This window comes from Mesorhizobium sp. CCNWLY176 (genome assembly GCF_037153935.1).
GTDB classification, from domain to species: domain Bacteria; phylum Pseudomonadota; class Alphaproteobacteria; order Rhizobiales; family Rhizobiaceae; genus Mesorhizobium_M; species Mesorhizobium_M zhangyense.
In genome coordinates this window covers 340,037-396,048 of record NZ_JBBBDZ010000003.1, presented here as the reverse complement: position 1 = coordinate 396,048, position 56,012 = coordinate 340,037, and the positions used below count along the sequence as shown (strand labels likewise).

General features: G+C 62.3%; 55 protein-coding genes, 1 tRNA gene and 2 riboswitches (2 of these 58 running past the window's edge). Of the genes, 14 read left to right on the top strand and 42 right to left on the bottom strand.

Translation table 11 applies throughout. From position 1 onward, the window contains the following. The 3 genes in view from WBQ96_RS07520 to WBQ96_RS07510 are tightly spaced (at most 1 nt apart) and all read left to right on the top strand, a layout consistent with a single transcriptional unit that may run on beyond the window. A protein-coding gene (locus WBQ96_RS07520; RefSeq protein WP_336548848.1) for a GcvT family protein crosses the window boundary here: on the top strand, positions 1-366 show its end. 2,094 nt of this gene lie to the left of the window's left edge; 366 of the gene's 2,460 nt are visible here — the last part of the coding sequence; the start codon falls outside the window, past its left edge; the stop codon is at positions 364-366. Position 367: 1 nt separating this feature from the next. Beyond that, positions 368-1,561 (top strand): pyridoxal phosphate-dependent aminotransferase, encoded by a 1,194-nt coding sequence (locus tag WBQ96_RS07515; protein WP_336548846.1) that lies wholly within the window; start codon positions 368-370, stop codon positions 1,559-1,561. Further along, positions 1,558-4,002 carry a GcvT family protein gene (locus WBQ96_RS07510; RefSeq protein ID WP_336548844.1) on the top strand — a complete coding sequence of 815 codons (2,445 nt, stop codon included), beginning with the start codon at positions 1,558-1,560 and terminating at the stop codon, positions 4,000-4,002. The genes WBQ96_RS07515 and WBQ96_RS07510 overlap by 4 nt, the downstream gene beginning before the upstream one ends. 4 nt (positions 4,003-4,006) lie before the next feature. On the opposite strand, the gene WBQ96_RS07505 is transcribed toward WBQ96_RS07510, so the two are convergent. From WBQ96_RS07505 to WBQ96_RS07475, 7 genes are all read right to left on the bottom strand, one after another. Then, the gene (locus WBQ96_RS07505; protein ID WP_336548843.1) at positions 4,007-4,594 is read right to left on the bottom strand and encodes an NAD(P)H-dependent oxidoreductase; all 588 of its coding nucleotides are present in this window, start codon (positions 4,592-4,594) and stop codon (positions 4,007-4,009) included. After that, complete coding sequence (locus WBQ96_RS07500; RefSeq protein WP_336548840.1) at positions 4,594-5,175, bottom strand: NAD(P)H-dependent oxidoreductase; 582 nt, start codon at positions 5,173-5,175, stop codon at positions 4,594-4,596. The genes WBQ96_RS07505 and WBQ96_RS07500 overlap by 1 nt, the downstream gene beginning before the upstream one ends. Before the next feature lie 11 nt (positions 5,176-5,186). Continuing rightward, positions 5,187-6,590, bottom strand: a complete 1,404-nt coding sequence (locus WBQ96_RS07495) for an FAD-binding oxidoreductase (RefSeq protein ID WP_336548948.1) — start codon at positions 6,588-6,590, stop codon at positions 5,187-5,189. Further along, positions 6,590-7,903 carry a cytosine deaminase gene (locus WBQ96_RS07490; RefSeq protein ID WP_336548839.1) on the bottom strand — a complete coding sequence of 438 codons (1,314 nt, stop codon included), beginning with the start codon at positions 7,901-7,903 and terminating at the stop codon, positions 6,590-6,592. The genes WBQ96_RS07495 and WBQ96_RS07490 overlap by 1 nt, the downstream gene beginning before the upstream one ends. Positions 7,904-8,156: 253 nt before the next feature. Further along, positions 8,157-9,008: an ABC transporter permease gene (locus WBQ96_RS07485; protein WP_336548837.1), complete on the bottom strand. Its 852-nt coding sequence runs from the start codon at positions 9,006-9,008 to the stop codon at positions 8,157-8,159. After that, entirely contained in the window at positions 9,005-9,787 is a 783-nt protein-coding gene (locus WBQ96_RS07480; protein ID WP_336548835.1) for an ABC transporter ATP-binding protein, read from the bottom strand. The genes WBQ96_RS07485 and WBQ96_RS07480 overlap by 4 nt, the downstream gene beginning before the upstream one ends. A gap of 43 nt (positions 9,788-9,830) precedes the next feature. Beyond that, positions 9,831-10,835, bottom strand: a complete 1,005-nt coding sequence (locus WBQ96_RS07475) for an ABC transporter substrate-binding protein (RefSeq protein ID WP_336548833.1) — start codon at positions 10,833-10,835, stop codon at positions 9,831-9,833. A 244-nt stretch (positions 10,836-11,079) separates the two neighbouring features. Between WBQ96_RS07475 and WBQ96_RS07470 the strand changes: the two genes are divergently transcribed. Both WBQ96_RS07470 and WBQ96_RS07465 read left to right on the top strand, forming a co-directional pair. Beyond that, on the top strand, positions 11,080-11,463 hold the full coding sequence (locus WBQ96_RS07470; RefSeq protein WP_165115808.1) for a RidA family protein: 384 nt from the start codon (positions 11,080-11,082) through the stop codon (positions 11,461-11,463). A gap of 199 nt (positions 11,464-11,662) precedes the next feature. Further along, entirely contained in the window at positions 11,663-12,466 is an 804-nt protein-coding gene (locus WBQ96_RS07465) for a creatininase family protein (RefSeq protein WP_336548830.1), read from the top strand. Here the strand turns inward: WBQ96_RS07465 and WBQ96_RS07460 are convergent, their stop codons facing one another. Next, positions 12,467-12,970 carry a tyrosine phosphatase family protein gene (locus tag WBQ96_RS07460; RefSeq protein WP_336548828.1) on the bottom strand — a complete coding sequence of 168 codons (504 nt, stop codon included), beginning with the start codon at positions 12,968-12,970 and terminating at the stop codon, positions 12,467-12,469. Then, entirely contained in the window at positions 12,967-14,025 is a 1,059-nt protein-coding gene (gene cobD, locus WBQ96_RS07455; RefSeq protein WP_336548826.1) for a threonine-phosphate decarboxylase CobD, read from the bottom strand. Before cobD ends, WBQ96_RS07460 begins: the two co-directional genes overlap by 4 nt. Between cobD and cbiB the strand changes: the two genes are divergently transcribed. Further along, the gene (gene cbiB, locus WBQ96_RS07450; RefSeq protein WP_336548825.1) at positions 14,024-14,992 is read left to right on the top strand and encodes an adenosylcobinamide-phosphate synthase CbiB; all 969 of its coding nucleotides are present in this window, start codon (positions 14,024-14,026) and stop codon (positions 14,990-14,992) included. The two genes, cobD and cbiB, sit on opposite strands and share 2 nt — an antisense overlap. Before the next feature lie 237 nt (positions 14,993-15,229). Here the strand turns inward: cbiB and cobO are convergent, their stop codons facing one another. Genes cobO through WBQ96_RS07430 form a run of 4 tightly spaced genes read right to left on the bottom strand, consistent with a single transcriptional unit; the run spans position 15,230 to position 17,313 of the window. After that, positions 15,230-15,847: a cob(I)yrinic acid a,c-diamide adenosyltransferase gene (gene cobO / locus WBQ96_RS07445; protein WP_336548823.1), complete on the bottom strand. Its 618-nt coding sequence runs from the start codon at positions 15,845-15,847 to the stop codon at positions 15,230-15,232. A 1-nt stretch (position 15,848) separates the two neighbouring features. Beyond that, positions 15,849-16,364, bottom strand: a complete 516-nt coding sequence (gene cobU, locus WBQ96_RS07440; protein WP_336548821.1) for a bifunctional adenosylcobinamide kinase/adenosylcobinamide-phosphate guanylyltransferase — start codon at positions 16,362-16,364, stop codon at positions 15,849-15,851. Further along, positions 16,357-17,118, bottom strand: a complete 762-nt coding sequence (locus WBQ96_RS07435) for a CbtA family protein (protein ID WP_336548819.1) — start codon at positions 17,116-17,118, stop codon at positions 16,357-16,359. Before WBQ96_RS07435 ends, cobU begins: the two co-directional genes overlap by 8 nt. 15 nt (positions 17,119-17,133) lie before the next feature. After that, a complete protein-coding gene (locus tag WBQ96_RS07430) occupies positions 17,134-17,313 on the bottom strand; it encodes a CbtB domain-containing protein (protein WP_336548817.1) in 180 nt (59 codons plus the stop codon). A gap of 37 nt (positions 17,314-17,350) precedes the next feature. Then, a riboswitch (cobalamin riboswitch) is annotated at positions 17,351-17,544 on the bottom strand. Between the two features lie 142 nt (positions 17,545-17,686). On the opposite strand from WBQ96_RS07430, the gene WBQ96_RS07425 reads away from it, so the two are divergent. Continuing rightward, positions 17,687-18,886 (top strand): aromatic ring-hydroxylating oxygenase subunit alpha, encoded by a 1,200-nt coding sequence (locus tag WBQ96_RS07425; RefSeq protein WP_336548815.1) that lies wholly within the window; start codon positions 17,687-17,689, stop codon positions 18,884-18,886. Here the strand turns inward: WBQ96_RS07425 and WBQ96_RS07420 are convergent. Both WBQ96_RS07420 and WBQ96_RS07415 read right to left on the bottom strand, forming a co-directional pair. Then, on the bottom strand, positions 18,855-20,054 hold the full coding sequence (locus WBQ96_RS07420; RefSeq protein WP_336548813.1) for an MFS transporter: 1,200 nt from the start codon (positions 20,052-20,054) through the stop codon (positions 18,855-18,857). The two genes, WBQ96_RS07425 and WBQ96_RS07420, sit on opposite strands and share 32 nt — an antisense overlap. A gap of 344 nt (positions 20,055-20,398) precedes the next feature. After that, a complete protein-coding gene (locus tag WBQ96_RS07415) occupies positions 20,399-21,229 on the bottom strand; it encodes an aldo/keto reductase (protein ID WP_336548811.1) in 831 nt (276 codons plus the stop codon). Positions 21,230-21,310: 81 nt separating this feature from the next. Between WBQ96_RS07415 and WBQ96_RS07410 the strand changes: the two genes are divergently transcribed. Together WBQ96_RS07410 and WBQ96_RS07405 are read left to right on the top strand one after the other, a co-directional pair. Next, positions 21,311-22,288, top strand: a complete 978-nt coding sequence (locus WBQ96_RS07410; protein ID WP_336548809.1) for a heparan-alpha-glucosaminide N-acetyltransferase — start codon at positions 21,311-21,313, stop codon at positions 22,286-22,288. 115 nt (positions 22,289-22,403) lie between these two features. After that, positions 22,404-22,883, top strand: coding sequence for a methyltransferase family protein (locus tag WBQ96_RS07405; RefSeq protein WP_336548806.1), 480 nt, complete (start codon positions 22,404-22,406; stop codon positions 22,881-22,883). Positions 22,884-22,913: 30 nt separating this feature from the next. Here the strand turns inward: WBQ96_RS07405 and WBQ96_RS07400 are convergent, their stop codons facing one another. From WBQ96_RS07400 to WBQ96_RS07390, 3 genes are all read right to left on the bottom strand, one after another. Then, positions 22,914-23,300: a MerR family transcriptional regulator gene (locus WBQ96_RS07400; protein ID WP_165115836.1), complete on the bottom strand. Its 387-nt coding sequence runs from the start codon at positions 23,298-23,300 to the stop codon at positions 22,914-22,916. A gap of 153 nt (positions 23,301-23,453) precedes the next feature. Next, the gene (gene mgtE, locus WBQ96_RS07395; RefSeq protein ID WP_165115838.1) at positions 23,454-24,872 is read right to left on the bottom strand and encodes a magnesium transporter; all 1,419 of its coding nucleotides are present in this window, start codon (positions 24,870-24,872) and stop codon (positions 23,454-23,456) included. Positions 24,873-25,014: 142 nt separating this feature from the next. After that, a tRNA-Leu gene (locus tag WBQ96_RS07390) sits at positions 25,015-25,099 on the bottom strand. Between the two features lie 265 nt (positions 25,100-25,364). Between WBQ96_RS07390 and lipB the strand changes: the two genes are divergently transcribed. Next, positions 25,365-26,105: a lipoyl(octanoyl) transferase LipB gene (lipB, locus tag WBQ96_RS07385; protein WP_336548804.1), complete on the top strand. Its 741-nt coding sequence runs from the start codon at positions 25,365-25,367 to the stop codon at positions 26,103-26,105. Positions 26,106-26,368: 263 nt separating this feature from the next. On the opposite strand, the gene WBQ96_RS07380 is transcribed toward lipB, so the two are convergent. The 24 genes from WBQ96_RS07380 to WBQ96_RS07265 form a co-directional block, all read right to left on the bottom strand. Beyond that, positions 26,369-27,052, bottom strand: coding sequence for an ABC transporter ATP-binding protein (locus tag WBQ96_RS07380; RefSeq protein WP_336548946.1), 684 nt, complete (start codon positions 27,050-27,052; stop codon positions 26,369-26,371). Continuing rightward, complete coding sequence (locus WBQ96_RS07375) at positions 27,052-28,335, bottom strand: lipoprotein-releasing ABC transporter permease subunit (RefSeq protein ID WP_336548802.1); 1,284 nt, start codon at positions 28,333-28,335, stop codon at positions 27,052-27,054. The genes WBQ96_RS07380 and WBQ96_RS07375 overlap by 1 nt, the downstream gene beginning before the upstream one ends. Next, positions 28,332-29,660: a proline--tRNA ligase gene (gene proS / locus WBQ96_RS07370; protein ID WP_336548800.1), complete on the bottom strand. Its 1,329-nt coding sequence runs from the start codon at positions 29,658-29,660 to the stop codon at positions 28,332-28,334. The genes WBQ96_RS07375 and proS overlap by 4 nt, the downstream gene beginning before the upstream one ends. 556 nt (positions 29,661-30,216) lie before the next feature. Continuing rightward, positions 30,217-30,498, bottom strand: a complete 282-nt coding sequence (locus WBQ96_RS07365; protein WP_165115847.1) for a DUF1467 family protein — start codon at positions 30,496-30,498, stop codon at positions 30,217-30,219. A 3-nt stretch (positions 30,499-30,501) separates the two neighbouring features. Next, positions 30,502-30,906, bottom strand: coding sequence for a methylmalonyl-CoA epimerase (gene mce, locus WBQ96_RS07360; RefSeq protein WP_336548796.1), 405 nt, complete (start codon positions 30,904-30,906; stop codon positions 30,502-30,504). A 106-nt stretch (positions 30,907-31,012) separates the two neighbouring features. After that, positions 31,013-32,683 (bottom strand): ribonuclease J, encoded by a 1,671-nt coding sequence (locus WBQ96_RS07355; RefSeq protein ID WP_336548794.1) that lies wholly within the window; start codon positions 32,681-32,683, stop codon positions 31,013-31,015. Positions 32,684-32,703: 20 nt separating this feature from the next. Further along, a complete protein-coding gene (locus tag WBQ96_RS07350; protein ID WP_336548792.1) occupies positions 32,704-33,531 on the bottom strand; it encodes a biotin--[acetyl-CoA-carboxylase] ligase in 828 nt (275 codons plus the stop codon). Between the two features lie 4 nt (positions 33,532-33,535). Further along, complete coding sequence (gene nuoN, locus WBQ96_RS07345; protein WP_336548790.1) at positions 33,536-34,972, bottom strand: NADH-quinone oxidoreductase subunit NuoN; 1,437 nt, start codon at positions 34,970-34,972, stop codon at positions 33,536-33,538. A gap of 13 nt (positions 34,973-34,985) precedes the next feature. Continuing rightward, positions 34,986-36,491, bottom strand: a complete 1,506-nt coding sequence (locus WBQ96_RS07340) for an NADH-quinone oxidoreductase subunit M (RefSeq protein WP_336548788.1) — start codon at positions 36,489-36,491, stop codon at positions 34,986-34,988. After that, positions 36,491-38,479, bottom strand: coding sequence for an NADH-quinone oxidoreductase subunit L (nuoL, locus tag WBQ96_RS07335; protein WP_336548786.1), 1,989 nt, complete (start codon positions 38,477-38,479; stop codon positions 36,491-36,493). The genes WBQ96_RS07340 and nuoL overlap by 1 nt, the downstream gene beginning before the upstream one ends. Before the next feature lie 12 nt (positions 38,480-38,491). Further along, a complete protein-coding gene (nuoK, locus tag WBQ96_RS07330; protein WP_336548784.1) occupies positions 38,492-38,800 on the bottom strand; it encodes an NADH-quinone oxidoreductase subunit NuoK in 309 nt (102 codons plus the stop codon). A gap of 2 nt (positions 38,801-38,802) precedes the next feature. Then, positions 38,803-39,423, bottom strand: coding sequence for an NADH-quinone oxidoreductase subunit J (locus WBQ96_RS07325; RefSeq protein ID WP_336548783.1), 621 nt, complete (start codon positions 39,421-39,423; stop codon positions 38,803-38,805). 128 nt (positions 39,424-39,551) lie between these two features. Beyond that, positions 39,552-40,043, bottom strand: a complete 492-nt coding sequence (nuoI, locus tag WBQ96_RS07320; protein ID WP_091914932.1) for an NADH-quinone oxidoreductase subunit NuoI — start codon at positions 40,041-40,043, stop codon at positions 39,552-39,554. A gap of 2 nt (positions 40,044-40,045) precedes the next feature. Then, positions 40,046-40,237, bottom strand: a complete 192-nt coding sequence (locus WBQ96_RS07315; RefSeq protein WP_336548780.1) for a hypothetical protein — start codon at positions 40,235-40,237, stop codon at positions 40,046-40,048. Further along, positions 40,237-41,280: an NADH-quinone oxidoreductase subunit NuoH gene (gene nuoH, locus WBQ96_RS07310; RefSeq protein WP_165115862.1), complete on the bottom strand. Its 1,044-nt coding sequence runs from the start codon at positions 41,278-41,280 to the stop codon at positions 40,237-40,239. The genes WBQ96_RS07315 and nuoH overlap by 1 nt, the downstream gene beginning before the upstream one ends. A 7-nt stretch (positions 41,281-41,287) precedes the next feature. Then, entirely contained in the window at positions 41,288-43,369 is a 2,082-nt protein-coding gene (nuoG, locus tag WBQ96_RS07305; RefSeq protein WP_336548777.1) for an NADH-quinone oxidoreductase subunit NuoG, read from the bottom strand. Then, complete coding sequence (locus tag WBQ96_RS07300; RefSeq protein ID WP_244537896.1) at positions 43,369-43,686, bottom strand: pentapeptide repeat-containing protein; 318 nt, start codon at positions 43,684-43,686, stop codon at positions 43,369-43,371. The genes nuoG and WBQ96_RS07300 overlap by 1 nt, the downstream gene beginning before the upstream one ends. A gap of 19 nt (positions 43,687-43,705) precedes the next feature. Beyond that, on the bottom strand, positions 43,706-44,419 hold the full coding sequence (locus tag WBQ96_RS07295; RefSeq protein ID WP_336548773.1) for an NADH-ubiquinone dehydrogenase: 714 nt from the start codon (positions 44,417-44,419) through the stop codon (positions 43,706-43,708). Between the two features lie 76 nt (positions 44,420-44,495). Then, positions 44,496-45,803, bottom strand: a complete 1,308-nt coding sequence (gene nuoF, locus WBQ96_RS07290) for an NADH-quinone oxidoreductase subunit NuoF (RefSeq protein WP_336548771.1) — start codon at positions 45,801-45,803, stop codon at positions 44,496-44,498. Positions 45,804-45,813: 10 nt separating this feature from the next. Then, entirely contained in the window at positions 45,814-47,067 is a 1,254-nt protein-coding gene (locus WBQ96_RS07285; RefSeq protein ID WP_336548770.1) for an NADH-quinone oxidoreductase subunit E, read from the bottom strand. After that, positions 47,068-48,258 carry an NADH-quinone oxidoreductase subunit D gene (locus WBQ96_RS07280; RefSeq protein WP_165115872.1) on the bottom strand — a complete coding sequence of 397 codons (1,191 nt, stop codon included), beginning with the start codon at positions 48,256-48,258 and terminating at the stop codon, positions 47,068-47,070. After that, positions 48,259-48,861 (bottom strand): NADH-quinone oxidoreductase subunit C, encoded by a 603-nt coding sequence (locus WBQ96_RS07275; RefSeq protein ID WP_165115874.1) that lies wholly within the window; start codon positions 48,859-48,861, stop codon positions 48,259-48,261. Between the two features lie 6 nt (positions 48,862-48,867). Continuing rightward, positions 48,868-49,449 (bottom strand): NuoB/complex I 20 kDa subunit family protein, encoded by a 582-nt coding sequence (locus WBQ96_RS07270; RefSeq protein ID WP_165115876.1) that lies wholly within the window; start codon positions 49,447-49,449, stop codon positions 48,868-48,870. After that, positions 49,440-49,805 carry an NADH-quinone oxidoreductase subunit A gene (locus tag WBQ96_RS07265; RefSeq protein WP_165115878.1) on the bottom strand — a complete coding sequence of 122 codons (366 nt, stop codon included), beginning with the start codon at positions 49,803-49,805 and terminating at the stop codon, positions 49,440-49,442. Before WBQ96_RS07265 ends, WBQ96_RS07270 begins: the two co-directional genes overlap by 10 nt. Positions 49,806-50,151: 346 nt before the next feature. Between WBQ96_RS07265 and WBQ96_RS07260 the strand changes: the two genes are divergently transcribed. The 4 genes from WBQ96_RS07260 to cobN all read left to right on the top strand — a co-directional run. Continuing rightward, positions 50,152-51,351 carry a winged helix-turn-helix domain-containing protein gene (locus WBQ96_RS07260; RefSeq protein WP_336548764.1) on the top strand — a complete coding sequence of 400 codons (1,200 nt, stop codon included), beginning with the start codon at positions 50,152-50,154 and terminating at the stop codon, positions 51,349-51,351. 29 nt (positions 51,352-51,380) lie between these two features. After that, positions 51,381-51,586: riboswitch (cobalamin riboswitch) on the top strand. A 30-nt stretch (positions 51,587-51,616) separates the two neighbouring features. Further along, positions 51,617-52,051, top strand: coding sequence for a DUF1636 family protein (locus WBQ96_RS07255; protein WP_336548762.1), 435 nt, complete (start codon positions 51,617-51,619; stop codon positions 52,049-52,051). Further along, complete coding sequence (gene cobW / locus WBQ96_RS07250) at positions 52,048-53,085, top strand: cobalamin biosynthesis protein CobW (RefSeq protein WP_336548760.1); 1,038 nt, start codon at positions 52,048-52,050, stop codon at positions 53,083-53,085. Before WBQ96_RS07255 ends, cobW begins: the two co-directional genes overlap by 4 nt. A gap of 16 nt (positions 53,086-53,101) precedes the next feature. Then, positions 53,102-56,012 carry the 5' portion of a cobaltochelatase subunit CobN gene (cobN, locus tag WBQ96_RS07245; protein ID WP_336548758.1) on the top strand. The gene runs 782 nt beyond the window's last position, so only the first 2,911 of its 3,693 coding nucleotides appear in the window; it begins with the start codon at positions 53,102-53,104; its stop codon lies beyond the right edge, outside the window.

Genomic DNA, 56,012 nt, shown 5'->3' with positions numbered 1-56,012 from the left:
GTTCTGCAAGGCGGGCTCGAGCGCTTCGTCAAATGGGACAAGCCGGATTTCAAGGGCAAGGCCGCACTGCTCAGCGAACGGCAGCAGGGCGTGAAGAAGCGTTTTGTGACGCTTGTGGTCGAGGCTGGCCATCACGACGCGCCCTATATGTCGACCGTCCTCTATGAAGGCAGGATCGTCGGTGAAACCACCTCTGGTGGCTGGGGTTACCGTGTCGGCAAATCGATCGCGCTCGGCACGATCCGCGCCGACCTGGCAGTGCCCGGCACGAAAGTGCAGGTGGAAATCTTTGGCGAGAATTTCCCCGCGGTGGTGCAGGAAGACCAGCCCCTGTGGGACCCGAAGAATGAAAGATTGAGAGCGTAACATGCCCAAACCCTCATCCCGCATTTCCGGCATCACGCCGTCCGGCAAGGATGGCTGGGAAGTCCATTTCGCCGCCATGAACCGCAAGGAGGCTGGCGAGGACATCATCATGCTCTCGGTCGGCGATCATGATTTCGACACGCCCGCCGAAACCGTCGAAGCCTGCGTCACCGCCGTGCACGCCGGTTATCACCACTACACGCAGCTCCCCGGCATCCCGCGCCTGCGCGCGGCCATGGCGAAGCTCTCCACGCAATGCACCGGCGTGCCCACCACCGCCGACGAGGTGATCGCCACACCCGGCGGCCAGCTCGCGCTGTTTGCCGCAGCACAGGCAGCACTCGATCCGGGCGACCACGCCATCGTGGTCGCGCCCTATTATGCCACCTACCCGCCGACATTCCGCGCCGCGGGCGCTGAATTCACCATCGTCGAGACCCGCGCCGCGGACGGGTTCCAGCCGCGCGCCGAAGATATCGCCGCAGCGGTGCGCCCAAACACCAAGGCGATCCTCATCAACACGCCCAACAACCCGACCGGCGCGGTCTACTCCCGCAAAAGCCTGGAAGGCATCGCGGAAATCTGCCGCAAGCATGATCTCTGGCTGTTTTCCGACGAGGTCTACTGGACGCTGGGCGGCGGCGAGCACATCTCGCCGCGTTCGCTGCCCGGCATGGCCGAGCGCACGCTGGTCATCAATTCCATGTCAAAAAGCCACGGCATGACCGGCTGGCGCATCGGCTGGCTGACTGCGCCGAAGGAACTGGTCAGCCTGCTCATCAGCCTCAATCTCGTCACCACCTACGGGCTGACCGATTTCGTCAGCCGCGCAGCGGTCGAGGCGATGGAGAACGCCTATGGCGTCAAGGAGATCGCCGAGCGCTATACGGCACGACGCGCCGTTTTCCTCGACGCGGTGCGCGGGCTGAACAATGTCACCGTGCGCGGTTCCGAAGGCGGCATGTATGTCATGCTCGACATCAGCGCCATCGAGCCGGATTGCGAAAGCTTCGCCTGGGCGTTCCTCAACGCCGAGAAGGTCGCCGTGATGCCCGGCGTCAGCTTCGGCGACGCCGCCGCCGGCCATATCCGCATCAGCCTCTGCCAGCCGGAGGAAATTCTTCTTGAAGCAGCAGCGCGCGTAAAGCGCTTCGCTGCCACCTACAGCCCATCCAAGGAAAGCAAGCAAGCATGAGTTCTCTGCCGCAAAAAGCTCGCGCCGTTATCATCGGCGGCGGCGTATCCGGCTGTTCAGTCGCCTATCACCTCGCCAAGCTCGGCTGGACCGACATCGTGCTTCTGGAGCGCAAGCAGCTCACATCGGGCACGACATGGCATGCCGCCGGGCTGATCGGCCAGTTGCGCGCTTCGCAGAACATGACGCGGCTCGCCAAATATTCCGCCGATCTCTACGTCAAGCTGGAAGAAGAAACCGAAGTCGCAACCGGCATGCGCCAGGTCGGGTCGATCACGGTGGCGTTGACCGAAGAACGCAAGCACGAAATCTATCGTCAGGCCTCGCTGGCGCGCGCCTTCGATGTCGATGTGCGCGAGATTTCACCGAACGAAGTCAAAGAGATGTATCCGCATCTCAACGTGGCCGATGTGGTCGGCGCGGTGCACCTGCCGCTCGACGGCCAATGCGACCCGGCCAACATCGCCATGGCGCTGGCCAAGGGCGCACGCCAGCGCGGCGCGAAGATCGTCGAGAACGTCAAGGTCACCGCCGTGCACCAGAAGAACGGCCGCGTCACCGGCGTCTCATGGGCCAAGGGCGATGAGCAAGGCACGATCGAAAGCGATGTTGTGATCAACTGCGCCGGCATGTGGGCGCGCGAGCTGGGCGCCATGTTGGGCGTGACCGTGCCGCTGCACGCCTGCGAGCATTTTTACCTCGTCACCGAAGCCATCCAGGGCCTCGGCCGCCTCCCCGTTCTGCGCGTGCCGGACGAATGCGCCTACTACAAGGAAGACGCCGGCAAGATGATGCTTGGCGCTTTCGAACCGGTCGCCAAGCCGTGGGGCATGAACGGCATTTCAGAGGATTTCTGCTTCGACCAGTTGCCGGAGGATTTCGAGCATTTCGAGCCCATCCTCGAAATGGGCGTGAACCGCATGCCGATGCTCGGCACCGCCGGCATCCACACCTTTTTCAACGGCCCGGAGAGCTTTACGCCCGACGACCGCTATTATCTCGGCGAAGCGCCGGAGCTTGGCGGCTACTGGGTGGCGGCAGGCTACAATTCCATCGGTATCGTCTCGTCCGGCGGTGCCGGCATGGCGCTGGCGCAATGGATCAATGACGGCGAAGCGCCCTTCGACCTGTGGGAAGTCGACATCCGCCGCGCCCAGCCATTCCAGAAGAACCGCGCCTATCTCAAGGAGCGCGTGTCCGAGACGCTCGGCCTGCTCTATGCGGACCATTTCCCCTACCGCCAGATGGCGACCTCGCGCGGCGTGCGCCGCTCGCCGATCCACGAGCATCTCAAGGCGCGCGGCGCTGTGTTCGGCGAAGTCGCCGGCTGGGAACGCCCCAACTGGTTCGCCCGCGAGGGTCAGGAGCGCGAATACAAATATTCCTGGAAACGGCAGAACTGGTTCGACAACCAGCGCGACGAGCACCTTGCCGTGCGCAGCAATGTCGGCCTGTTCGACATGACCTCCTTCGGCAAGATCAGGATCGAGGGCCGCGATGCACTGGCCTTCCTGCAACGCATGTGCGCCAACGACCTCAATGTCGCTCCCGGAAAAATAGTCTACACGCAGATGCTGAATGCGCGCGGCGGCATCGAGAACGATCTCACCATCTCGCGGCTTTCCGAAACGGCCTTCTTCGCCGTGGTGCCCGGCGCGACCTTGCAGCGCGATCTGGCATGGCTGCGCAAGCATCTACGCGACGAGTTCGTCGTCATCACCGATGTGACGGCTTCAGAAAGCGTGCTCTGCCTGATGGGACCGCAGTCGCGCGAGCTGATCAGACGAGTCAGCCCGAACGACTTTTCCAACGAAAACAATCCGTTCGGCACCTTCCAGGAGATCGAGATCGGCATGGGGCTGGCGCGCGCGCACCGCGTCACTTATGTCGGCGAACTCGGCTGGGAACTCTATGTCTCGACCGACCAGACAGCCCATGTCTTCGAGGCGCTGGAGGAAGCCGGTCGGGAGTTCGACCTGAAACTCTGCGGCCTGCACACGCTGGATTCCTGCCGCATCGAAAAGGCCTTCCGCCATTTCGGCCACGACATCACCGACGAAGACCATGTGCTGGAAGCCGGCCTCGGCTTTGCCGTGAAGACCGGCAAGGGAGAGTTCATCGGTCGAGACGCCGTGCTGGCAAAGAAGGATGCCGGCCTGTCACGCCGGCTGGTGCAATTCCGCCTCACTGACCCGGAGCCGCTGCTGTTCCACAACGAAGCGATTGTGCGCGATGGCAGGATCGTCGGCACCATCACCTCGGGCAATTACGGCCATCACCTCGGCGGCGCCATAGGCCTCGGCTATGTGCCGGCCAAGGGTGAGAGCGAGGCCGATTTGCTCGGCTCGTCCTACGAGATCGAGATCGCCGGCGAACGTTTTCCAGCCGAGGCGTCGCTGAAACCGATGTATGATCCGAAGTCGGAGCGGGTCAGGATATAGCGCCTCAAAAAGCCGCCAGCTTGCGCCTCACCTGCCCCAGAAACGCATCGCGGCTTTTCGGCGTCGAGGTGTCCATCATGTAGTGCGCCAGAAACATCGTGCGGCAGCGCCGGGCGCAGAGCGCGCGGATGCCGCGCAGGATGGTCTTGCGGCCGGGATGGCCGACGACATGCGACCACCAGCGCGGCGCACCGCAGGTGGTGATGACGGCGATCTTCGACACATGCGTCATCAGCGGCCTGATCGCGCCCTTGCCCTTGGGCAGTTCGAAGGCGACCTCGGTCGCCCACACCCTGTCGAGCCAGCCTTTCAGCATCGCCGGCAGGCCGTACCACCATGTCGGGTAGATGAAGACGATTGCCTGCGCCCATTTCAGGTGCTCGATATGCGTTTCAAGCGCCGGGTCTACCGGCCGACGATCATTGTAGAAACGCCGCTCGTCGTCGCGCATGACGGGGTCGAAGTTTTCCGCATAGAGATCGACGAGGCGCGCTTCGCAGCCCTTGGCGTTGATCGCCTCGATCGCCGCATCGCGCACCGCCGCGCAGAAGCTTTCAGGCACGGGATGGCAATAGACAACCAGCACCCGCATCAGAACGAGTCCATCTGCGCCGTGACCTTCGCCATGAATTTTTCGCGCGAGGCGGGTGTCGAAAGATTCATGGAATAGTGCGCCAGATAGGAAACCGGCGCTCCCGGTTTCACCGTCGCGCGCAACACCCGCGTGATGATCTTTCGCGGCGGATCGCCAACCAGCAACGCAGCGAGCCGGCTGCCGCCATAGGTGGTGACGGCCGCGACCTTTTTGACATTGTGAAGCGTCGGCACCGTGCGGCCAGCGACCAGCTTGAACGACACGCCGGGCAGGAAGACGCGATCGAAAAAGCCTTTCAGGATAGCGGGATAGCCGTAGTTCCACACAGGAAAGGAAAGCACCAGCGCGTCCGCGCGCTGTAGCCGATCGACATAGCTGCGCACGCTTTCGACATTGGCGGGAACGTCATGATAACCGATGCGCTCGGCGCGCGTCATGCGCGGGTCGAAATCCTCTGCGTAGAGATCGCAATCGTCAACGCTATGACCCTTCGTCCTCAACCGTTCGACGATCAGGCTGTGGAGCGCTGCGCCAAAGCTGGTCTCGACTGGATTGGCGTAGAGGACGAGGATGTTCATGCCTGCTCCCGTCAACCCGCCCGCTGCAAACCCTTGAATAGGAACGTCTTGCCCGACCGATAATCATAGTCGGGATTTTCCCAGGCAATCATCTTGCCGGGATTGAGCAGCCCTTGCGGATCGGCCTCGCGCTTGAAGGCGAGCTGGATATCGTCCGTCTGCTTCATGCCGCCCTCCTCCAGCGTGTAGCGGTGCGGGTTGAAGATCGGACAGCTATTCTCCTCATGCAAGCGAATGATCTCATCGAGCCGCTCTTCGGTGGTGAATTTCACCAACGGCAGGCCGAAACAGGTGATGTTGCCGTCGAAGCGCACGAATTCGAGATGGGAAAACACCTCGCCCGGAAACATCGCGTCCATCTTCTCGACCAGAGCCAACTGGTTCGGGAATGGGTATAGCGATTGGAGATAGGTCATCGCGGGATCGACGCGCAGCGCCCGCAAGGTCGTATGGTTCCAGGCAAGCTCGAAGGTCGGCGGCAGGCCCTTTTTCTCCTCCTCGGACATGCTGGCAGCGTTCATCACGACTTCGCCGCCCTCGCGACGCGTGAAAGCAAGAAATGCGTCGAGCGAATGCGGCGCGACCATCACCAGGCAGATGCTCTGCCCCGACCGGAAAAAACGCTGGTGGCGCTTGAAATAATCCTGCGGCACAGGTGCCGCGATCGGCGTGATGAGCTTGGTCAGCAACCCGTCCTGGCAGCCAAGCGCATTGCCGTAGCGCGCCGCGCCCATGAAACTGTCGAAGCCGACGATCACGTCGATCCAGTCATAGGATGCCGTCAGCGGCATCTCGACTTCGACGATGATGCCGTTGGTGCCATAGGCGTGTGTGACCTTGTGCAGATTCTCGCCGGTGAGATCGAGCACCTTCGGCTCAGCCTCCATGGTGATGACGCGCAGGCGAATGACATTGCCGAAATCGCGCAAACCGCCGAAATTAATCGAGCCGACCCCGCCCGACCCGCCGGCAATGAACCCCCCGATGGAGGCAGTGTTGTAGGTCGAGGGATGCAGGCGCAGTTCCTGTCCCGAATGGGCGCGCGTCGCCCGGTCGATATCGGCGAGGATGGCACCCGGCCCGCAAATGACGCGTCCCGGTGCAATCGTGGTGATCTCGCTCATCTCGGCTAGCGACAGCACCACACCGCCCGACAATGGCATGGCCTGACCGTAATTGCCGGTGCCGGTGCCGCGCGGCGTTACCGGAATGCCGAGGCGGTGACAGGCGGCGAGCACGCGCACGACCGCGGCCTGGTTCTTGGGCGAGACAACGAGATCCGCGGTGACGTTTTCGAGCTGGCGCTTGAGGACAGGGCTGTACCAGTAGAAATCGCGGCTCTTCTGCTGCACGATCGCCGGATTGTCTTCGATCTTCATGCCGTCGAGTTCGCGCTTAAGCGCCGCAATGTTCATCATTTCACCATAAGGTCGTCGAGTTCGGCATAGTCGGGCAGTTCGCGCGCAATCGCCTTGCCATCGCGGACGACGATGCGATCCGATTCCGGCCGCGACAGAAGCTCGGTCCAGCTCCGACCCTTGAAAATGACGAAGTCGGCGGCGTCGCCGGCGCTTATGCTGTCCGCTCCGTCGAGCCGCATCACCTCCGCCGGCGACGACGCAACCGACTTCGGCCAGTCGCTCACCGGGTGATCTAAATGCAGGATGCGTGTCGCCATGCGATAGACTTCCAGCATGTCGAGATCGCCATAGGCATAAAACGGGTCGCGGGTGTTGTCGGAGGCGACCGAAACCGGAATGCCGCGCGCCTTCATCTCATGCAGCAGCGTCACGCCACGCCAGCGCGGCGTGGTGCCGTCATGGCGCCGGTCCTGAAGGTAGAGATTGCACATCGGCAGCGACACCACCGCAATGCCAGCACGCGCGACCTTGTCGAGCGTATCCAGCACGTCAGCATCCGGCTGGCGCGCCAGCGAGCAGCAATGGCCAACGAGGATTTTTCCCGCGAAGCTATGACGCAAGGCGGCTTCGGCGATTTTCCTCAGACCGACTGCGGAGATATCGGCAGTTTCATCGGCATGGAAATCGAGGTCGAGGCCGTGATCAATCGCGGTGCGGAACATGCGGTCGAGCAGTTCGTCGAGGTCGGGCACCATATAGGCGACAGCGCCGAGCACGCCATTGGCAGCCGCCACCTGCTTCGCCAACCGTTCAAACCATGCCGCATCGCGCACGCCATCAATGCCGAGCAGGCAGGCCCCCTGCAACTCGATGCGGCCACGCCAGCGCTCGCGCATTTCCTCAAAAACCGGCCAGGAGATTTCTTCCTGCGGCGGCACGCTGTCGATATGGGTGCGCAGCGCCTTGGTGCCGTGCGCATAGGCCGAGCGCAGGGAGAAATCCATGCGCCGGGCGACATCCTCGGCAGTCCAGCGCGCGGCGCGGTCGTTTCCTGTCGCGATGAGCGCACCGGGAAAGGAACCGTCCGGGTTCGGCGTTCGCGGCCATATGTGGCCCTTGTCGATATGGGTGTGGCAGTCGACGAAACAGGGAAGGACGATGCTGCCTTTGAGGTCGATAGCGTCGGCGGCTGGCGAAGCTGAATCGCTCGCCATGATGCCGGCGATCTTGCCGTCCGTAACCGCTATTTCGGCCAGCGCGAAGCCGTCAACGTCGAAGGGACCTGCGAGGTCCGGCGTGAGTGAGGAATGCACGCGGGTGTTGGTGAGGGTGTATGGGCCGGAAATGGGGATGTCGATTAATGTCATTGCACCGCCCACCTCGGCGAATGGGCAGCAACGCCACGTTCCTTCGCGCCCCCCTCTGTCCTGCCGGACATCTCCCCCACAGGTGGGGAGATTAGCAGCGTCGCTCGTCCCGCCTGTTCTGAAACGCTGAAGATTGGCGAAAGCTGACATGAAGGCTGATCTCCCCACCTGTGGGGGAGATGGCCGGCAGGCCAGAGGGGGGCAACGTAGAGCGCAGACGTTCCCATTCTTTCTGTACCGCGCGCCAACACCCTCACCGCTCCTGCTTCAGCGCGCTTTCGTGCCAGCGCCGCAGGATGAGATGCGACACGAGCGAAAGCACGAGGAAGATGACGATGCCGGCGAGCGAGATCAGGATCAGCGCCGCGAACAATCTCGGCGCATTCAGCCTATAACCAGCCTCGATGATGCGCGAGGCGAGTCCCGACGATTGCCCAGAAGCGCCGGCGACGAACTCGGCCACCACCGCGCCGATGAGCGACAGGCCGCCGGCGATCTTCAAGCCGCCGAGAAAATAGGGCATCGCCGCCGGCAGCCGCAGATGCCAGAGCTCCTGCCAGCGCGTCGCGCCGTTCAGCCGGAACAGGTCGCGCAGATTGCGGTCGACCGAGTTCAGCCCGAGCGTGGTGTTGGACAGGATCGGGAAGAAAGCAACGATCCAGGCGCAGAGCAAAAGCTTGGCCGTCTGGTTGTCGACATAGATGTTGATAAGCGGAAAGATCGCGACGATCGGCGTGACCTGCAGCACGATGGCGAAGGGGAAGAGCGACATCTCCACCCATTTCGACTGCGCAAACAGCACTGCCAGCCCCACGCCGCCGACCACCGCCAGAAGCAGGCCGAGAAAGGTGATGCGCAGCGTCACCAGCAGCGAGCCGAACAGCAAGGCAGCGTCGCTATGCAGCGTCTGCAACACGACGCCGGGACGCGGCAGGATATATTGCGGGATCTCATTCCAGACGCAGATGCGATCCCACAGCCAGATCGCCAGCACCATGATCGCCAGCGGCAGAACCCAGCTGCCGATGCGTTCCAGCCGCTCCCGGCGCAGACGCCGTGCTTCCTCGGGATCGAGCGTTGCCACGGAGTTCTCGACAGCGGTCATGCCGCCGCTCCGTGTGTGGAGTTGATGGCGCTGACCAACACGTCCGAGGCCTGCCGGCAAAGTGCTGCATAGGCAGGCGACGTGCGAAACGCTTCGTCGCGCGGATAGGGTGCGTCGACCTCGACCTCCTGAAACACTCGCCCCGGCCGTGCCGCCATGACGACGATGCGGTTGGAGAGAAAAACACTCTCGAAAACGCTGTGCGTGACGAAGACGACGGTGAAGCGCTCATCCTGCCAGAGCTCCAGCAGGTCGTTGTTGAGCTTGAAGCGCGTGATTTCGTCGAGCGCCGCAAACGGCTCGTCCATGAGCAGCACGCGCGGCTTGGTCACCAGCGCACGCGCGATCGACACGCGCATCTTCATGCCGCCGGATAGCTCGCGCGGCACGGCGTTTTCGAATCCCGACAGGTGAACGCGCTCAAGAAGCTGCGAAACCGCCGGTGCAGCATCGCTTCGTGAAACGCCCTTCAGCCGCAGCGGCAGCCACACATTATCGAACACGCTGGCCCAGGGCAGCAGCGTCGGCTCCTGAAAGACGAAACCGACGGAGCTTTCCTCGCCCGGCTTGCGCGACCAGTCCAGCGTGCCGGTGGTCGGCGCCGTCAGGCCGGCGATGATGCGCAGCGCCGTCGACTTGCCACAGCCTGACGGGCCGAGCAGGCTGAGGAAATCGCCTTCCCGGATGGTCATGTCGACATTGCTGAGCGCGGTCACGCCGTTGGAAAAAGTCTTGCCGACAGCACGCAACGAAAGCAGCGGTTTTCCGCTGCCTTCCATGCCTGGTACTGTTGTCGATGGAACCATTACGCCGGAGCCGGGCTCACTTCTTCAGGTCGAGCCCGACGCCCTTGTTGACGAAATCAAGCGTGTAGGCCTTCTTGATATCGAGGCCCTCGGGGATGACCTTGGCCTTGACCATCTTGGCGTAGAACCCTGCGATATGCTCGTCGGTCATGGCGCCGATGCCGAGCTTTTCCGCATCGCCCGAATCGACGATGCCGAACTTCTTCATCTGCTCGATCGAAAACGCGATCTGCTCGTCGGTGATGTCGGGATTGTCCTTCTTGATCGCCTCGTTGGCGGCTTTGTTGTCACCGTAGAGATAATTGTACCAGCCCTTGGCCGAGCCATCGACGAAGCATTTTACCACTTCCGGCCGCTTGTCGATCGTCTCCTGCATCGCCTCGATCGTGGTCGCGTAGGTGCTGAAACCGTAATCAGCCAGCAGGAAAGTGTTGGGCTTGAAGCCGCCTTCCTTCTCGACTGCGAAAGGTTCCGAGGTGACATAACCCTGCTGGATGGACTTTGCGTTGGCAATGAAGGGTGCCGCATTGAAGGTGTAAGGCACGCGTTTTGCGGGATCGAAACCGAATTCGGTGATCATCCACTGGAAGAAGCTCTGCGCGCCCTCGTCACCCAGGATGTACTGGTCAGCGTTCTTCAGGTCTTCCCATTTGTCGAGGCCCTGCCCCGGATGGGACATCACCACCTGCGGCTCCTTCTGGAAGGAAGCGGCAACGATGCGCAACGGAATGTTCTGCTGCACGGCATCGAATGCCTGCAACAGGTTGCCGCCCATATAGAAATCGATCTTGCCGGCCAGAAGCAGCGGCCGGCCGCTGACCTGGGGTCCACCCTGCTGGATGGTGACGTCCAGCCCGCAGGCGGCATAGGTGCCGTCGGCAACAGCCTGATAATAGCCGCCATGCTCGGCCTGGGCCAACCAGTTGGTCATGTAGGTGATCTTTTCGGCTGCCAGCGCGGTCGAAGCGGAAGCGCCGAGAAGCGCGATCACGCCGACGGAGAAGCAGAATTTCCTGTTCATCGACAACACCCCTGTTTCAGCCCGCGATCATCGCCGGGCAATAAATATTTAAAGCAAGACGTATGCCATTGGGCATTTGCAGGGATGATGACGCCATCGTGCAATTCCAGCGGCGCGTATATGCTATTTCACCCGGCATCGTGCCCATTTTCTGGGCGTCTGTCCATCATGGTTGGAAAGCATGCACAACGGCTTGAAGCGGGATGCTCAACCGATCTAGGGTCACGGCAACCCGGAGATTTTCATGCTCAGATTCCTCACCCCCAAAACGATAAAACCACCCTTCGCGCGCTACAGCCACGGCGTGGAAGTTCCGGCTGGCAGGCGCCTCGTTCTGTGCTCCGGCCAGCTCGGCATTGGGCCGGATGACACTATCCCCGAGGATGCCGGCGCGCAGGCCGAACTCTGCTTCGCCAACATCGCGGCAATCCTCGGCGAAGCGGGCTTGACGCTGAGGGATATCGTGCGCATCAACGCCTTCGTCACCGACCGAGCCTATCTGCGACCCTATATGGACGTACGCGACCGCCTGTTTTCCGATCCTGCACCCGCTTCGACGCTGATGATCGTTTCCGGATTTGCCCGCCCGGAGTTCAAGGTCGAGATCGAGGTAGTTGCGGCTGGATAAGTCGACAGCGCTTCGCACTGTCGTTAAATGATCCAGAGATTGGCGCTGCCCCTCATCCGCCTGCCGGCACCTTCTCCCCGTATAGTGACGGGGAGAAGGAGGAAGCTCCAGCGCCGGCGACCCCCTCTCCCCGTCCTTACGGGGAGAGGGTAAGGGTGAGGGGCAGCGCAAACCATTATCAAGTTCTTCGGAGTGCCCAGTGGCCCAAGCAAAAAGACGCGTCTGGTGGGGCGACTACAAGACCACCGAATATGCCTCGATCGATCCCGAGGCGACGATCGCCGTCCTCCCGGTCGCGGCAATCGAGCAGCATGGGCCTCACCTGCCGGTGTCCACCGACACCACCATCATGAACGGCATGCTGGACGCTGTCATCGCGCGCCTGCCGGACGATCTCGACATCCGCATCCTGCCGGTGCAGGCGGTCGGAAAATCCAATGAGCACCTCTACGCACCGGGCACGCTGACCTTGCCGGCGACAACGCTGATCGAAGCATGGACCGAACTCGGCGTTTCCATCGCGCGGGCCGGCGTGCGCAAGCTGGTGGTGGTCAATTCACATGGCGGCAATGAAGAAATCATGGGCATCGTCACGCGCGAGCTGCGCGTGCGCTTCGACATGCTGGCGGTGAAGACGAGCTGGCAGCGTTTCGGGCGGCCCGAGGGCATGTACCCTGAACTCGAAGACCGTCACGGTATCCATGGCGGCGATGTCGAGACTTCGCTGATGCTGCATTTCCGGCCCGATCTGGTCGATATGGCCAAGGCCGAGAATTTCGTCTCCAATGTCGCGAATGCCGAGCAGCAATTCGACCTTCTGCGCCAGACCGGCACGCATGCCTTCGCCTGGGTTGCCACCGATCTCAACAAGCATGGAGTCGTCGGCAATGCTGCCATTGCGACCGCTGAAAAAGGAAAGCTGACGGCCGAACATCAGGCCGATGGCTTCATTCGCCTGTTGCAGGACGTCAGGAAAGCAAAACTGGCCGACTGGCTGCCCTGATCAGAGGTTCAGCCCGAACGGCGTCCCCTCAAAAGCGTCAGCACCGCGCCCGATCGCCCGGATCGCATCGACCATGCGTCCACTTCGCCCGAGAATGTCATCAGCCACCGCGACAAGGCGCGGATTGGGCGTTGCCGAGGGCGAAGCCTGCCGCAGCGCGTTCGCCAGTTCGACCTCGTCGCGACGCGGCGAGAGCGCTGAAGCCACGATATAAGCCGACGCTGTCGAACGGCTGATGCCGGCAAAGCAGTGGATGAGCAGCGGCTGCGCGCGATCCCAAGTGCCGGCAAAATCGAGCAGGCTGCGCACATGCTCCTCGCCCGGCAAGGTCATGCCTTCCTGTGCCTCGGCGATATCGTTCATGAGCAGCAGCAGATGGTTTGCCGGCGCGATCACGGCGGGACGGGTCAGCGCCGTGCCGGTGTTGAGCAGCGAAACCATTCGGCTCGCGCCGATGCGCGTCGCCGTTTCATCGATCTTCGACAGCGGACAGACGTAGATCATGAACCCACCTCGGTAAGGTTTTCAGCGCGCTTCGCCCACGCGGCAAGCGCCTGTTCCAGCCGCAGCCACTCGGCTTCGCTTTCGGGCAGGCCGATGCGGAGCGCGGTCGCATCCCAACTGAAATTGCGCAGCAGGATACCCTTTTCGCCGAGCGCGGTGAACAGGCTAGCGGCGTGGGGCGTTTTCACGAAGCGGAACAGGCTGGTGCCGCCGGTTACGATCACTCCATGCCTTGCCAGCAGCGCGTCGAGCCGCGCCGCTTCGTCGTTGAGCCTGTCGCGCATCGCAGTCTGCCACGAGGTGTCGGCCAGCGCCTTGATGCCATATTCCAGCGCCGGACCGGCAACGGCCCATGGCCCGAGTTCTGCGTCCAGCCGCTCCGCCAAAGATTTCTCGGCAATGGCAAAGCCCAATCGAACACCAGCAAGGCCAAAAAACTTGCCGAAGGAACGCAGCACGACGAGACCGCCCTGCCCGACATCGCCGTCGACGCGCTCGGACTGCGGCCCGACATCCATGAAGGCCTCATCGACCACCAGAAGTCCCCCCTTGGCGTGGAGCGCGGCGGCCAGATGAAGAAGCTTTTCGCGCGCAATCACGCGCCCGTCGGGATTGTTCGGATTGACGATGATGGCGAGGTCCCCATCGTAAAGCACCCCGAAATCCTTCACCTCCGACACCGTATGACCCGCTATCGCCGCCGCCCGCGCGTGCTCGGCATAGGTCGGTCCCAGTATCAGCGCCCTGCCCGGTTTCACCAGCGAGGCGACACGCGGCAGCAGTATCTGCGTGCCCGGCGCGGACACCACATTGGCGGCAGATGGCGCGCCATAGGCGCTTGCCGCAATCGATGCCAGTTCGCGCGAACGGCCCGGCTCCGGCAGCCGCGACAAGGCTGTGGCAGGGAGATCGAAAAGCGGATAGGAGTGCGGATTGATCCCGGTCGACAGGTCGATCCAGGGCAGCGGCGCATGCGGAAACAGCGCTGCCGCCCGGCCGAGGCTGCCGCCGTGATCGGCCACCGCCGTCACCGCACTCCTGTTTTCCAGCGCCATGTTCGTCCTGCTCGCCTTCCTGTCGCTTCTCGTCGAACTGGGTCTCGGTTACCCGGATCGGCTGGTGCGCGCAATCGGCCATCCGGTGATCTGGATCGGCCAGCTCATTTCTTTCCTCGACAGGAACCTCAACCGCGCGACCCAATCCGACGCTTCGCGCCGCATTTGGGGCGTGGTGGCGCTGATCGTGCTGATTGCCATCCCGGCAGGCATCGCATTTTTCCTCGAAACGCTGTTTTCGCTTTCGGCTCTAGGCATCGTGGCGTCGGCGCTTCTCGGCAGCACATTGCTGGCGCAGCGCAGCCTTGCCAGTCATGTGAAAGCGGTCGCCGATGCGCTCGATCGCGGCGGCTTGCAGGCCGGCAGGCGCGCTGTATCGCAGATCGTCGGCCGCGATCCCGAACGGCTCGACGAGGCAGGTATCAGCCGCGCCGCGATCGAAAGCCTTGCCGAGAATTTCTCCGACGGCATCGTCGCACCGGCCTTCTGGCTGGGCATTGGCGGGCTGGCGGGTGGCGTCGCCTACAAGGCCGCCAACACCGCCGACTCGATGATCGGCCACCGCACGCCTCGTCACGAAGCCTTCGGCTGGGCAGCTGCCCGCTTTGACGATTTGATCAACCTGCCAGCTTCACGTTTGACCGCTTTGCTGCTGGTGATTGCCGCGACGATCGTGCCCGGGGCAAGCGCAGCCAATGCCTGGCGCAGCGTCTGGCGCGATGCCTCCAAACACCGCTCGCCCAATGCCGGTTGGCCGGAGGCTGCAATGGCCGGCGCGCTCGGTCTGTCGCTGGCCGGCCCGCGCGTCTATGGCGGCGTCATGGTCGAGGATGCGACGATGGGCGACGGGCGGCGCGAGGCGAACGCCGCGGATATCAGGCGGGCGCTGCGGCTTTATTGGACGGCGGATGGGTTGATGGTGGTGGGGTTTGGAGTGTTGGCAGGTTTGGGTTACGTGCTTGGATAAAGAGGCACCCCTACCGGCACGCTTGTATTCCTTCGCGCCCCCCTCTGGCCTGCCGGCCATCTCCCCCACAGGTGGGGAGATCAGCTGTCATCACGACTTTCGCCAATCAGAAACGCCGCAAGGTGAGCGGGGCAACGAAGCTGCTGATCTCCCCACCTGTGGGGGAGATGGCCGGCAGGCCAGAGGGGGGCGCCGTAGAGTGCTACCTATGCGAAGAAGGGAAACGGAACAGCGCCCCTAAAACTCAATCCCCTGCTGCGCCTTCACCCCGGCCGAAAAATGGTGCTTCACCGAGCCCATTTCGGTCACAAGATCAGCAGCCTCAATCAGCGCCGGCTTGGCATTGCGGCCGGTGACGACGACATGCAGGCCCTCCCGCCGGTTCTTCAAAGTCGCAACCACGCTGTCGAGGTCGAGATAGTCATAGCGCAGCGCGATGTTGAGTTCATCCAGCACGACGAGGCTGATCGACGGATCGGAAATCAGCTCCACCGCCTTGGCCCATGCGGCTTCGGCAGCAGTGATGTCGCGCTTGATGTCTTGCGTTTCCCAAGTGAACCCTTCGCCCATCGTGTGCCAGACCATGCGGTCGCCGAAGGTGGCGAAGGCGTCCTTCTCGCCGGTGTGCCAGGCGCCCTTGACGAACTGCACCACGCCGACGCGCTTGCCGTAGCCGAGCATGCGCAAAGCAAGCCCGAAGGCGGCCGTCGTCTTGCCTTTGCCGGGGCCGGTGTTGACGATGAGCAGCCCCTTCTCGGTGACCGTCTTTTCGGCCACCTCGGCGTCCTGCACCGCCTTGCGCTTGGCCATCTTGGCCTTATGGCGCCCGGCTTCCTTTTCGTCGATTTCTTTCATCTCATTTCACCTGCATCGGCAGACCCGCGACCATGAACAACACGCGGTCGGCGCGGGCAGCGATCCTCTGATTGAGCCGGCCGGCGGCATCGCGGAATTTCCGCGCCAGGGCGTTGTCCGGTACGATGCCAAGCCCGACCTCGTTGGCGACGACGAACCACGGACCGCGCGGCTTGGCCAGAACCGCCTCCAGCCGTTCGCTTTCGCGTTCCAGATCATGATCGACCAGCAAATGATTGGAAAGCCAGAGCGTCAGGCAATCGACCAGCAAGGGCTGCCCATCCGGAACCCCGGTTATGGCGTCGGCAAGATCGAGCGGCACATCAATCGTCTGCCAGCCCTCGGCGCGGCGGTCGCGATGCAGCGCGATGCGTTCCACCATCTCGTCATCAAAGGCCTGCGCCGTGGCGATATAGGTCCAGGGCGCAGGGAATGCGGTGGCCAACCGCTCGGCATGCGCGCTCTTGCCGGAGCGCGCACCGCCGAGCAGGAAGGTTAGCGAAGTGGCGTCAGGCAAAGCTGTCGCGCAGGCTTGTCGCCGTTCCGGTGAAACGTCCGCGAATGACGCCTACGGCAGCACCCAGAACGACCCAGAAGATCAGGTTCGTCACGGTTACGGCGACGACGAACTGATGATGCAGATCCGGCGGGATCGGCGATTCGTGGCTTGCCGGCTGCGGCGCGCCCAGAAGGTGCGGCGCGACCATCAGCGCAACGCCGATCAGCGAAAACACCAGCGACGAGCGGAAGGCGATCAGGCCAAGGCCGGCAGCTGTGGCAACCACCGTGCCGATCCACCAGACCTGACGGGCGGCAAGATCGGCCGCAGGCATGGCAGGCAGTTCCGGCGGCAGGCCGAGGCCCGGTGCCAGCGTGAATACGGCAAAGCCGGCAAAGCCCCAGAAAATGCCCTGGCGCCAGTTGGCGATGCCGCCGGCGAGTTCCGAAACGGCGACCAGAACCAGCGCGAAGCCGATACCGGTGACGATATTGGCGAGTGCCGTGAAGGCAAAGCGCTCAAAACCGTCCGCCGGCGCCCAACCTTCTTCCTCATGCTCATGCGCGGGTGCTGCGGCCTCAGCCGCCGGAGCGGCAGTTTGTGCACTATTGGTTGCCGGCGCGGCATGCTCGTGGCCACCCTCGGCATTCTCGAAGGTTTCCGCCTTGAGGATCAGCGGAACGGTCGCATAGGTCTGCATGGCCGTCATGACGATGCCGGACAATAGCCCTGCGATCGCCGCGATGAACACGACGTTACGAAACAATGTCATGGGAGCGGTCCTTCGTTAGTGGCAGGGAAACGCCATCGAGTGGCGATAGTCGTGGCCGGCATTATGGACGACTTCCATATGCGAGAAGCCGACGAAGCCGATAACGAAGAGGCCGAGCAGACCGGCCATTGCCAACTGCATCGAGCGCGTGACTGAGCCTGCCGTTGCGCCGAGCGACGAAGAAACCGTGTTCATTTCCAAATTCCTTTCACCCTCCACCCGAGGGCACCTAGAGTTTCCGACGTCGTCGGCAGGTCTCCTGGCTTGCGGGTCGACGCCCTTCCCCGCCTTCCCGAGAAAACTCTCAGTGGCATCTGGGGAGAGCTCGCCGCGTACAGTTGCGGGGGCAGCCGCGGCTTTGGGCAGATTTTGCCCGCACCGCATTCCCTATTGATTCCTCACGGAACCGACGACAGCGGCGACTATAAGGACAAACCCGCCGCCCGGCAAACCAATTTCCCGCCCTTTGCACGCCGGAAAAGTCGCAAACGCGCTAGCGACGATAACCGCCGCAATTGACAATTATTTCGCACAGGTATCCGCTGCTCCGGTCTGGAGGGATCGCGCCATGACGGCGGGCACGGCGGAAGGCAACGCCTATAACGGCCTTCGAATGGCGGAGGTGACGCTTCCGTCCCGCGCCTATTGGAGCGACGCCGAATACCAGCGCGATCTCGACGCGATCTGGTATCGAAACTGGATCATGGCCTGCCGTGTGGCCGATCTAGACCAACCGCTAGCCTATCGCGTCTTCAAACTCGGCACGCAGGAAATCCTGATCATTCGCGACGAGACCGGCGTGCTGCGCGCTTTCCACAACACATGTCGCCATCGCGGCTCGCAGCTTTGCCGCGAAGGCGAAGGCAGACTGAAGACCCGGCTGCTCACCTGCCCCTATCATGCGTGGTCCTATTCGCTGCGCGGCGACCTCGTGCGCGTGCCGTCGAAATCGTTGCCCGAAGGCTTCAACAAGGCCGACTACCCGCTCTATCCGGTGGCGCTGTCGGTCTGGCGTGGTTTCGTCTTCGTCAACCTGGCTGAAGATGCACAGGGCTCGGCTGCAGATGTTTTCGATGCCGGCTCCGCCGACCTGACCAACTGGCCGCTGGAAGACCTCGTCACCGGGCACGCCTTTCGCAAGGTTATGAACTGCAACTGGAAAATTTTTTGGGAAAACTTCAACGAGTGCCTGCATTGCCCGGGCGTCCATAAATCCCTGTCGCATCTCGTGCCGATCTATGGCCGCGGCCTGATGGCGCGTCACGACGACCCGGATTGGGCGCTTCATGCCGACAATGATGCGCCCGAATATTCGGGCGGCCTGCGCGCCGGTGCCGAGACGTGGTCTGAGGACGGGCGCGTTCATGGCCCGGCTTTTCCAGACCTGACAGAGGCCGAGCGCGCTGCCGGCCAGACCTATGCCGCGCATCTGCCGTCGATGTTCGTCGTCGGCCATGTCGATTATGTCCGCACCGTGCAGCTGGTGCCGTTGGGGCCGGAACAGACGGAGCTTGTCGCCGAATGGCTGTTTCTGCCGGAGGCGCTGAGTTCAGGCGGGACCGACCTCGAAAACATCGTCAAGTTCGGCATCCAGGTTCTGGAAGAGGACGCGGCCATCTGCGAGATCAACCAGAAGGGCCTGCATTCGCTGCGCCACGAGACCGGCGTGCTGATGCCGGAGGAATATGAGCTTCAGCGCTTCCACCAATGGGTGCGCGGCCAGCACGCGCAGGCGCTCACATCGACTTCGGCAGATAGCGCCAGGTGATCAAGCCGCAGACTGTCGTGAAGACGCCGAGCGTGACGAACACCGCGCCGAGCCCGAAGAAGGCAAGCACCACCGAATAGACCAGCGGCGGCAAAAGCTCCGACAGGTCGAGATAGGTGCGATAGACGGCAGTCATCTGCGGCCGCTCATGAATGCGCACCGCGCGCATGAAGGCCGTGGAGCCGAGCGCATCGAGCGCCACCGCAAACAGTGCGCCGAAAAGCAGGAAGACGCCCGTCGCCAGCGGCAGTCGCTCGCCGCCAAGCCCCGCCAGCAACAGCGCCGTGCTCATGCCGAAGAAGGCAAACGCCATGATGTTCCGCGCGCCGAAGCGCCGGCCTGCCTTGCCCCAGTAGATGGCCGCGAACAGAAGGGCGTTGCCTGCCGAAACCAGAAGGCCGCCGGCCAACTCGCCCTGCCCCGTCACCACCATCAGGATCGGCCCATAGACGAAGAACGTCGTCCAGAAGCACGAGCGGCCGAAGGCTATCACCCAGGCCAGCCGCAGCCGTGGCTGGGCGACGAAGCGGCCGATATTCTTCAGCGGATTGGCCGGTCGCGTCTTGCCCGGTCGGATCATGGCGTTGTCGCCGAGGCGGAAGTACCAGAAAGTGATCAGCAGCGCGGTCGCGAAAGCAACCACCACGCCCTGCGTCACGAAGATACCGTAGCGCGTATAAAGGAAGACACCCAGCGTCGGCCCGCCTGTCCAGGCGATCATCGATGCCGCCATGCGCAGCGATTCGGCCTGCATGATGTCGGTCTTGCGGATATGGTCCATGATGTAGAGGTTGAGCGTGATCGCCAGCGCGCTCGCCCCCATGACGCGGGCCAGCATCCCGAACATCTGGCCGGGCAGCGAATGCGTCATGAACAGCAGCGAACCGACGGCGAGCAGCGCAACGCCGGTCGTGTAGATCCAACGCCGCGAGAACCGATCGATCAGCATCGGCATGAACAGCGTTGCCGAAAGGCCGATGAATGCAACGAGCGTGTAGAGCAGAGAGACGGTCTGCTTGTTCTGCAGGAGTTCGTAGGCCTGGATCGGAACGACGCTGGCGATCGAGGCACGCGCAAAGGATTCCAGCGCATAAAGCGTGGCAAAGGTGCCCGCGCCCGCCGGCTTTACGGCGGGAAGCCAGATCGGATGCCTTACCTGCGTGATCATTCCTGCCCCGGATCATTTGCCGGCAGATTTGCAGGCGCAATCACACCGCCGATAGCAGGAAACCGACCTGCCATCGTCGCAAAAGCCGGTTGGATATCGTCTTTTCGGCTGTGGCCTAAGATTCGGCTGCGCATTGAAATCGCTCGGAGGTCGAGTTCCTTCGCGCCCCCCTCTGGCCTGCCGGCCATCTCCCCCGCGAGTGGGGAGATTAGCAGCTTCACTTGTGCGCCCTACCTGCAACGCTGAAGATTGTCGAAAGAGGACATGACGGCTGATCTCCCCACCCGCGGGGGAGATGGCCGGCAGGCCAGAGGGGGGCAACGTAGGGCGAAACCCGAGGCGAGCTACACCCGGTCCCACTCCGGCGAGAACCCGAAATCGCAAAGACGCGAATTGCGGCCGGTGAGAGCAGAGATCGCCACCATCTCTTCGGCCGACAGGGCAAAGTCGAAGATGGCGATGTTTTCCGATAGCCGCGCGATTTTCGTCGTGCGCGGAATGGCGACCACGCCTTCCTGCTGCACGTGCCAGCGCAGCACGATCTGGCCCGGCGTCTTGCCGTGACGGGCGGCAACATCGCGGATCGCGTTTTCCGAAAACAGGTCGCCACCGCGATAGAGCGGGCAATAGGAAACCAGCGCCATACCGTTGTCGCGGCACAGGCGATAGACCTTCCGCTGGTCGAGATAGGGGTGGTTCTCGACCTGATTGGCAACCAGCGGTTCCTCCGACAGCGCAATCGCCTGCGAAAGCAGTGCTGTCGGGAAATTCGAGACACCGATATGGCGCGCAAGGCCGCTGCGCTTCACAGCGTTCAGCGCCTTGATAGAGCCCGCCAGCGGAATTTTCGGGTTCGGCCAGTGGATCAGCAGCAGGTCGACCTGATCGAGGCCGAGATGCTTCAGGCTGGCCTCAGTCGAGCGCTCCAGATCTCCCGGCGCGATGTCCGTCCACCACACCTTCGTCGTCACGAAAACATCGTCGCGCGCAACGTCCGAAGCACGAAGGCCGACGCCGACATCCTTCTCGTTGCCGTAAGCGGCTGCCGTGTCGATGTGGCGATAGCCGACCGACAGCGCGCGCAGCACGAGCTCGGCACAGTCGTCGCCTGAAAGCGTCCATGTTCCGAGACCGAGCGCGGGAATTTGCGCGCCATTGGCGTTTACGCTGTGCATGGCATTCTCCAATTCCATTCTTTCGTCGTTATGATCCGTGCTAACGGTTGAACGATAATCAAACGAACCGCAACATCACGCATGCTTCCAGACTCAGAACCACTTCAGCAACCAAAATCACGCCGCATCGACGCGCTCGACCTGGCGCGCGGCCTCGCCCTGATCGCCATGGCGATCTACCACTTTACCTGGGATCTCGGATTCTTCGGCTACACCGAGCCCGGCCTGACGGCCTTCGGCGGCTGGAAGCTGTTTGCGCGCTGCATCGTCTCGAGCTTCCTGTTCCTCGTCGGCGTCAGCCTGTTCCTGGCGCATGGCAAGGGCATTCGCTGGAAAGGGTTCTGGCGCCGCTTCGCCATGGTGGCAGGCGCAGCCCTCGCCATCTCCGTCATCACCTACTTTGCCGTGCCGGACGATCTGATTTTCTTCGGCATATTGCATCAGATCGCGCTGGCAAGCCTGCTCGGGCTTCTGTTTCTGCGCCTGCCGACACTGCTCACATTGGTCGTGGCGGTAGCGGTGATCGCCGCGCCGAACTTCCTGCGAACCCCCTTCTTCGATCATCCTGTGTGGTGGTGGGTCGGCCTTTCGTCCGTCAATCCGCGCTCGAACGACTACGTCCCGCTGTTTCCATGGTTCGGCGCGGTCCTGCTCGGCATCGTGGCGGCAAGGCTCGCCACATCGTCCGGGCTGTTTTCGCGACTGGCTGGTGTTTCTCTCGGATCATGGTCGAGGCCGCTGACCTTCGCCGGCCGGCACAGCCTCGCCTTCTACCTTATCCACCAGCCGGTGCTGATCGCCTGCGTCTGGCTTTTCTCGCAAGTCATGCCGGCTGACATCCCCACCAAGGAAGTTCAGTTCCGCACCTCCTGCGAACGGACCTGCCAGGACACGCGCGACGCCGAATTCTGCACGCGCTATTGCGCCTGCATGCTCGATACGCTGGAAAAGGACACTCTCGACGCGCTCTTTGCCGGCAAACAGACGCAGGAACTGCGCGACAAGGTGAATGACAGCGCCGGCTACTGCACGGCAGAGACCGAAAACACGAGCCCTTAGAGCGGTTCAGCTTTTAACAGAAAGCCGAACTGCTCTAAGTCTTTGTTTTTACGCAATTCCGGACGGAAAGCCGTTACACACTTTTCCTGGAATTGCTTGAGGGAGGAGGAACGCAATGACGGACATCCACACGGCGCCGAACCGCATACCGTGGCCGCCGATCATCTATCTCGCGGCCATCGCGATCAGCATCGCGCTCGGCCTGCTCTATCCGTTGCCATGGCTGCCGTCGGGCATACTCCCCGACATATTGTTCGCGCTCGGATGGCTTGCCGTCGCCGGCACGATTGCTCTCTACATTTCGGCCATGCGTGCATTGAAGCAGGGCAACACGACGATCAAGCCTCACAAGGGCGCAGATCACCTTGTGACGGGTGGTGCCTTCTCTTTCACCCGCAACCCGATCTATCTCGGCAACACGCTGCTGATGATCGGCGTTGGCCTGATAACCGGCATCGTCTGGTTTTTCGTGCTGGCGCTGGTGGCTGCCTTCACCACCCAGAAACTCGCCATAGAGCGCGAGGAAAAGCACTTGATGGCACGCTTCGGCAAGAAGTATCGCGATTATGCGAAACGTGTGCGGCGCTGGATTTGAAGGCCGGGAGGCTGAGACCTCGAACAGCTGTTAAGTCGTCACGCCGAGTTCAACGAGCCGCTCCACGCATGCTTCCTCGGCATGGTCGAGTTCGGCAAGCGTCTCTTCGAGATCGCGGCGTTTCTGGCGCAGGTCCTCGCGCTTTTCCTCGATTCGCTTGATCATCAGGTTGAGCTGGCCGACTTCGCCGGGCGGCTCCTTGTACATCTGGATGATTTCGCGGATCTCGTTGATCGAGAAACCGAGACGCTTTCCGCGCATGATCTGCTTGACCAGATGCCGGTCTGTCGGGCGGAACAGGCGCGTGCGTCCACGGCGGACGGGCTGGATAAGCCCCTCATCCTCGTAGAACCGCAGCGTACGCGTCGAAATATCGAACTCGCGGGTCAGTTCGGTGATCGAATAATATTCCCGCATGGCAGTTCCATTCTCGCCAGAGCATCGGCCCGAAAAAGTGGATAGCGGTTTTCGAAGAAATCCGATGCTCCACAAGCGCGACTCCAAGCTGGAATCTTGGCACGGCATTTACGTAAAAGTCAATCAATCACGGGGCCGTGATCGAAATGATCTTCAGGTCACGCCAAACCACCAGGTCGCCAACCCGAGAAAGGCAAAGAAGCCGACGACATCGGTAACGGTCGTAACGAAGACGGCGGAAGCCACGGCCGGATCGGCACCGAAGCGATCCAGCAACAGCGGGATCAGAATTCCGGCAAGGGCTGCCACGAACATGTTGATGACCATGGCCGCGGCAATGATGCCGCCAAGGTTCGGGTCCTGGAACCAGGTCGCGGCTACGATGCCGATGAGGACAGCGAAGATGATGCCGTTGATGAAACCGACGCCCATCTCGCGACGGATAATGCGGCCGGCATTGTAGATATCGAGATCGCGCGTCGCCAATGCACGCACCGTCACGGTCATCGTCTGCGAGCCGGCATTGCCGCCCATCCCCGCCACGATAGGCATCAGCACGGCCAGCGCCACGATGCGCTCGATCGTATGGTCGAACAGGCCGATGACCGACGCTGCCAGAAAAGCCGTGAACAGGTTGACGAGAAGCCAGGGCACGCGCGAGCGCGAAGCGGTGAGCACGCTGTCGGAAAGCTCTTCGTCACCGACACCGCCCATGCGCAGCAGATCTTCCTCGGCTTCCTGCTGGATAACGTCGACGACGTCGTCGATGGTCAGCACGCCGACGAGCCGCTCATTTTCGTCAACGACGGCGGCAGACAGAAGATCGTACTGTTCGAACTCGTGCGCTGCCTCTTCCTGGTCCATGCTGGCCGGAATGGCGTGGCGCGTCTCGTGCATGACGTCTTCGATCTTGACCGAGCGCTTGGAACGCAGGATCTGGTCGAGATCGAGCGCGCCGAGGAGCTTGAAGGTCGGATCGATGACGAATATCTGGCTGAACCTGTCGGGCAGGTTCTTGTCGTCGCGCATATAGTCGATCGTCTGGCCAACGGTCCAGAACGGCGGCACCGCGACGAATTCCGTCTGCATGCGCCGGCCGGCCGATTCTTCCGGATAGTCGAGCGAGCGGCGCAGCCTGATCCGTTCGGTGAACGGCAGTTGCGCCAGAATCTCGTCCTGATCCTCCTGGTCGAGATCTTCCAGAATATAGACGGCATCGTCCGAATCGAGTTCCTGGACGGCCTGGGCAATCTGCGCGTTGGGCAGATTGTCGACGATGTCGAGACGAATCGCTTCGTCGACCTCGGTAAGCGACGAAAAGTCGAAATCGCTGCCCATGAGATCGACCAGCGCGCGCCGCTGCTCCGGCAGCAGCGCCTCGAGAAGATCACCAAGTTCGGACTGATGGAGGCTTCCGACATCCTCCTTGAGCGCCAGCGTATCGCGATCGGCAATCGCCGCGCCGACATGAGCAAGGAACGACGCACGGACAACGCCGTCCTCGCCGTAGATATCGGCGTGGTCATGGGGCTGCGCGGTAGCGCCTGACGTGTGTTCGTCCTGGCCTTCCAAACCTGCCCCTTGCTCTGTGATTTCGGGAAATCGTCTATGGCAGGTCTAAAGCAGAACGCGCTGGAATATCAAACGAAATGCGCCCTTCCCTGCCGCAAGACAGAAGGAACCGACAATCTTGGCAATGTCAGGGAGAGAGTGATGGTGCGGTCGAGAAGACTCGAACTTCCACGGGTTGCCCCACAGCGACCTCAACGCTGCGCGTCTACCAATTCCGCCACGACCGCACGTCACGAAGGAGCCGGTCGGAACCGGCCAGCGGCATGTAGCAAATCGTTTCCGGCGAAACAAGTGCACTCAACCGATTATTCGACGCTTGTTTGACACTTCGATGAAAGAGCCGGATTCCGGGCGAATCCGCCCCCTTTCCTGCCCCTGCGTCATGTGGAGAACCGCATCGCCGCCGCCAATGCCGACTACAAAGGAAACTGGACCTTTTGCGCGCCAGCCGCCATATGATGGTGACCCGCAGCAAGGCCAACCGACCCAGCCATGACGCAACGCAGCCAGATCGAAACTTCCTTTCATGCCGCCCCCGGTTCGCCTCCCGTCGAATGGCGAATCGAACCCGGCCTGACGGCTTACGAAGACGCCCTCACCTTCATGGAGGCGCGCGCCGCAGCGATTCGCGATGGCTCCGCCGGCGAGATGGTCTGGCTGGTGGAACATCCCCCACTCTACACGGCCGGCACCAGCGCGCAGGCAAGCGATCTCGTCGAGCCGGACCGCTTTCCGGTCTTCAATGCAGGCCGCGGGGGCGAATACACCTATCACGGCCCTGGCCAGCGCGTGGCCTATGTCATGCTGGACCTGAAGCGCCGGCGCGAAGACGTTCGCGCCTTTGTGGCAGCGCTCGAGGAATGGATCATCGGCACGCTGGATCGCTTCAATGTCCGCGGCGAACGGCGCGAGGATCGCGTCGGCGTCTGGGTGGTGCGACCGGATCGCCCGGCGATGCCGGACGGCTCACCTGCCGAGGACAAGATCGCGGCGATCGGCATCCGTCTCCGCCGATGGGTCAGCTTTCATGGCATCGCCATCAATGTCGAACCGGACCTCAGCCATTTCAGCGGTATCGTGCCGTGCGGCGTCTCGGATCACGGCGTCACCAGCCTTGTCGATCTCGGCCTGCCGGTTACGATGGCAGACCTCGACGTAGCACTCAAATCGGCTTTCGAGACGGTATTCGGTCCGGCGGCGATTGCCGCCGAAGGTCTTCGCAAGGCCGGCTGAATTGCGGCCGCGGTCGCGCAATCAAAGTGCGCCTATCCACATCGCCATGGAAATAAGAAACGTGCTCATGCAAACCAGTGAGACGACATCCTGAACCAGATCAGTCATAACATTCTCCTGTTTTCTTTATGTTCTTAATTTGTTCCTTTTTCGTTCATAAGTCAATAATCTTTCCTCTCCCGCGATAAGTCACGAGAGCCGGAAAAGTTCCGAGGGTTAACAAAGGGTTACGGCGATTGCTTGCCGGCTGGCCGTCAACAGCTTTAGAAAGAAACGACTTTGCCGTCCGAAAGCGTCACGCGCCGATCCATGCGCGCGGCCAGTTCATGGTTGTGTGTGGCGATCAGAGCCGCAAGTCCCGATTGCTTGACCAGTGCCGACAGCGCGTCGAAGACATAGCCTGCCGTGACGGGATCGAGATTGCCGGTCGGCTCGTCGGCCATCAGCACCAGCGGCGCATTGGCGACAGCGCGGGCGATGGCCACGCGCTGCTGTTCACCACCGGAGAGCTCGGACGGCCTGTGGTGGCCGCGCTTGCCGATCTGCATGTAGTCAAGAAGTTGCGCCGCGCGTGCGCTCGCCTCGGCCTTGGGCAGGCCCTTCACCAGTTGCGGCATCATGATGTTTTCGAGCGCCGAGAACTCCGGCAGAAGATGATGGAACTGGTAGACGAAGCCGATATCGTTGCGGCGTATGGCGGTGCGCTCGTCGTCGGAGAGACGGCCGCAGGCGCGCCCGCTGAGGATCACGTCACCGGCATCGGGGCGCTCCAGCAGGCCCGCTGTGTGCAGCAACGTAGACTTGCCTGCGCCCGAGGGTGCCACCAGCGCAACCATCTCGCCGCGCTTCAGCGAAAAGTTCACACCGTTGAGGATGGTCAGCTTGCGCGAGCCCTGAACATAGTGCCGCTCGACGCCCTTCAATTCGATAATCACGTTGCCTGCCATCATTCGTACCGCAGCGCCTCGACCGGATCGAGCCTGGCCGCGCGCCATGCCGGAAACAGCGTCGCCAGGAAGGACAGCACCAACGCCATCACCACGACCGTCGCCGTCTCATCGAAATTCATCTTGGCCGGCAGCTTGCTCAGGAAATAGAGCTCCGGATTGAACAGCACCGTGCCGGAAATCCACGAGAAGAACTGGCGGATCGATTCGACGTTGAGGCAGACGACAATGCCAAGAATGACGCCTGCAATCGTGCCCGTGACACCGATCGCCGCCCCCGTCATCAGGAAGATGCGCATGACCGCACCGCGCGTCGCGCCCATGGTGCGCAATATGGCGATGTCGCGGCCCTTGTCCTTCACCAGCATGATCAGGCCGGAAATGATGTTCAGCGCGGCCACGAGAACGATCAGCGTCAGGATCATGAACATGACGTTGCGCTCGACCTGAAGTGCTGAAAAGAACGTCTCGTTGCGCTGGCGCCAGTCGGAAATGAAGACCGGCCTCTGCGCTGCCTCTTCCACCGCCGGCTTCAAGGTGTCGACAGCGTCGGGATTGTCGACGAAGACCTCGATCGTCTGGGCCCGGTTTTCAAGATTGAAATAGAGCTGCGCTTCGGAAAGCGGCATATAGACGATTGATGTGTCATATTCCGACATGCCGACCTCGAAGATCGCCACGATCGGATAGGCCTTGGTGCGCGGTGTCGTTCCCATCGGCGTGATGTCGCCGTCGGGAGAGATGAGCGTAATGGAATCGCCGAGCGCCAGCCCCATATTGTCGGCCATGCGCTGGCCGATCGCCACGCCCTCGCTGGTGTCGAAACCGACCAGCGAGCCTTGCTTGATGTTGTTGGCGACCAGCGAAATCTTGCCGAGATCCTCGCCGCGTATGCCCCTCACCAGGGCACCGGTTCCCGCACCGACCTCACCTTGCGCCAGAACCTGGCCGTCGATCAGCGGGATGGCGTATTTCACCCCGGCAACACCGTTGATGCGGCCGGCGACGGCCGCATAGTCGTCCAGCGGCGTGTCGATCGGCTGGACGATGAGATGGCCGTTTATGCCAAGGATGCGGCTGAGCAGTTCGGCGCGGAAGCCGTTCATCACAGCCATGACGACGATGAGCGTCGCGACGCCCAGCATGATGCCGAAGAACGAGATCGAGGCGATGACCGAGATCACCGTCTCCTTGCGGCGCGAGCGCAGGTAGCGCCACGCGACCATGCGTTCGAAGACCGAGAAAGGCCCGGCGCCCGCCGGCTTGGCCGCGACTTTGCTCATCCGGCGATCCCGAAGCGTTTCGTGGCCTCTGCGATCGGCAGCGTCTCACGCTCGCCGGTGCGACGGTTCTTGATCTCGACCTCGCCGGCGGCAACGCCGCGCGGACCGACAATCAATTGCCACGGCAGGCCGATCAGGTCGGCGGTGGCGAACTTGCCGCCCGGCCGCTGGTCGGTGTCGTCGTAGAGCACGTCCTTGCCCGCAGCCGTGAGAGCCGCATAAAGCTCTTCGGACACGCGGTCGCATTCGCTGTCGCCGACCTTCATGTTGATCAGGCCGATATCGAAGGGTGCGACCGATTCCGGCCAGATGATGCCGGCCTCATCATGCGAGGCTTCGATGATCGCCGCGATCAGGCGGCTCGGGCCGATGCCGTATGAACCCATGGAGACGAAGTGATCCTTGCCGTCAGGCCCGGTGACCTTGGCGCCCATCGGCTTCGAGTATTTTTCGCCGAAGTGGAAGATGTGACCGACCTCGATGCCGCGCGCGGAAAGCCGCTCGCCCTCGCCGATCGCGTCCCACGCGGCTTCGTCGTGCATCTCGTCGGTCGCCGCATAGGGCGTCGTCCACTGCTTGACGATGCCGCCGATCTCGCCGTCATTGGTGAAGTCGGTGTCCTCGCCGGGCACCGGCAGTTCGAGGAAGTCGCGATGGCAATAGACCTGGCTTTCGCCGGTATCGGCCAGGATGATGAATTCGTGACTGAGATCGCCTCCGATCGGGCCGGTGTCGGCGCGCATCGGAATGGCCTTCAGGCCCAGCCGCGTGAAGGTGCGCAGGTAGGAAACGAACATGCGGTTATAGGCCGCCTTCGCGCCCTCGAAATCGAGGTCGAAGGAATAGGCGTCCTTCATCAGGAATTCTCGGCTACGCATGACGCCGAAGCGCGGGCGCCGCTCGTCGCGGAACTTCCACTGGATGTGGTAGAGGTTCAGCGGCAGGTCCTTGTAGGTCCTGACATAGGACCGGAAAATCTCGGTGACCATTTCCTCATTGGTCGGGCCGAACAGCATGTCGCGCTTGTTGCGGTCCTTGATGCGCAGCATCTCGTCGCCGTAGTCGTCATAGCGGCCGCTTTCGCGCCACAAATCGGCCGACTGGATGGTCGGCATCAGGATTTCCAGCGCGCCTGCACGGTTCTGTTCTTCGCGGATGACGCGGCAGATCTTGTCGAGAACCAGCTTGCCCAGTGGCAGCCAGGAAAAGCTGCCCGCAGCCTGCTGCCGGATCATGCCGGCGCGCAGCATCAACCGGTGCGAGACAATTTCTGCCTCGCGGGGATTCTCTTTAAGGATGGGCAGGAAATAGCGCGATAGCCGCATGTAGAAGTCCGTAAAAGAAAGAGAAGCAGATCAATGCCGGAATCGGCACTGACGCAGTGTTGCCTGCCTGCGCTTCATAGCCATTTCAAGGCGGAATTGAAACCCGGACCTCCCGCCGCACCCTCGCAAAACCGGCCTGACGGCTTTTCGAGCAAAGACTGCGCGTTTATTGTGCAGTGCAGCACATGTAGTGGGCTATTTACGCAAAATTGTTAGTGACAATTCATCGCAGCTTGGTCTAGTGTGCCTCGATAACTGAGAGGGCGGAGCAAAATCTGCCCTCCTACGCGGTCAAAGTCTTGGGAGGATGCGATCTAGGCGCGATAATACGCAGCCGCCGGTGACGGAAAGCAGATCGGACGCGTTTAATTTGCAAGGCCTTGTGCCTTGCATTTTTTTTGTGCAGTCAACAGCTTAGCCGACTTCCCTCATAGCCATCGGGTGCGAAGGATTGCTGCAGCTTAACTGCCGCTCATCTTAAATACTAGACTATATCAGTCATATTTTTGAATATTGGCCGATCTCTGCCGGGAGGTAGTCTATTGGGAGATGCCGGCTAACCCGCCTTCAGGATCGATTCCGGCACAAGGCTCGGAATATCGTCGAAGCCAAGGCCCATGACCTTGGTGACGTAGTAGAAAATACCGAAGATGATCAGCGAGACGATCGTCGTGCGAATGACCGTCTTCCGCATGTGCGGACGTCCGGGCGCACTTGGCACTGTTCCGAGCGTGACATTGTCGCTCTCGTCCTGCGTCTTCACGCCGAAGGGCAAGGTGGCGAACAGCACCGTCCACCAGATTATGAAGTAAATAGCGGCGACTGAAATCCAGCTCATGGCTTAAACCTGTTCCAGCTCGACGAGCGTGCCGAGGAAATCCTTGGGATGCAGAAAGAGCACCGGCTTGCCATGCGCGCCGATCTTGGGATTGCCGTCTCCCAGCACGCGCGCGCCGGCAGCCTTCAGGCGGTCTCGCGCCGCGATGATGTCATCGACCTCGTAGCAGATGTGATGCATGCCGCCTGACGGGTTCTTTTCCAGGAAGGCGGCGATCGGCGACCCCTGCCCCAGCGGCTCCAGCAATTCGATCTTGGTGTTGCCGGTGTTGATGAACACGACCGTCACGCCATGCTCCGGCAGCGCCTGAGGCTCGGTCAGCGTCGCACCCAGCGTGTCGCGATAGACCGCACTTGCAGCGGCGAGATCCGGCACCGCGATGGCGACATGGTTCAAACGTCCCAGCATTGGGTGCTCCGATCAGTAGGGGAATAGGGGAGTAAGGCAGTAGGGGAATAGGGCATTTGTCTTTTCCTACTCCCCTATTCCCGTACTCCCCTACTCCCTTAATTCCTCACCGCGTGACAAACACCGTCACCAGCGGTTTCTTGCCCCAGGCTTCGTTGGCGGCCGAACGAACGGCGCGGCGCACCGCTTCCTGGACAAGGTCCAGATCTTTTCGGCGCTGACGGGGTATGGAGTCGACCGCGCCGATTGCCGCATCCAGCATCAGGTCTTCAATATCTTCGCCCCGCTGGTCGGTTCGGGCGACGCCGATCGCCACGATATCGGGATCGCCGGAGAGTTCGTACTTGTCGTCGAGCACGACATTGACGGCGACATGGCCGGCAAAGGACAGCTTGCGACGATCGCGGATGCCGACCGCCTCATCGTCGCCGATCAGCTTGCCGTCCTTGTAGACGCGGCCGAACGGCACCTGGTCGATGATTTCGGCCGCACCCGGCGCGAGCCTCAGCATGTCGCCGTCGCGCACCTGCGCGACTTCCGGCACGCCGCAGGCAGAGGCGAGCGAACCATGCGCCACGAGATGTGCTGCTTCGCCATGGACCGGCACGGCAATGCGCGGACGCGTCCATTCATACATGCGGCGCAATTCGCTGCGCCGCGGATGGCCGGACACATGCACCAGCGCGTCGCTATCCTCGATGATCTTCATGCCCTGATCAATGAGCTGGTTCTTGATCTCGAGAATGGCTTTTTCGTTGCCCGGGATGGTGCGGGAAGAAAAGATGACGATATCGCCCGGCGATAGCGCCACGGTCTTCATCTCATCACGCGCCAGCTTGGCAAGGGCTGCCCGCGACTCGCCCTGGCTGCCGGTGCAGATGACGACAAGGTTTTCGCGCGGAATGTAGCCGTAGTCTTCCTCGGAGACGAATTCCGGCAGGCCGTCCATATAGCCAAGCTCCGAGGCGACATCGACAACGCGCTTCAGCGAACGACCAAGCAGCAGAACCTGCCGGCCGGTGTCCCGCGCGGCCTCGGCGATGGAACGGATGCGGCCGACATTGGACGAAAAGGTGGTGACCGCAACGCGCCCCGGCGCCTGCTCGATAACGCCGCGAATGCCCTCGCCCACGGCCTGCTCGGACGGCGAGTCGCCCTCGCGCAGCGCGTTGGTCGAATCGCAGATCAGCGCCAGCACGCCCTTGTCGCCGAGCGCACGGAACCGCGCCTCGTCGGTCTTCGGGCCGATCTCCGGAGCGGGATCGATCTTCCAGTCGCCGGTGTGGATGACAGTACCCAGCGGCGTGGTGATCGCCAGTGAAACCGGCTCGGGAATGGAGTGGCTGACCGGAATGGCCTCGACCGTGAAGGGGCCGACGGTGAAGGTCTCGCCGGCGCGGTAGATCGTCACCGGCACTTTCGGCGCGCCGCTTTCGGATTGCCGCTTGGCTTCTAGCAGGCCGGCAGAAAACGGCGTCATCCAGACCGGCGCCTTCAGGCGTGGCCACAGATCGAGCAGCGCGCCGTAGTGATCTTCATGCGCGTGCGTGATGACGATGCCGCGCAGATTATGCAGCTCGCCTTCGATGAAGCGCGTATCCGGCAGCACCAGATCGACGCCGGGAAGCGTCGCATCCGGGAATGTCACGCCGACATCGACGATGAGCCACTCGCGCTTGTCGAAGGGCCCGAAGCCATAAAGCGCGAAGTTCATGCCGATCTCGCCCACGCCGCCCAGCGGCGCGAATACGAGTTCGGCTTCTCGCGATTTCGCCATTCTCTTTCCTCTCAGGCCGTTCAGGCCGCGCCGGCCGACGCAACCGCACCGAAATGCACATCGCCGGCAGCAATTTTCTGGATCGCGCCGCTGTCGTCGCGAATGACAAAGCGGCAGTCCTCATCGATGGTTTCGAATACACCACGCACCACGTTGCCGTCGACCCGCACGGCAACCTGCCCGCCAAGTCCGGCGGCGCGCGAAAGCCAGCGCTGGCGGATTTTGTCCAGCCCGCGCCCGTCGTTCCACAGCCGCATGTTGTCGCTCCACGCGTCCGACAGGGCCAGGAACAAGGTCTCCGCATCGCAAGTCGCACCCAGCGCCTTCAGCGATGTCGCGGGATAGGGAACGTCTTGCGGGTAAGTGACGACATTGACGCCGATGCCGATGGCAAGAGCAACGCGCTCTTTGTCGAGCATGGAAGATTCAAGCAGGATGCCGGAGAGCTTGGCGCCGTCAGCCAGCACGTCGTTGGGCCATTTCAATTCGAAACGGTTGCCGCGCTCGCCGCTGGCGCCATCAGGCGCGATGGCTATGCGCCCATTCGGCACGACCGCGTTGAGCGCATCGGCAAGGGCCAGCCCGGCAACGAAGCCAAGTGTAGCCGCCGTCTTAAGGTCGCGCCCGACGACCAGAAGCAAGCTCGCGGCGAGATTGCCCTCGAGCGTTGCCCAGACGCGGCCGCGACGGCCGCGCCCGCTTTCCTGACGCTTGGAGACGACCCAGAGCTTGCCTGGATCCCCTTCCCGCGCCCGCTCCAGGGCGACGATGTTGGTCGAACTGACAGTGTCGTGCGCTTCGAGGCGAAAGCCTTCGGCTACTGCGGTCGGAGCGAGCTGGAATCCCATGCCGTCAGAAGAAGGTCTTGGCGGCAGCCTCAGCCACACGCCCGACAGGGCCGCCGAAGAAGACGTAGAACAGGACGAACGCGCCGGAAGCGCCGAGCACCAGCCGCAACTCGCCAGCCATCGGCAGGAAGCCGCCGACCGGCTCATCGAACCACATGATCTTGATGATGCGCAGATAGTAATAGGCGCCCACAACCGAAGCCAGCACGCCGATGACGGCGAGCGTGTAGAGATTGGCGTTGATGGCGGCGAGGAAGACGTACCACTTGGCCCAGAAGCCCGCGAGCGGCGGAATGCCGGCCAGCGAGAACATCAGGATCGTCAGGATGGTCGCCATCATCGGATTGGTGGTCGAGAGGCCGGCGAGATCGCTGATCTGCTCGACATTGCCGTCCTTGCGGCGCATGGCGAGGATGAAGGCGAAGGTGCCAAGCGTCATCACCAGATAGATCAGCATGTAGATGGCAACGCCGCGCACGCCGGTCTCGGTGTTGGCGGCAAGGCCGACCAGCGCGAACCCGACATGGCCGATCGACGAATAGGCCATCAGCCGCTTGATGTTCTTCTGGCCGATGGCGGCAAACGAACCCAGCACCATCGAGGCGATGGAGATGAAAACAACGATCTGCTGCCAGTCGGCGGCGATCGGTTCGAAAGCGGTCATGGTGATGCGCACCATCAGCGCCATCGCCGCCATCTTCGGCGCAGACGCAAAGAAGGCCGTCACCGGCGTCGGCGCGCCCTCATAGACGTCCGGCGTCCACATGTGGAATGGCACGGCGGAAATCTTGAAGGCAACGCCGGCAAGCACGAAGACCAGACCAAAGACCAGGCCAAGCTGGCGGTCGGCGCCCGAAAGCGTGGCCGCGATCGCATCGAAACCCGTGTGACCGGTGTAGCCGTAGACCAGCGAGATGCCGTAGAGCAGCATGCCCGACGACAGCGCGCCGAGGACGAAATACTTGAGGCCGGCTTCGGTCGAACGCACGCTGTCGCGGTTGATCGCGGCGACGACATAGAGCGCCAGCGACTGCAATTCGAGGCCGAGATAGAGCGTGATCATGTCGTTGGCCGAGATCATCAGCATCATGCCGACGGTCGAGAGCAGGATCAGCACCGGATATTCGAACTTGTCGAATTTTTCCGCCTTGGCAAAACCGACTGACATGACCAGCGTCACGGCAGAGCCGATCAGCATCAAGACCTTCATGAAGACTGCGAACGGGTCGCTGACGAAGACATTGCCGAACGCCTTGCCCGTACCGCCGAACAGCAGCATCCACGCGCCCGCTCCGATCAGGATCGCAACGGCGAGCCCGGTCACGGTGCTGTTGGCCCGCTCGCCCGAGTAGACGCCGATCATCAGCAGCACCAGCGCGCCGCCAGCGATGATCAGTTCCGGCAGGGCCAGCGAGAGGCTCGAGTATAGTTCCGGCGTCATGTGCCCGTCCCTGTCAGTTCGCAGCCGCGGTTTTCGCGGCGTCGAGCGATACGGTGATGTTGTTGACCAGCGCCTGCACCGAGGCAGCGGTCGCGTCGAGGACCGGAGCCGGATAGACGCCGAAGAAGATGGTGAGCACGACCAGCGGATAGATGATCGCCTTTTCGCGCGTGGAAAGGTCGAGCAGGCTCTTGAGGCTCTCCTTCGACAGCGCACCGAAGATCACCTTGCGGTAGAGCCACAGCGCATAGCCGGCCGACAGGATCACGCCCAACGCGGCAAACAGCGCCACCCAGGTGTTGGCCTTGTAGGCGCCCAGCAGCGTCAGGAATTCACCGACGAAACCGCTGGTGCCCGGCAGGCCGACATTGGCCATGGTGAAGATAAGGAACACCACCGCATATTTCGGCATGTTGTTGACGAGGCCGCCATAGGCCGCGATTTCGCGGGTGTGCATACGGTCATAGACGACGCCGACGCAAAGGAAGAGCGCGCCCGAAACCAGACCGTGCGACAGCATCTGGAAGATGGAACCCTGGATGCCTTCCTGGTTGAGCGCGAAGATGCCCATGGTCACGTAGCCCATGTGCGCGACCGACGAATAGGCGATCAGCTTCTTCATGTCCTCCTGCATCAGCGCCACCAGCGAGGTGTAGATGATGGCGATGACGGAAAGCGCAAAGACCAGCGGCTGGAAATAGAGCGAAGCCTCCGGGAACATCGGCAGCGAAAAGCGCAGGAAGCCGTAACCGCCCATCTTCAACAGGATGCCTGCCAGAATGACCGAGCCCGCCGTCGGCGCTTCGACGTGCGCGTCCGGCAACCAGGTGTGGACCGGCCACATCGGCATCTTCACCGCGAAGGAAGCGAAGAAGGCGAGCCATAGCCATGTCTGCATATTGGCCGGGAAGCTGTGCGTCAGAAGCGTCGGTATGTCGGTCGTGCCGGCCTGCCAGAACATTGCCATGATGGCGAGCAGCATCAGCACCGAGCCGAGCAGCGTATAGAGGAAAAACTTGAAGCTGGCATAGACGCGGCGCTTGCCGCCCCACACGCCGATGATGATGAACATCGGGATCAGGCCAGCTTCAAAGAACACGTAGAACAGCACGATATCCAGCGCGCAGAACACGCCGATCATCAGCGTTTCCAGGATCAGGAATGCGATCATGTATTCCTTGACGCGATGCTCGATCGCACGCCAGCTCGCCAGGATGCAGAGCGGCATCAGGAACGTCGTCAGGATGACGAACAGCATCGAAATGCCGTCGACGCCCATGTGATAGGAGATGCCACTGTCCAGCCATGCCGACTTTTCGACCATCTGGAAACCTGGATTGGCGTTGTCGAAGCCAGCCCAGATGAAGATCGACAGCAGGAAGGTGAACACTGTCGTCAACAGCGCGACGTTGCGGATGTTGCGCCGCGCGCTGTCGTTGTCATCCCTGATCAGCAGGATCAGGAATGCGCCGACCAGCGGCAGGAACGTGACCGTAGAAAGAATTGGCCAGTCGGTCATCAGAAAGTGCTCCCGAGCATCATCCAGGTGACGAGGGCGGCGACGCCGATCAGCATGACGAATGCGTAGTGATAGAGATATCCGGTCTGAAGCTTGACGACGCGGTTGGTGACGTCGACCACGCGGGCCGAGATGCCGTCAGGGCCAAGGCCGTCGATGACAGCGCCGTCGCCCGTCTTCCAGAGGAAGGTGCCGAGCCGCTTGGCCGGGCGCACGAACAGGAAGTCATAGAGCTCGTCGAAATACCACTTGTTCAGCAGGAACGCGTAGAGGCCGCGATGCTGGCTGGCGAGATACTTCGGCGTCTCCGGCGAGCGGATGTAGAACTGGTAGGCAACACCGAAGCCAAGGATCATGGCTGCGAACGGCGCCAGCTTCACCCACACCGGCACGCCGTGGAAGTCATGCAGGATGTGGTTCTCCGGCAGGATGTAGAGAGCTGCCTTCCAGAACTCGGAATAGCCCTCGCCGATGAAGGCGTCGTGGAAGATGACGCCGGCAAACAGCGCGCCGACGGCGAGTATGAACAGCGGCACCAGCATGACCGGCGGCGATTCATGGACGTGATGCATGACATCGGCGGTAGCGCGCGGCTTGCCATGGAAGGTCATGAAAATCAGCCGCCATGAGTAGAAGCTGGTGAACACGGCAGCGATGACCAGGGCGATGAAGGCAAAACCCGCAGCCGGGTTATGGCCGACGAAGGAACCTTCGATGATCGCGTCCTTGGAGAAGAAGCCGGCCGTGCCGATGATCGTCGCCGGGATGCCGACGCCGGTCAGCGCCAGCGTGCCGATGACCATCATCCAGTAGGTGGTCGGGATCAGCTTGCGCAGGCCGCCCATCTTGCGCATATCCTGCTCGTCGGAGACGGCATGGATGACCGAGCCCGAGCCGAGGAACAGCAGCGCCTTGAAGAAGGCATGCGTGAACAGGTGGAAGATCGCCGCCGAGTAGAAGCCCATGCCGAGCGCGACGAACATGTAGCCAAGCTGCGAACAGGTCGAATAGGCGATGACGCGCTTGATGTCGTTCTGGACCAGGCCGACGGTCGCCGCGAAGAAGGCGGTGAGCGCGCCAATGAAGGTCACGACGGTCAACGCGGTATGCGACAGCTCGAAGATCGGCGACAGGCGCGCCAGCATGAAGACGCCGGCGGTGACCATGGTCGCGGCATGGATAAGCGCCGACACGGGCGTCGGGCCTTCCATCGCGTCCGGCAGCCAGGTGTGCAGCGGCACCTGCGCCGACTTGCCCATGGCGCCCATAAACAGCAGCAGGCAGATTACGGTAAGTGCTGCACCGCGATCGAGCTCATAGCCGAGGAAGTTGAAGACGGCGGCGGTCGCCTCATGCGCGCCTTCAACCGGAGCATAAGAGGCCGCCGTCGCGAAGATTGCATCGAAGCTGACCGAGCCGAACAGCACGAACACGCCGAAGATGCCGAGGATGAAGCCAAAGTCGCCGACGCGGTTGACGACGAAGGCCTTGATGGCAGCGGCGTTGGCCGAGGGCTTCTTGTACCAGAAGCCGATCAGCAGGTACGATGCAAGACCCACCCCTTCCCAGCCGAAGAACATCTGGACGAGGTTGTCTGCCGTCACCAGCATCAGCATGGCGAAGGTGAACAGCGACAGATAAGCGAAGAAGCGCGGCCGATGCGGATCGTGGTGCATGTAGCCGATCGAATAGATATGCACGAGCGCCGACACGGTGTTGACCACGACGAGCATGACCACCGTCAGCGTGTCGATGCGCAGCGCCCAGTCGGCCTGCAGCGAGCCGGAATCGATGAAGCGCAGCACCGGCACGGTGAACACTTCGCCATCGCCGAAGCCGACCTGGAAGAACGCGACCCACGAAAGAACGGCCGCGATCACCAGGAAGCCCGAGGTGATGTATTCGGATGCCTTTGCGCCGAGCGACGTGCCGAAAAGGCCAACGATCAGGAAGCCCAGAAGCGGAAGGAAGACGATTGCCTGGTACATGGTTGTGTCCCGTCAACCCTTCATCATGTTGACGTCTTCGACCGCGATCGAACCGCGGTTGCGGAAGAAGACGACGAGAATAGCAAGGCCGATGGCCGCTTCGGCGGCAGCGACCGTCAGCACGAACAGTGCGAAGACCTGGCCGACCATGTCGCCGAGCGCTGCCGAAAAGGCCACGAAATTGATGTTGACCGCGAGCAGGATGAGCTCGATCGACATCAGGATGACGATGACGTTCTTACGGTTCAGGAAGATGCCGAACACGCCGAGCGTGAACAGGATCGCCGAAAGGGTCAGATAGTGTGAGATGCCAACTTCCATCGTCAGATTCCCTTGCCCGTCTCGACTTTTTTGATTTCCATTCCGGTCTCCGGCGTGCGCGCGACCTGCGCCGAAATGTTCTGGCGCTTGACGCCTTCCTTGTGGCGCAGCGTCAGCACGATCGCACCGATCATCGCGACCAGCAGGATCAGGCCGGCCACCTGGAAGTAGAAAATGTAATCCGTGTAAAGGATGTCGCCGAGCGCGGCCGTGTTGGTGCGCGTCGCAATATCCGGCGTCGGCTTGGCGACCGCGGTCGCAAGCTGCGGCGCAAAGGCATATCCGCCGGTGACGACGATAAGCTCTGCCGCAAGGATCAAGCCGACCAGAGCACCGATCGGCGCATATTGCAGCGCGCCCGACTTCAGCTCGGCGAAATCGACGTCCAGCATCATGACGACGAACAGGAATAGCACTGCAACCGCGCCGACATAGACGACGAGCAGGATCATCGCCAGGAACTCGGCGCCCGTCAGCAGGAACAGGCCCGCCGCATTGAAGAACGTCAGGATCAGATAGAGAACCGAATGCACAGGATTGCGCGCGGAGATGACCATGAAGGCCGACGCCACGGCAATAAAGGCAAAGAGGTAGAAAAAGGCCGCCTCTAGTCCATTCAGCATTGGGTTCCCCCAGTTTCCTTCTCGAGCCCCGGCATTGCACCGGGCTCGCTTCGGTTCGCCACCGCCTCCGGTCGGCAAAACCGCGTGTTCCTTAGACGAGCAATCCCGGCTCGTCCATGATTCTCGTCCTAGCGATAGGGCGCATCCAAAGAGATGTTGCGCGCAAGCTCGCGCTCCCACCTGTCGCCATTCGCCAGAAGCTTGTCCTTGTCGTAGTAGAGCTCCTCGCGCGTTTCCGTCGCGAATTCGAAATTCGGTCCCTCGACGATCGCATCCACCGGGCACGCTTCCTGGCAGAAGCCGCAATAGATGCACTTCACCATGTCGATGTCGTAACGCACCGTGCGGCGCGTGCCGTCATTGCGGCGCGGTCCGGCCTCGATGGTGATGGCCTGCGCCGGGCAGATAGCTTCGCACAGCTTGCAGGCGATGCAGCGTTCCTCGCCGTTCGGATAGCGGCGCAGCGCGTGCTCACCACGGAAGCGCGGGCTGACCGGACCCTTTTCATGCGGGTAGTTCAGCGTCGGCTTGGGCGAAAAGAACATCCGCATCGACAGGAAGAAGGCGCCGACGAACTCCTTGAGGAGCAGCGATTTGGCCGCCTGGGCTAGAGCTGACATCGTCAATCTCCGATTACGTATGGGGCTACGAAGTAGCCGATGATAGGCAGGAGCACGAACTGGCTCAGGCCGGTAATATTCAGGACGCGCTTGGTCTCGGGCAGATCGACCCGGCCGGCCAGCATACGCAGCAGCAGGAAATCCGCTGCTGCGATCACCAGCCCGACCAGTACGCCGATCACGCCCGCGCTCATCACGCCAGTCCCGTGATCTTCAGGAACGCAGCGGTTGCCACGACCATGAACAGCGAGATCGGCAGGAACACCTTCCAGCCAAGGCGCATCAGCTGGTCGTAGCGGTAGCGTGGCACAAAGGCCTTCACCATGGCGAACATGAAGAAGACGAAGCAGACCTTCAGCACGAACCAGATGACGCCCGGCACCCAGGTGAACGGCGCGAAATCGAACGGCGGCAGCCAACCACCCAGGAACAGGATGGTGGTGAGCGCGCACATCAGCACGATCGCGACATACTCGCCGAGGAAGAACAGCAGGAACGGCGTCGACGAATATTCGATCATGTGACCGGCGACGAGTTCGGACTCCGCTTCCACCAGATCGAAAGGCGGCCGGTTCGTCTCGGCCAGCGCCGAGATGAAGAAGATGACGAACATCGGGAACAGCGCCAGCCAGTGCCAATCGAGGAAGGTGTTGGGCAGGCCGAGCATGGTGCCGACACCGTCGCGCTGCGACAGCACGATATCGGTGAGGTTCAGCGAGCCGACGCAGAGCAGCACGGTGACGATGACGAAGCCGATGGAGACTTCGTAGGACACCATCTGCGCCGCAGAACGAAGCGCGCCGAGGAATGGATATTTCGAGTTCGAGGCCCAGCCACCCATGATGACGCCGTAGACCTCGAGCGAGGAGATGGCGAAGACATAGAGAATGCCGACATTGATGTTGGCAACCGCCCAGCCCTCATTGACCGGGATGACCGCCCAGGCGGCCAGTGCGAGGACTGCCGAAACCAGCGGTGCCAGCAGGAAAACACCCTTGTTGGCGCCGGACGGAATGACCGGCTCCTTGAAGACGAACTTGAACAGATCGGCGAAGGACTGCAGCAGGCCGAAGGGACCGACGACGTTCGGGCCGCGACGCAGCTGAACGGCGGCCCAGATCTTGCGGTCGGCATAAAGAATATAGGCGACGAAGATCAGCAGGACGACGATCAGCACCACCGACTTCAGCAGCATGATCAGTCCGGGCAGGACATATATCGAGAAGAAAGTTTCCATGTTCGTCCTACTCGGCTGCCTGCTTGAAGCCGCCCTTCGCCAAAGCCGAACACTCGGCCATGACGGCGGAAGCCCGCGCGATCGGGTTGGTCAGGTAGAAATCCGCGACCGGCGACACGAAGGCCGCCTTGCCGATCTTGCCGCCAAGCTTCGCCACATTGGCGATGTCGGCTGCGTTGCCGGCGGCGATCTCGTCGATCTCGGCCAGATGCGGATGCGCTTCATAGAGCTTGGCGCGAAGCTGCGGCAGTGAATCGAACGGCAGCTTGTGGCCGAGCACGTCCGAAAGTGCGCGCAGGATCGCCCAGTCTTCCTTGGCGTCGCCCGGTGCGAAACCGGCGCGGTTGGTCTGCTGGACGCGGCCTTCCGTGTTCACATAGGTGCCGGACTTTTCCGTGTAGGCAGCACCCGGCAGGATGACGTCGGCGCGGTGAGCGCCGGCATCGCCATGGGTGCCGACATAGACGACGAAAGCATCGCCGGCAGCTTTGAGGTCAAGCTCGTCGGCGCCAAGCAGGAACAGCACGTCTGTTCCACCCAGCATCTGCGCGACATTCTTGCCGCCCTCGCCCGGCACGAAGCCGACATCAAGTGCGCCAACACGAGCCGCAGCCGTATGCAGCACGGCAAAGCCGTTCCACTCATCGGTCACGGCATCGACCGAACCTGCGAGCTTGGCCGCAAGGCCGAGCACTGCCGCACCGTCTTCGCGCGCCAGAGCGCCCTGCCCGACGATGATCAGCGGGCGCGTGGCCTTCTTCAGAACCGAGAAGAACTTGCCCTTGCCGTCCGCAAGCTCCTTGAGCGTTTCCGGACCGGCGCCGAGCATTTCATAGTCGTAGCGCAGGTCGCCCATATCGCCGATGACGCCGACCGGCAGATTGCCGATGCGCCAGCGCTTGCGGATACGGGCATTGAGCACCGAAGCCTCGAAGCGAGGATTGGCGCCGATGATCAGCACGGCGTCGGCCTGCTCGATGCCTTCAATGGTCGGGTTGAAGATGTAGCTGGCGCGGCCGAGCGCCGGATCGAGCGCTGCACCATCCTGCCGGCTGTCGGTGTTGGACGAGCCGAGCGAAGCCATGAGCTGCTTCATTGCATAGATTTCCTCGACGGCTGCCAGATCGCCGGCGATCGCGCCGATCCTCTCGCCGGAGGTCTTCGATACCGCGCCCTTGATGGCTGCGAAGGCTTCCGCCCAGCTTGCCGGCTGGAGCTTGCCGTCGCGGCGCACATAGGGCCGGTCGAGGCGCTGCGTGCGCAGTCCGTCCCAGATGAAGCGGGTCTTGTCGGAGATCCACTCCTCGTTCACCTGCTCGTTGATGCGCGGCATGACGCGCATCACTTCGCGACCGCGCGAATCCACGCGGATTGCCGAGCCGACGGCGTCCATGACGTCGATGGATTCGGTCTTGGTCAGCTCCCAAGGACGGGCCTGGAAGGCGTAGGGCTTGGAGGTCAGAGCGCCGACCGGGCAAAGATCGATGACATTGCCCTGCAGCTCGGAGGTCATTGCCTCTTCGAGATAGGTGGTGATTTCGGCATCCTCGCCGCGGCCGATCAGGCCGAGTTCCGAAATGCCGGCGACTTCCGTGGTGAAACGGACGCAGCGCGTGCAATGGATGCAGCGGTTCATGATCGTCTTGACGAGCGGGCCGATATATTTGTCCTCGACGGCGCGCTTGTTTTCCTTGTAGCGCGACGAATCCACGCCGAACGCCATGGCCTGGTCCTGCAGGTCGCATTCGCCGCCCTGATCGCAGATCGGGCAATCGAGCGGATGGTTGATCAGCAGGAACTCCATCACGCCTTCACGGGCCTTCTTGACCATCGGCGTGTTGGTGAAGATTTCGGGCGTCTCGCCATTCGGGCCGGGGCGCAGGTCGCGCACACCCATGGCGCAGGATGCTGCGGGCTTGGGCGGTCCGCCCTTCACCTCGATCAGGCACATACGGCAATTGCCGGCAATCGAAAGACGCTCGTGGAAGCAGAAGCGCGGCACTTCCGCGCCCGCCTCTTCCGCCGCCTGCAAGAGCGTGTAGTGATCGGGAACTTCGATCTCTGTGCCGTCGACCTTGAGTTTAGCCATCACTTGCCCCCGGCGGCCTGCGCCGCTTCGTAGTCTTTCAGAAGTTGATCGACGGCGATGCCGTTGATCGTCATCCCGGCGATATTCGCTTTCTCGATCTTCACATTCGTCAGGTCGATGTCAGAGAAATACGCGTTCGACATGTTGGCGTCGACAATGCGCGAATTGCACAACAGCACATCGACGAACGCCGTATTCGACAAATTCGTGTTGTGAAACTGCGTGTTGGACAGGTTCGTGTTATCGAAGCGCGAGTTTGCCACCGTGGCGTCACGCACGTCGAGAACATCGCGTTTGTCGTGTATCTCCATCGCCATCGTCTCGGCCCTGCCCGCCTCAGCTCTTCGCCTTGGCGTCGCGCGCCAGTTTCTCTGCCTGGCCAATCCAGTCGTCACGTCCGATACGTCCCTTGAACGAAAGATAATCCTCAACCCAACCGATCTCGGCGGCTTCCAATTTCGCGATCTGCCCGTAGGTCCAGATCCCAAGACCGTTCAGAACCTGCTCCAGTTTCGGCCCGATGCCGGAAATCTGCTTCAGGTCGTCCGGCGCGGCCGGGCGCTCGAGCGGTTTTGGCTGCCGGGGTTCCGATTTCGCATTTGCATCTGCTGAAGCGATACCGGCGTCAGGCTTGGCCGTCTCCTTGACCTCAGCGACATCGACCAACTTCGCCGTCGTCTCGCTCAATTCCTGGGCGATCGAGCGCGCATCGGCAATCAGCGTCCTGGCGGTAGCGCGGGCCTTGCTCGCGGCCGGCTTTTCCTTGGGCGTGAAGGCTGCGGCCTCTTCGATATCCTCATCAGTCAGCGACACGAAGAACTGCTGCGATGCCTGCATGGCACCTGCCACGGTGCCCATCCAGATGCCGAAAGCCTGGCTGGCAAGACCGAAACCGAGTGCCGAAAACGCAGACGCGCCCGCCACCGGATGCGCCATCAGATTGATGGCGCCGGCAAACTCCTTCGGCAGCAACGCGTTGATTTCCTTGTTCATCTCTTCGAACTGTTTCACGTCAGGTATCAAGTGATCGGGTATGGAAAACATCGACATGGCTTGCTCCTAAGCCGGTTTCCGTTGGTCCCTGTCCTGCTCGTTTCCTTTTGAACTTTAAGTCTTGTGTCTTTTGTTATTCGGCCGCCACCAGCGCCGGCTCGGCGCGATGGGCGTTGCGGGTGAACTCGTCGATGCGGCGCTCGATCTCCGGGCGGAAATGCCGGATCAAGCCCTGGATCGGCCATGCGGCAGCATCGCCCAGCGCGCAGATCGTGTGGCCTTCCACCTGCTTGGTCACGTCGAGCAGCATATCGATTTCGCGCTTCTGCGCCTCGCCGCGCACCAGACGCTCCATCACACGCCACATCCAGCCCGTGCCTTCACGGCATGGTGTGCACTGGCCGCAGCTTTCGTGCTTGTAGAAGTAGGACAGCCGCGCGATCGCCTTCACGACGTCGGTCGACTTGTCCATGACGATGACGGCTGCCGTGCCGAGACCCGATTTCAGGTCGCGCAGTGCGTCGAAATCCATCGGCACGTCGATGATCTGCTCGGCCGGTACCAGCGGCACCGAAGCGCCACCCGGAATGACCGCCAGAAGATTGTCCCAGCCGCCGCGAATGCCGCCGCAATGCTTTTCGATCAGCTCGCGGAACGGGATCGACATCGCCTCTTCGACGGTGCACGGATTGTTGACGTGGCCGGAAATGCAGAAAAGCTTGGTGCCGACATTGTTCGGGCGCCCAAACGACGAGAACCATGCCGCACCGCGACGCAGGATGGTCGGCGCGACCGCGATCGACTCGACATTGTTGACCGTCGTCGGGCAGCCATAGAGGCCGACATTGGCCGGGAACGGCGGCTTCAGGCGCGGCTGGCCCTTCTTGCCTTCAAGGCTTTCGAGCAGCGCCGTCTCTTCGCCGCAGATATAGGCGCCGGCGCCGTGATGGACGTAGATGTCGAAATCGTAACCGTTCTTGTTGCCCTTGCCGATCAGGCCGGCATCATAGGCCTCGTCGACCGCGCGCTGCAGCGCCTCGCGCTCGCGGATGAACTCGCCGCGCACATAGATGTAGGCCGCGATCGCGCCCATGGCGAAGCCGGCGATCAGGCAGCCCTCGACCAGCGTATGCGGGTCGTGGCGCAGGATTTCACGGTCCTTGCAGGTGCCCGGCTCGGATTCGTCGGCATTGACGACGAGATAGGAAGGCCGGCCATCGGTGCTCTGCTTGGGCATGAACGACCATTTCAAGCCGGTCGGGAAGCCGGCGCCGCCACGACCACGAAGGCCCGAAGCCTTCATTTCGTTGACGATCCAGTCGCGGCCCTTGGCGATGAGACCTGATGTATTGTCCCAGGCGCCACGCGACATCGCGCCCTTCAACGACTTGTCGAAGCGGCCGTAGATATTGGTAAAGATACGGTCTTTGTCCTGAAGCATTTTTCGTCCCTCAGACCGGCTTCTTGCCGAAGACACGGATATATTCGGCGACACCACCCTTGGCGAGGGCCTTGGCCTGCTTGACCCAGTCCTCGCGCTCGATGCGGCCGTGGAAGCTCAGATAGCCGTCGACCCACTCGCGCTCGGCCTTCTTCCACGAAGCGACCTGCGCGAAGGTGTAGATGCCGAGCGAATGCAGGATGCCCTCGATCTTCGGGCCGACGCCCGAAATCAGCTTGAGATCATCAACCGCCGCAGGCTTTTCGATGCCGGCAGGCCGGTCCTTGTGATCGAGCGACGGCTTGGCCGCAGCAGCCTTCTTGGCGGCAGGCTTCGCAAGCTCGGGCGACTTGAAAGCGGAAGCCGGCTCGGCTTTCGCCGTAGCGCCCTTGCGCTGCTTGGAAACACCTTCGACCGAGGCCGCAGTCTTGTTTGCCGCGGCCTGATTGACAGCTGGCGCCGCAACGCTTGCCTGCTCCTCGGCCTTCGCGCTAGCCTTGACCGGCGACGGCGACTTCACCGAACCATCGGTCTCGGCAGCGGCGGTCTTCGGCTTGGCGGCCTGCGACGGGGGAACGGTTGCACCTGCGTCGGCGGGCGCTGTCTTGGCTTCCGCTTTGGCTTCCTTGTCGCGCGTGGATTTCAGAACGACCTTTTCGTCCTGAAGCGAGGTCAGGCCGGGCTGCGGACCGGAATAGATGCGGTCGATCTGCGGGCCGGGCGTCACCGAAGCGCCCTTGCCCTCCTCGAACAGGTCGATGATCTCGGCAAGCCGTTCCGGGGTCAGGTCCTCATAAGTGTCCTTGAACACCATGATCATCGGCGCATTGACGCAGGCGCCGAGGCACTCGACCTCTTCCCACGACAGCGTGCCGGAATCATTGAGATGAAACTGGTCGTGGTGGATTTTCGAGCGGCAGACATCCATCAGAGCTTCCGAACCACGCAGCATGCAGGGCGTGGTGCCGCAAACCTGGATATGGGCGCGCGTGCCGACCGGCTTGAGCTGGAACTGCGTGTAGAAGGTCGCGACCTCGAGCACGCGGATCAGCGGCATTTCGAGCGTCTCGGCGATGTGCTCGATCGCGGCGCGCGTGACCCAGCCTTCCTGCTCCTGCGCAAGCATCAGCAGCGGGATGACGGCCGACTGTTCGCGGCCCTTGGGGTATTTCTTGATCCAGCCCTTGGCCTGCGCGGCAAGAGCGCGATTGAACGCGAACGACGCGGGCTGGACTGAAGCTTCTGCGAGACGGCGAACGGACATTTAGCGATCGACCTCACCAAACACGATGTCGAGGGAGCCGAGAACGGCGGTGACGTCGGCCAGCATGTGGCCGCGGCAGAGGAAATCCATCGCCTGGAGATGCGCGAAACCGGGCGCGCGCAGCTTGCAGCGATAGGGCTTGTTGGTGCCGTCGGAGACGAGATAAACGCCGAACTCGCCCTTCGGCGCTTCGACGGCGGCATAAACCTCGCCGGCCGGCACGTGATAGCCTTCGGTGTAGAGCTTGAAGTGATGGATCAGCGCTTCCATCGACCGCTTCATGGCGTCGCGCTTGGGCGGAACCACCTTGCCGTCGAGGTTCGACACCGGCCCGGAGCCTTCCTTGCCGAGCAGGAGATCGACGCACTGGCGCATGATCCTGGCCGACTGGCGCATCTCTTCCATGCGCAGCAGGTAGCGGTCGTAGCAGTCGCCGTTCTTGCCGATCGGAATGTCGAATTCCAGCTCCGAGTAGCATTCATAAGGCTGCGACTTGCGCAGGTCCCAGGCAGCGCCCGAACCGCGCACCATGACGCCCGAAAAGCCCCAGGCCCAGGCGTCTTCCAGCGAAACCACGCCGATATCGACGTTGCGCTGCTTGAAGATGCGATTGCCGGTGAGCAGGCTGTCGAGATTCTTCACCGTCTGCAGGAACGGATCGATCCACTTGCCGATGTCCTCGACCAGCTTCTGCGGCAGGTCCTGATGGACGCCACCCGGACGGAAATAGGCTGCGTGCATGCGCGCGCCGCAGGCACGCTCATAAAACACCATCAGCTTTTCGCGTTCCTCGAACCCCCAGAGCGGCGGCGTCAGCGCACCGACGTCCAGAGCCTGCGTCGTGATGTTGAGCAGGTGGTTCATGATGCGGCCGATTTCGGAATAGAGCACGCGGATCAGCTGGCCGCGCTTGGGCACATCGATGCCGAGAAGCCGCTCGATCGCCAGCGAAAACGCATGCTCCTGGTTCATCGGCGCGACATAATCGAGCCGGTCGAAATAAGGGATCGCCTGCAGATAGGTCTTGTGCTCGATCAGCTTCTCGGTGCCGCGATGCAGCAGGCCGATATGCGGATCGACACGATCCACGACTTCGCCGTCGAGTTCCAGCACGAGGCGCAAAACGCCGTGCGCGGCCGGATGCTGCGGGCCGAAGTTGATGTTAAAATTGCGAACGGAGGTTTCAGCCATTTACTGCTTCGCCTTTTCATCGCCCGGCAGGACGTAGTCCGTCCCTTCCCATGGCGACAGGAAGTCAAAATTGCGGAATTCCTGCTTGAGCTCGACAGGCTCGTACACGACGCGCTTGGCTTCGTCGTCGTAGCGGACTTCCACGAACCCCGTCAGCGGAAAATCCTTGCGCAGCGGATGGCCTTCGAAGCCATAGTCGGTCAGCAGGCGGCGCAGATCCGGATGGCCGGAAAACAGGATGCCGTACATATCGTAGGCTTCGCGCTCGAACCAGTCGGCACCGGGATAGACGCCCGTCAGCGAAGGAACCGGCGTATCCTCGTCGGTCATCACCTTTAGGCGGATGCGCAGGTTCTGGCGCGGCGAGAGAAGGTGATAGACGACGTCGAAACGCTTCAGGCGCGCCGGATAATCAGCACCGCAGACGTCGATAATCGAGATGAACTGGCACTGCACGTCGTTGCGCAGAAAGCTCGCGACGCTGACGATATCGCCGGCTTCGAGGGAAAGCGTCAGTTCGCCATAGGCGATAACGGATTCACCGATCTTTCCGTCCAGCTTTTCGGCCAGATAGGCCGAGAGGTCCTTGAGGGCTTCACTCATCGGAAATCACCGTTCAATCGTGCCGGTGCGGCGAATCTTCTTCTGGAGGAGAAGAACGCCGTAGAGCAGCGCTTCCGCCGTCGGCGGGCAGCCGGGTATATAGATGTCCACCGGCACCACGCGGTCGCAGCCGCGCACGACGGAATAGGAATAGTGGTAATAGCCGCCGCCATTGGCACAGGAGCCCATGGAGATGACATAGCGCGGCTCCGGCATCTGGTCGTAGACCTTGCGCAGCGCGGGAGCCATCTTGTTGGTCAGCGTGCCAGCAACGATCATCACGTCCGACTGGCGCGGAGAAGCTCGCGGCGCGAAACCGAAGCGCTCGGCGTCATAGCGCGGCATGGAAAGATGAATCATCTCGACCGCGCAGCAGGCGAGCCCGAAGGTCATCCACATCAGCGAGCCCGTGCGCGCCCAGGTGATCAGCGCCTCCGACGAGGTGACGACAAAGCCCTTGTCGGAAAGCTCGTTGTTGATGTCCATCACAAACGGATCATCGGCGCCGATCGGCTTGCCGGTATTCGGATCGAGAATGCCTTTCGGCTTGGCAGCGACCATTGTGGGAGACATATCGTTCAATCCCATTCCAGCGCTCCTTTTTTCCATTCGTAGATGAAGCCGATGGTCAGAACCGCCAGGAAGACCATCATCGACCAGAAGCCGAGCATGCCGATCTCGCCGAACGAAACCGCCCAGGGGAAGAGGAAGGCCACTTCCAGATCGAAGATGATGAAGAGAATGGAAACCAGATAAAAGCGGATGTCGAACTTCATGCGCGCATCGTCGAACGAATTGAAGCCACACTCATAGGCCGACAGCTTTTCCGGGTCCGGATTGCGATAGGCCACAAGGAAGGGCGCTGCAATCAACGCCAGCCCGACCACGAGGGCCACGCCGATGAAAATGACGATGGGAAGATATGAACTTAAGAGCGCGCTCATGCTCCGACTTTCCGTTGGTGGCCGATCGGCCTGAATTATAGCATTGAGTCGAACCGCCATACCGCGACAGATTGCCTATGAAGGCCGCGGCAAGACACTATGCTGCAACGCGGCGAGGGTTAGCGCAGGCAATCGGGGGAAGCAAGTCAAACCTTGGCGAAAGCACGGCTGCGCCAATCGCTTTCCAGCGATTTGCGTTGCACAAGGCGCATTTGATTTCCTTACCTTTTTACTCCACTTTTTATCCTGACACAATTCCCGTCGCAGTCCTGCTAGGCTGAAGTCCACATTTCGATTCCGGCTGATGCGGAGAGACCTTGATGATGAACACCCGGGCCATCGAAGAATGAAGGGAACGATCCCGCTTTCCATGGCGCGGCGCATAGCGCTTGCCGCGCAGGGCTTTGCCGATCCGCGACCGACGGGCGCCATCGACCGGCGACATCTCAACAAGGTGCTTTCGCGCATTGGTTTATTGCAGATCGATTCCGTCAGTGCGGTGGTGCGGGCGCATTACATGCCGCTGTTTTCGCGGCTTGGCCCCTACCCCCGCGCGTTACTCGACAACGCTGCCACATCACGAAAACGTGCGCTCTTTGAATACTGGGCGCATGAAGCGTCGTTCCTGCCGGTCGAAACCTATCCCCTCATGCGCTGGCGCATGGAACGCGCCGGCCAGCACGAGGAAATGTACACCGGGCTGGCAAAATGGGCGCGGCAGAACGAAGGCCTGATCAACGAGATTTATCAGGAAGTCAGTAACCGCGGCCCGATCGCGGCTTCCGACATCGATGGCGCCAAGGGTTCCGGCGGCTGGTGGGGCTGGAGCGACGAGAAACACGCCTTCGAATGGCTGTTCTGGGCCGGCCGGATCACAACATCTTCGCGCCGTGGCTTCGAGCGTCTTTATGACCTGCCCGAGCGTGTTTTGCCCGCCTCCATATATAATGCCCCGGTTCCTTCGGCTCCCGACGCGCATCGCGACTTGCTGCGCATTTCGGCCCGCGCGCTTGGCATCGCCACCTACAGCGACCTGCGCGACTATTTCCGCCTCTCGCCCGCCGACATGAGGGGCCGCATCGAGGAACTGGTTGAATCGGGCGAGCTTCTGCCTGTTAAAGTTAAGGGCTGGACCCATCAGGCCTGGCTACACGCAGGCGCGCGCATTCCACGCAAGGTCGAGGCCCGCGCCCTCCTCGCCCCCTTCGACCCACTGGTCTGGGAACGCGCCCGCACGGAACGCCTGTTCAACTTCCGCTACCGCATCGAGATCTACACGCCGGCCGAAAAGCGGCAATATGGCTACTACGTCCTGCCTTTCCTGCTCGGCGACACGATTGTCGCACGCATCGACGTAAAGGCCGATCGCCCGGCAGGCGTCCTGCGCGTGCTGGCCGCCTATGCCGAACCGGGCGCACCGGACCACACGGCAGCCGCCCTCATCGAAGAACTGCGCCTGATGATGTCCTGGCTCGAACTCGATCGCATCGAGATTTCTCCGGCGGGAGACCTCGCACCGGCGTTGGCCGACATAATCGCGTCGTAACCACGCGTTGACAGCGCAAGGCACCACCGCCTAAATTCGCCCGCGACGGTCCCCTCTCCGCAAAGGGAGGGGCTAAGAGGGAATGCGGTGCCGGGCCAATGAGCCCAAGTCCGCAGCTGTCCCCGCAACTGTAAGCGGATAGCCGAAGGCCGACAGCCACTGGGATTTTTCCCGGGAAGGCGGCATGAAGCAACGACCCGCGAGCCAGGAGACCTGCCGTCAGACGAAAAATCCGACCGCCTGGCGGGTGTCCCGGGCAAGGAGCATGATTCTGGTGAAAGCCAACGGCAATCAAACTGAGCTGGCCGAGGACGCCCATGATTTGGGCGCGCCCGGCGTAACGATTCTCGTCTGTTCGTCCTGCCGCGACGAAAACGGCTCCGACGCGCGGCCCCGCGCCGGCGAGTATCTGGCACAAGGCGCGATTCGCGCCGCCGAAGCTGAAAACATCCCCGTCAAACAGGTCGAATGCCTCGGCAACTGCAAGCGCCGCCTGAGCGCTGCCCTTCTGCGCGACGGCTCCTGGAGCTACGTCTTCGGCGACCTGACGACCGAAAGCGGGCCCGACCTGATCACCGGCGCAAAGCTTTTCGCGACCTCGACCGACGGCATCCTGCCTTGGCGCGGCCGCCCCGACAGCCTCAAGCGCGGCCTCGTCGCGCGCATCCCTCCCCTCGATTTCCTGAAGGACAATTCATGACTGCCTCCGCCACCCGCGTCCCCTGCACCGTCGTCACCGGCTTTCTCGGCGCCGGCAAGACCACGCTGATCCGCCATATCCTGGAAAACGCCAACGGCCGCCGGCTGGCCCTTATCGTCAACGAATTTGGCGATATCGGCATCGACGGCGAGATCCTGAAAGGCTGCGGCGTCGATGCCTGCCCGGAGGAAAACATCGTCGAACTGGCCAATGGCTGCCTCTGTTGCACCGTCGCCGACGATTTCGTGCCGGCGCTTGACCAGATCCTGGCGCTGGAGCCGAAGGTCGATCATATCATCATCGAGACCTCCGGCCTCGCGCTGCCCAAGCCGCTGGTGCAGGCCTTCCAGTGGCCGAGCGTGAAGAGCCGCGTGACGGTGGACGGCGTCGTCGCCGTGGTGGATGGCCCGGCACTGGCCGCAGGCAAGGTCGCATCCGACCTCGACGCGCTGCAGGCGCAGCGCCAGGAAGACGATTCGCTCGATCATGACGATCCGGTCGAGGAAGTGTTCGAGGATCAGGTCGCCTGCGCGGATCTCATTATTCTCTCCAAGAGCGATCTGCTCGACGCAGCCGGCAGCGCCCGCGCCAACGCCATCATCAGCGAGCATCTGTCGCGCGCCGTGAAAATCGTCCCGACCGCGCAGGGCAAGGTCGATCCGTCGGTGCTGCTCGGCCTCGGTTTGGCCGTCGAGGACGACATCGAAAACCGCAAGACCCATCACGACGGCGAACTCGATCATGAGCACGACGATTTTGACTCCTTCATCATCGAGCTTCCCGCAATCTCCGATCCCGACGCGCTGGCCAAGCGCGTGGCGACGGCTGCCGAACAAGAAAACGTGCTGCGCGTGAAGGGTTTCGTCGATGTCGGCGGCAAGCCGATGCGGCTTCTGGTTCAGGCCGTCGGTCCGCGTGTCAACCACTATTACGACCGCGCCTGGACGGCGGCCGACGACCGTCGTTCGCGTCTTGTCGTCATCGGCCTGAAGGGGCTGAATCGCGACACGATCGAGCGCATACTGGTTAGCTGACCCACGGCGTGCCGCCATGCACATACTGACCACGACATCCGCCTCGCTCGACGATCTGGTCGAGCCGGTCGATCTGCGGCAGCAGCCGGCGGATATTGTGGCGCTGTCCTTCACCGACAGCGACCTGGCCGGGCTGGCGGCGGCGTGGAAACAGGAAGCCGAAACGCTGCCGTCGATGCGATTGGCCGCACTTCGCGACCTGCGCCACCCGATGTCGGTCGATCTGTGGATCGACCACACCGCCAGCCGCGCCAAGATCATCCTGGTGCGCATTCTTGGCGGCTACGACTGGTGGCGCTATGGCTGCGACCGGCTGGCCGCAATGTGCCGCGAGAAGAACATCCATCTGGCGCTCCTGCCCGGCGAGAGCCACGACGAAGACCTCCGGCTGATCGAATGCTCGACCCTGCCGCGCGAGCGGCTGGACGAACTGCTGGCTTATTTCCGCGAGGGTGGGCCCGAGAACATGCGCGGGCTGGTGCGGCGGCTGGCTGGGCTTGCGGGCGGGCAAGGCGCGGTATCCGCGCCGGTCACGGTGCCCAAGGCCGGTTTTTACGAGCCGGCGAAGGGCGTCGTCGAGCGCGACGTTACCCTCCCCCTTGAGGGGAGGGTACGGCCGCAGGCCGGGGGTGGGGTCGCCGCGGCCGCACGCCAACGCCAAGGAACGTCGAGCACTGCCGTAATACCCCCCTCCGCCGCCTTTGGCGGCACCTCCCCCTCAAGGGGGGACGAAACGCGCCCCACCATCCCCATCCTGTTCTACCGTTCCATGCTGCTCGCCGCCGATGTCGCGCCCATCGACGCGCTGGTCGAGGCACTGCGCCAGCGCGGCATGGCGCCGGTCCCGATCTTCGTTTCCAGCCTGAAAGACAAAGCCTCCCTCGCCTTCGTCGAGAATGCGCTGGCCGATCTGAAACCCGCCGCGATCATCACAGCAACCGCCTTCGCCTCTGGTGCCGAGCCGGGCGTCGAAACCCTGTTCGATCGTGCCGGCGTGCCGGTGTTCCAGGTCATAGTCGCAACCACGCGCCGCGACGCCTGGGCCACCAACCAGCGTGGATTAGCCCCCGCCGACCTCGCCATGCATGTGGTCATGCCGGAGCTCGACGGCCGCATCCTCGCCGGCGCGATTTCGTTCAAGGCAGAAATCGAAGCCGACGCGGCCCTCGCCTTCAAGGGTCTCGCAAATCGTCCGGAGCAAGACCGGGTCGAGCAGGTTGCCGACAGGCTGGCAGCCTTCGTGCGTCTCCAGCGCGAACCGCGCGCAACCCGCAAACTGGCGATCCTCATTCCCGACTATCCCAGCGCGCCCGGCCGCACCGGCTATGCCGTCGGCCTCGACGTGCCCTCCAGCGTGCTCGCCATGCTGCATGACCTGAAGCAACAGGGCTATGCCGTTGAAGGGATTCCCGAATCGCCGCGGGAACTATTGGGCTTGCTGGAGCACGGCGATAATGGGCTGAGCTTAGAAGATTATCTTGCCCTCGCGAACGACCTGCCTGAGGAGGCGCGGGCGACGGTGGAGGCCGCGTGGGGCAAGCCAGATGCCGAGACGGTTTCGACCAGGAAACTGCAGCGCTCTACGTTGCCCCCCTCTGTCCTGCCGGACATCTCCCCCACAGGTGGGGAGATTAGCAGTGGCAATGCCGGTCCACTCCCTGCAACGTCGACGATTGGCGAAAGTTTTGATGACAGCCTGATCTCCCCACCTGTGGGGGAGATGTCCGGCAGGACAGAGGGGGGCAACGTCGAGCAAAATCGTTCCCGTCCCTCAAACAACCACTTCCCCTTCCCCGCCGCCACCTTCGGCAACATCACCGTAGCACTTGCCCCCGATCGCGGGCGTTCGGCGGATCGCCGCGCCGATTACCACGACCCAACGCTGCCGCCCCGCCACGAGTTGATCGCTTTCGGTCTGTGGCTGCGCAAGAAACTCGACTGCCACGCACTAATCCATGTCGGCGCCCATGGCACGCTCGAATGGCTGCCCGGCAAGACGGTGGCGCTGAGCAGTGCCTGCTTCCCCGAAATCGTCACCGGCGGCCTGCCCGTCATCTATCCCTTCATCGTCAGCAACCCCGGTGAGGCAGCCCAAGCCAAGCGGCGCATTTCCGCCGTCACGCTCGGTCACCTGCCGCCGCCGCTCGCGCACGCCGGGCTCGATGAAAACCAGCAGATGCTGGAGCGGCTGGTCGACGAATATGCACAGGCCGACGGCCTCGACCGCCGCCGCCGCGATCGGCTGGCGAAACTCATCGTAGAAACCGCCGCCAAGACCGGCCTCGCCCATGAAGCCGGCGTCGCAAAGACCGACGCTCCCGACGAAGCGCTGCGCCGCATCGACGCCTGGCTCTGCGATCTGAAGGATTTCGCCGTCAAGGACGGCCTGCACATCTATGGCCGCGCGGCGGACGATGAGACCGATGCCATGCGCCTGCGCAGCGCTGAAACCGAGCGCAACGCGCTGATTGCAGCACTCGACGGCCGCCACATCGCCGCCGGCCCAGCAGGCGCGCCGGCGCGTGGCCGCACCGACGTGCTGCCGACCGGACGCAACCTCTTCACCGCCGATCCGCGCACCATGCCGACGCCTACCGCCTTCGACCTCGGCCGCGCCGGAGCGCAGGAAGTGCTGACGCGTTACTTGCAGGATCACGGCGACTGGCCGCGCTCGCTGGTCATCGACCTCTGGGGCAGCGCCTCGCTGCGCACCGGCGGCGAGGAGATCGCCCAAGGTCTGTTCCTGATGGGCTGTCGCCCGCAATGGGATGCCGCCACCGGCCGCGTCACCGGTATCGAAGTCCTGCCGCCGGCAACGGTCGGGCGACCGCGCGTCGATGTCACATGGCGCATTTCCGGCCTGTTCCGCGACATGTTCCCGACCCAGATCGCGCTGGTCGATGCCGCTGCCGCTGCCGTCGCCGCGC

Excerpts from the sequence above, each read along its gene's own strand:
- WBQ96_RS07400 (WP_165115836.1), bottom strand. The coding sequence starts at position 23,300 with ATGCGGGAATATTATTCGATCACCGAACTGACCCGCGAGTTCGATATT.
- WBQ96_RS07420 (WP_336548813.1), bottom strand. The coding sequence starts at position 20,054 with ATGATCACGCAGGTAAGGCATCCGATCTGGCTTCCCGCCGTAAAGCCG.
- WBQ96_RS07500 (WP_336548840.1), bottom strand. The coding sequence starts at position 5,175 with ATGAACATCCTCGTCCTCTACGCCAATCCAGTCGAGACCAGCTTTGGC.
- WBQ96_RS07280 (WP_165115872.1), bottom strand. The coding sequence starts at position 48,258 with ATGGCTGAAACCTCCGTTCGCAATTTTAACATCAACTTCGGCCCGCAG.
- nuoH (WP_165115862.1), bottom strand. The coding sequence starts at position 41,280 with ATGGAAACTTTCTTCTCGATATATGTCCTGCCCGGACTGATCATGCTG.
- WBQ96_RS07515 (WP_336548846.1), top strand. The coding sequence starts at position 368 with ATGCCCAAACCCTCATCCCGCATTTCCGGCATCACGCCGTCCGGCAAG.
- WBQ96_RS07275 (WP_165115874.1), bottom strand. The coding sequence starts at position 48,861 with ATGAGTGAAGCCCTCAAGGACCTCTCGGCCTATCTGGCCGAAAAGCTG.
- lipB (WP_336548804.1), top strand. The coding sequence starts at position 25,365 with ATGACGCAACGCAGCCAGATCGAAACTTCCTTTCATGCCGCCCCCGGT.
- WBQ96_RS07365 (WP_165115847.1), bottom strand. The coding sequence starts at position 30,498 with ATGAGCTGGATTTCAGTCGCCGCTATTTACTTCATAATCTGGTGGACG.
- WBQ96_RS07410 (WP_336548809.1), top strand. The coding sequence starts at position 21,311 with ATGCTTCCAGACTCAGAACCACTTCAGCAACCAAAATCACGCCGCATC.
- WBQ96_RS07460 (WP_336548828.1), bottom strand. The coding sequence starts at position 12,970 with ATGATCTACGTCTGTCCGCTGTCGAAGATCGATGAAACGGCGACGCGC.
- nuoF (WP_336548771.1), bottom strand. The coding sequence starts at position 45,803 with ATGCTTCAGGACAAAGACCGTATCTTTACCAATATCTACGGCCGCTTC.
- WBQ96_RS07315 (WP_336548780.1), bottom strand. The coding sequence starts at position 40,237 with ATGAGCGCGGGCGTGATCGGCGTACTGGTCGGGCTGGTGATCGCAGCA.
- cobO (WP_336548823.1), bottom strand. The coding sequence starts at position 15,847 with ATGAAAGAAATCGACGAAAAGGAAGCCGGGCGCCATAAGGCCAAGATG.
- WBQ96_RS07295 (WP_336548773.1), bottom strand. The coding sequence starts at position 44,419 with ATGTCGATGTTTTCCATACCCGATCACTTGATACCTGACGTGAAACAG.
- WBQ96_RS07490 (WP_336548839.1), bottom strand. The coding sequence starts at position 7,903 with ATGACATTAATCGACATCCCCATTTCCGGCCCATACACCCTCACCAAC.
- nuoG (WP_336548777.1), bottom strand. The coding sequence starts at position 43,369 with ATGGCTAAACTCAAGGTCGACGGCACAGAGATCGAAGTTCCCGATCAC.
- WBQ96_RS07255 (WP_336548762.1), top strand. The coding sequence starts at position 51,617 with ATGATTCTGGTGAAAGCCAACGGCAATCAAACTGAGCTGGCCGAGGAC.
- WBQ96_RS07415 (WP_336548811.1), bottom strand. The coding sequence starts at position 21,229 with ATGCACAGCGTAAACGCCAATGGCGCGCAAATTCCCGCGCTCGGTCTC.
- WBQ96_RS07480 (WP_336548835.1), bottom strand. The coding sequence starts at position 9,787 with ATGGAAGGCAGCGGAAAACCGCTGCTTTCGTTGCGTGCTGTCGGCAAG.
- WBQ96_RS07470 (WP_165115808.1), top strand. The coding sequence starts at position 11,080 with ATGCTCAGATTCCTCACCCCCAAAACGATAAAACCACCCTTCGCGCGC.
- WBQ96_RS07285 (WP_336548770.1), bottom strand. The coding sequence starts at position 47,067 with ATGTCCGTTCGCCGTCTCGCAGAAGCTTCAGTCCAGCCCGCGTCGTTC.
- cbiB (WP_336548825.1), top strand. The coding sequence starts at position 14,024 with ATGTTCGTCCTGCTCGCCTTCCTGTCGCTTCTCGTCGAACTGGGTCTC.
- mce (WP_336548796.1), bottom strand. The coding sequence starts at position 30,906 with ATGCTGGGACGTTTGAACCATGTCGCCATCGCGGTGCCGGATCTCGCC.
- WBQ96_RS07270 (WP_165115876.1), bottom strand. The coding sequence starts at position 49,449 with ATGGGATTGAACGATATGTCTCCCACAATGGTCGCTGCCAAGCCGAAA.
- WBQ96_RS07260 (WP_336548764.1), top strand. The coding sequence starts at position 50,152 with ATGAAGGGAACGATCCCGCTTTCCATGGCGCGGCGCATAGCGCTTGCC.
- cobD (WP_336548826.1), bottom strand. The coding sequence starts at position 14,025 with ATGGCGCTGGAAAACAGGAGTGCGGTGACGGCGGTGGCCGATCACGGC.
- WBQ96_RS07340 (WP_336548788.1), bottom strand. The coding sequence starts at position 36,491 with ATGACCGACTGGCCAATTCTTTCTACGGTCACGTTCCTGCCGCTGGTC.
- WBQ96_RS07505 (WP_336548843.1), bottom strand. The coding sequence starts at position 4,594 with ATGCGGGTGCTGGTTGTCTATTGCCATCCCGTGCCTGAAAGCTTCTGC.
- WBQ96_RS07325 (WP_336548783.1), bottom strand. The coding sequence starts at position 39,423 with ATGCTGAATGGACTAGAGGCGGCCTTTTTCTACCTCTTTGCCTTTATT.
- WBQ96_RS07475 (WP_336548833.1), bottom strand. The coding sequence starts at position 10,835 with ATGAACAGGAAATTCTGCTTCTCCGTCGGCGTGATCGCGCTTCTCGGC.
- WBQ96_RS07380 (WP_336548946.1), bottom strand. The coding sequence starts at position 27,052 with ATGGCAGGCAACGTGATTATCGAATTGAAGGGCGTCGAGCGGCACTAT.
- WBQ96_RS07350 (WP_336548792.1), bottom strand. The coding sequence starts at position 33,531 with ATGGGATTCCAGCTCGCTCCGACCGCAGTAGCCGAAGGCTTTCGCCTC.
- WBQ96_RS07495 (WP_336548948.1), bottom strand. The coding sequence starts at position 6,590 with ATGAACATTGCGGCGCTTAAGCGCGAACTCGACGGCATGAAGATCGAA.
- WBQ96_RS07430 (WP_336548817.1), bottom strand. The coding sequence starts at position 17,313 with ATGAACACGGTTTCTTCGTCGCTCGGCGCAACGGCAGGCTCAGTCACG.
- nuoI (WP_091914932.1), bottom strand. The coding sequence starts at position 40,043 with ATGTCAGCTCTAGCCCAGGCGGCCAAATCGCTGCTCCTCAAGGAGTTC.
- WBQ96_RS07300 (WP_244537896.1), bottom strand. The coding sequence starts at position 43,686 with ATGGCGATGGAGATACACGACAAACGCGATGTTCTCGACGTGCGTGAC.
- WBQ96_RS07510 (WP_336548844.1), top strand. The coding sequence starts at position 1,558 with ATGAGTTCTCTGCCGCAAAAAGCTCGCGCCGTTATCATCGGCGGCGGC.
- proS (WP_336548800.1), bottom strand. The coding sequence starts at position 29,660 with ATGCGGCTATCGCGCTATTTCCTGCCCATCCTTAAAGAGAATCCCCGC.
- WBQ96_RS07425 (WP_336548815.1), top strand. The coding sequence starts at position 17,687 with ATGACGGCGGGCACGGCGGAAGGCAACGCCTATAACGGCCTTCGAATG.
- nuoN (WP_336548790.1), bottom strand. The coding sequence starts at position 34,972 with ATGACGCCGGAACTATACTCGAGCCTCTCGCTGGCCCTGCCGGAACTG.
- WBQ96_RS07265 (WP_165115878.1), bottom strand. The coding sequence starts at position 49,805 with ATGAGCGCGCTCTTAAGTTCATATCTTCCCATCGTCATTTTCATCGGC.
- WBQ96_RS07355 (WP_336548794.1), bottom strand. The coding sequence starts at position 32,683 with ATGGCGAAATCGCGAGAAGCCGAACTCGTATTCGCGCCGCTGGGCGGC.
- WBQ96_RS07485 (WP_336548837.1), bottom strand. The coding sequence starts at position 9,008 with ATGACCGCTGTCGAGAACTCCGTGGCAACGCTCGATCCCGAGGAAGCA.
- WBQ96_RS07375 (WP_336548802.1), bottom strand. The coding sequence starts at position 28,335 with ATGAGCAAAGTCGCGGCCAAGCCGGCGGGCGCCGGGCCTTTCTCGGTC.
- nuoK (WP_336548784.1), bottom strand. The coding sequence starts at position 38,800 with ATGGAAGTTGGCATCTCACACTATCTGACCCTTTCGGCGATCCTGTTC.
- WBQ96_RS07435 (WP_336548819.1), bottom strand. The coding sequence starts at position 17,118 with ATGACATTGTTTCGTAACGTCGTGTTCATCGCGGCGATCGCAGGGCTA.
- WBQ96_RS07405 (WP_336548806.1), top strand. The coding sequence starts at position 22,404 with ATGACGGACATCCACACGGCGCCGAACCGCATACCGTGGCCGCCGATC.
- cobW (WP_336548760.1), top strand. The coding sequence starts at position 52,048 with ATGACTGCCTCCGCCACCCGCGTCCCCTGCACCGTCGTCACCGGCTTT.
- nuoL (WP_336548786.1), bottom strand. The coding sequence starts at position 38,479 with ATGTACCAGGCAATCGTCTTCCTTCCGCTTCTGGGCTTCCTGATCGTT.